Annotated in this window: 51 protein-coding genes and 2 pseudogenes; 37 read left to right on the top strand and 16 right to left on the bottom strand. The window is 31.0% G+C overall.

The annotated features are described in order from the left end of the window. The 23 genes from N5E64_RS08420 to N5E64_RS08530 all read left to right on the top strand — a co-directional run. Positions 1–266 (top strand): 3-oxoacyl-[acyl-carrier-protein] synthase III C-terminal domain-containing protein (locus tag N5E64_RS08420; RefSeq protein WP_280037013.1); only part of this gene is annotated, 266 nt, incomplete at its 5' end. 3 nt (positions 267–269) lie between these two features. Next, positions 270–710 (top strand): hypothetical protein, encoded by a 441-nt coding sequence (locus N5E64_RS08425; RefSeq protein WP_114999650.1) that lies wholly within the window; start codon positions 270–272, stop codon positions 708–710. 4 nt (positions 711–714) lie between these two features. Further along, on the top strand, positions 715–1170 hold the full coding sequence (locus N5E64_RS08430; RefSeq protein ID WP_280037016.1) for a hypothetical protein: 456 nt from the start codon (positions 715–717) through the stop codon (positions 1168–1170). Continuing rightward, positions 1167–1571, top strand: coding sequence for a hypothetical protein (locus N5E64_RS08435; RefSeq protein WP_180904822.1), 405 nt, complete (start codon positions 1167–1169; stop codon positions 1569–1571). Before N5E64_RS08430 ends, N5E64_RS08435 begins: the two co-directional genes overlap by 4 nt. Continuing rightward, the gene (locus tag N5E64_RS08440; RefSeq protein WP_280037021.1) at positions 1555–2556 is read left to right on the top strand and encodes a BtrH N-terminal domain-containing protein; all 1002 of its coding nucleotides are present in this window, start codon (positions 1555–1557) and stop codon (positions 2554–2556) included. The genes N5E64_RS08435 and N5E64_RS08440 overlap by 17 nt, the downstream gene beginning before the upstream one ends. Positions 2557–2562: 6 nt before the next feature. Then, a complete protein-coding gene (locus N5E64_RS08445; protein WP_221854825.1) occupies positions 2563–3288 on the top strand; it encodes an ABC transporter ATP-binding protein in 726 nt (241 codons plus the stop codon). Between the two features lies 1 nt (position 3289). Then, complete coding sequence (locus tag N5E64_RS08450) at positions 3290–4567, top strand: ABC transporter permease (protein WP_280037025.1); 1278 nt, start codon at positions 3290–3292, stop codon at positions 4565–4567. Beyond that, on the top strand, positions 4542–4979 hold the full coding sequence (locus tag N5E64_RS08455) for an acyl-CoA thioesterase (protein ID WP_280037027.1): 438 nt from the start codon (positions 4542–4544) through the stop codon (positions 4977–4979). Before N5E64_RS08450 ends, N5E64_RS08455 begins: the two co-directional genes overlap by 26 nt. Then, the gene (locus N5E64_RS08460; RefSeq protein WP_280037029.1) at positions 4952–6100 is read left to right on the top strand and encodes a beta-ketoacyl synthase; all 1149 of its coding nucleotides are present in this window, start codon (positions 4952–4954) and stop codon (positions 6098–6100) included. Before N5E64_RS08455 ends, N5E64_RS08460 begins: the two co-directional genes overlap by 28 nt. Next, a complete protein-coding gene (locus tag N5E64_RS08465) occupies positions 6093–6632 on the top strand; it encodes a 3-oxoacyl-ACP synthase (protein WP_280037030.1) in 540 nt (179 codons plus the stop codon). The genes N5E64_RS08460 and N5E64_RS08465 overlap by 8 nt, the downstream gene beginning before the upstream one ends. A gap of 30 nt (positions 6633–6662) precedes the next feature. Then, a complete protein-coding gene (locus N5E64_RS08470) occupies positions 6663–6920 on the top strand; it encodes a phosphopantetheine-binding protein (RefSeq protein WP_019975316.1) in 258 nt (85 codons plus the stop codon). Then, the gene (locus N5E64_RS08475) at positions 6920–8116 is read left to right on the top strand and encodes a beta-ketoacyl-[acyl-carrier-protein] synthase family protein (RefSeq protein ID WP_280037033.1); all 1197 of its coding nucleotides are present in this window, start codon (positions 6920–6922) and stop codon (positions 8114–8116) included. The genes N5E64_RS08470 and N5E64_RS08475 overlap by 1 nt, the downstream gene beginning before the upstream one ends. Next, positions 8113–9102 carry a beta-ketoacyl synthase chain length factor gene (locus N5E64_RS08480; protein WP_114999670.1) on the top strand — a complete coding sequence of 330 codons (990 nt, stop codon included), beginning with the start codon at positions 8113–8115 and terminating at the stop codon, positions 9100–9102. The genes N5E64_RS08475 and N5E64_RS08480 overlap by 4 nt, the downstream gene beginning before the upstream one ends. Continuing rightward, positions 9099–9872 carry a polysaccharide deacetylase family protein gene (locus N5E64_RS08485; protein WP_280037035.1) on the top strand — a complete coding sequence of 258 codons (774 nt, stop codon included), beginning with the start codon at positions 9099–9101 and terminating at the stop codon, positions 9870–9872. The genes N5E64_RS08480 and N5E64_RS08485 overlap by 4 nt, the downstream gene beginning before the upstream one ends. Further along, positions 9862–10488, top strand: a complete 627-nt coding sequence (locus N5E64_RS08490; RefSeq protein WP_347881227.1) for an outer membrane lipoprotein carrier protein LolA — start codon at positions 9862–9864, stop codon at positions 10486–10488. The genes N5E64_RS08485 and N5E64_RS08490 overlap by 11 nt, the downstream gene beginning before the upstream one ends. Continuing rightward, entirely contained in the window at positions 10466–11089 is a 624-nt protein-coding gene (locus N5E64_RS08495) for a hypothetical protein (protein ID WP_280037037.1), read from the top strand. Before N5E64_RS08490 ends, N5E64_RS08495 begins: the two co-directional genes overlap by 23 nt. A 56-nt stretch (positions 11090–11145) precedes the next feature. Then, the gene (locus N5E64_RS08500; RefSeq protein WP_125350372.1) at positions 11146–11517 is read left to right on the top strand and encodes a 3-hydroxyacyl-ACP dehydratase; all 372 of its coding nucleotides are present in this window, start codon (positions 11146–11148) and stop codon (positions 11515–11517) included. Further along, positions 11517–11999, top strand: coding sequence for a hypothetical protein (locus N5E64_RS08505; protein ID WP_280037038.1), 483 nt, complete (start codon positions 11517–11519; stop codon positions 11997–11999). The genes N5E64_RS08500 and N5E64_RS08505 overlap by 1 nt, the downstream gene beginning before the upstream one ends. A 3-nt stretch (positions 12000–12002) precedes the next feature. Next, positions 12003–13187 (top strand): DUF2062 domain-containing protein, encoded by a 1185-nt coding sequence (locus N5E64_RS08510; protein WP_280037039.1) that lies wholly within the window; start codon positions 12003–12005, stop codon positions 13185–13187. After that, entirely contained in the window at positions 13180–16839 is a 3660-nt protein-coding gene (locus N5E64_RS08515; RefSeq protein WP_280037042.1) for a 1-acyl-sn-glycerol-3-phosphate acyltransferase, read from the top strand. Before N5E64_RS08510 ends, N5E64_RS08515 begins: the two co-directional genes overlap by 8 nt. Then, positions 16814–18385, top strand: coding sequence for an NAD(P)/FAD-dependent oxidoreductase (locus N5E64_RS08520; RefSeq protein WP_280037044.1), 1572 nt, complete (start codon positions 16814–16816; stop codon positions 18383–18385). The genes N5E64_RS08515 and N5E64_RS08520 overlap by 26 nt, the downstream gene beginning before the upstream one ends. After that, positions 18372–20033 (top strand): C45 family autoproteolytic acyltransferase/hydolase, encoded by a 1662-nt coding sequence (locus N5E64_RS08525; protein ID WP_280037045.1) that lies wholly within the window; start codon positions 18372–18374, stop codon positions 20031–20033. Before N5E64_RS08520 ends, N5E64_RS08525 begins: the two co-directional genes overlap by 14 nt. Beyond that, positions 20012–21319, top strand: a complete 1308-nt coding sequence (locus N5E64_RS08530; RefSeq protein ID WP_280037047.1) for a phenylacetate--CoA ligase family protein — start codon at positions 20012–20014, stop codon at positions 21317–21319. The genes N5E64_RS08525 and N5E64_RS08530 overlap by 22 nt, the downstream gene beginning before the upstream one ends. Positions 21320–21370: 51 nt before the next feature. Here the strand turns inward: N5E64_RS08530 and N5E64_RS08535 are convergent, their stop codons facing one another. From N5E64_RS08535 to N5E64_RS08555, 5 genes are all read right to left on the bottom strand, one after another. Next, positions 21371–22933: a M20/M25/M40 family metallo-hydrolase gene (locus N5E64_RS08535; RefSeq protein ID WP_125350368.1), complete on the bottom strand. Its 1563-nt coding sequence runs from the start codon at positions 22931–22933 to the stop codon at positions 21371–21373. A gap of 128 nt (positions 22934–23061) precedes the next feature. Next, a complete protein-coding gene (locus tag N5E64_RS08540) occupies positions 23062–24093 on the bottom strand; it encodes a hypothetical protein (protein ID WP_114999692.1) in 1032 nt (343 codons plus the stop codon). Between the two features lie 243 nt (positions 24094–24336). Beyond that, positions 24337–24762 carry an Hsp20/alpha crystallin family protein gene (locus N5E64_RS08545; protein ID WP_280037049.1) on the bottom strand — a complete coding sequence of 142 codons (426 nt, stop codon included), beginning with the start codon at positions 24760–24762 and terminating at the stop codon, positions 24337–24339. A gap of 197 nt (positions 24763–24959) precedes the next feature. Continuing rightward, complete coding sequence (locus N5E64_RS08550; protein WP_125350365.1) at positions 24960–25751, bottom strand: S1/P1 nuclease; 792 nt, start codon at positions 25749–25751, stop codon at positions 24960–24962. A 65-nt stretch (positions 25752–25816) separates the two neighbouring features. After that, positions 25817–26473: a hypothetical protein gene (locus tag N5E64_RS08555; protein ID WP_125350364.1), complete on the bottom strand. Its 657-nt coding sequence runs from the start codon at positions 26471–26473 to the stop codon at positions 25817–25819. Positions 26474–26709: 236 nt separating this feature from the next. On the opposite strand from N5E64_RS08555, the gene N5E64_RS08560 reads away from it, so the two are divergent. From N5E64_RS08560 to N5E64_RS08580, 5 genes are all read left to right on the top strand, one after another. After that, positions 26710–27051 (top strand): PadR family transcriptional regulator, encoded by a 342-nt coding sequence (locus N5E64_RS08560; RefSeq protein WP_125350363.1) that lies wholly within the window; start codon positions 26710–26712, stop codon positions 27049–27051. After that, positions 27044–28840: a PspC domain-containing protein gene (locus N5E64_RS08565; RefSeq protein ID WP_125350362.1), complete on the top strand. Its 1797-nt coding sequence runs from the start codon at positions 27044–27046 to the stop codon at positions 28838–28840. Before N5E64_RS08560 ends, N5E64_RS08565 begins: the two co-directional genes overlap by 8 nt. A 147-nt stretch (positions 28841–28987) precedes the next feature. After that, positions 28988–29548: a 1-acyl-sn-glycerol-3-phosphate acyltransferase gene (locus N5E64_RS08570; RefSeq protein WP_280037054.1), complete on the top strand. Its 561-nt coding sequence runs from the start codon at positions 28988–28990 to the stop codon at positions 29546–29548. Between the two features lie 3 nt (positions 29549–29551). After that, the gene (locus tag N5E64_RS08575; protein ID WP_038332238.1) at positions 29552–29974 is read left to right on the top strand and encodes a PaaI family thioesterase; all 423 of its coding nucleotides are present in this window, start codon (positions 29552–29554) and stop codon (positions 29972–29974) included. Further along, positions 29967–30992, top strand: coding sequence for an isochorismate synthase (locus N5E64_RS08580; protein WP_280037058.1), 1026 nt, complete (start codon positions 29967–29969; stop codon positions 30990–30992). The genes N5E64_RS08575 and N5E64_RS08580 overlap by 8 nt, the downstream gene beginning before the upstream one ends. Here the strand turns inward: N5E64_RS08580 and N5E64_RS08585 are convergent. The 4 genes from N5E64_RS08585 to N5E64_RS08600 all read right to left on the bottom strand — a co-directional run bounded on the left by N5E64_RS08585 (position 30989) and on the right by N5E64_RS08600 (position 37896). Beyond that, entirely contained in the window at positions 30989–31336 is a 348-nt protein-coding gene (locus N5E64_RS08585) for an MmcQ/YjbR family DNA-binding protein (RefSeq protein ID WP_280037061.1), read from the bottom strand. The two genes, N5E64_RS08580 and N5E64_RS08585, sit on opposite strands and share 4 nt — an antisense overlap. 83 nt (positions 31337–31419) lie before the next feature. Further along, on the bottom strand, positions 31420–32871 hold the full coding sequence (locus N5E64_RS08590; RefSeq protein ID WP_280037062.1) for a SusD/RagB family nutrient-binding outer membrane lipoprotein: 1452 nt from the start codon (positions 32869–32871) through the stop codon (positions 31420–31422). 23 nt (positions 32872–32894) lie between these two features. Then, entirely contained in the window at positions 32895–36098 is a 3204-nt protein-coding gene (locus tag N5E64_RS08595) for a SusC/RagA family TonB-linked outer membrane protein (RefSeq protein WP_280037065.1), read from the bottom strand. 244 nt (positions 36099–36342) lie between these two features. After that, positions 36343–37896, bottom strand: coding sequence for a calcineurin-like phosphoesterase C-terminal domain-containing protein (locus tag N5E64_RS08600; protein WP_280037067.1), 1554 nt, complete (start codon positions 37894–37896; stop codon positions 36343–36345). A 202-nt stretch (positions 37897–38098) separates the two neighbouring features. Here N5E64_RS08600 and N5E64_RS08605 point away from each other — a divergent pair, with 202 nt between their 5' ends. Continuing rightward, positions 38099–39289, top strand: a complete 1191-nt coding sequence (locus N5E64_RS08605) for an MFS transporter (RefSeq protein ID WP_280037068.1) — start codon at positions 38099–38101, stop codon at positions 39287–39289. Here N5E64_RS08605 and N5E64_RS08610 read toward each other — a convergent pair. Both N5E64_RS08610 and N5E64_RS08615 read right to left on the bottom strand, forming a co-directional pair. After that, positions 39270–39851 (bottom strand): DUF5715 family protein, encoded by a 582-nt coding sequence (locus tag N5E64_RS08610; RefSeq protein WP_180906330.1) that lies wholly within the window; start codon positions 39849–39851, stop codon positions 39270–39272. The two genes, N5E64_RS08605 and N5E64_RS08610, sit on opposite strands and share 20 nt — an antisense overlap. A 43-nt stretch (positions 39852–39894) precedes the next feature. Continuing rightward, positions 39895–40539: a DUF5715 family protein gene (locus N5E64_RS08615; RefSeq protein WP_125350533.1), complete on the bottom strand. Its 645-nt coding sequence runs from the start codon at positions 40537–40539 to the stop codon at positions 39895–39897. Between the two features lie 254 nt (positions 40540–40793). Here N5E64_RS08615 and N5E64_RS08620 point away from each other — a divergent pair. The 3 genes and pseudogenes from N5E64_RS08620 to N5E64_RS08630 form a co-directional block, all read left to right on the top strand. Beyond that, positions 40794–41663 (top strand): annotated as a pseudogene (locus N5E64_RS08620) (carbon-nitrogen hydrolase); the annotation flags it as partial. Between the two features lie 6 nt (positions 41664–41669). Next, on the top strand, positions 41670–42383 hold the full coding sequence (blaEBR, locus tag N5E64_RS08625) for an EBR family subclass B1 metallo-beta-lactamase (RefSeq protein WP_280037084.1): 714 nt from the start codon (positions 41670–41672) through the stop codon (positions 42381–42383). Beyond that, positions 42380–43441 carry an agmatine deiminase family protein gene (locus N5E64_RS08630; RefSeq protein WP_280037070.1) on the top strand — a complete coding sequence of 354 codons (1062 nt, stop codon included), beginning with the start codon at positions 42380–42382 and terminating at the stop codon, positions 43439–43441. The genes blaEBR and N5E64_RS08630 overlap by 4 nt, the downstream gene beginning before the upstream one ends. 365 nt (positions 43442–43806) lie before the next feature. Here the strand turns inward: N5E64_RS08630 and dinB are convergent, their stop codons facing one another. The 5 genes and pseudogenes from dinB to N5E64_RS08655 all read right to left on the bottom strand — a co-directional run bounded on the left by dinB (position 43807) and on the right by N5E64_RS08655 (position 49055). Further along, complete coding sequence (dinB, locus tag N5E64_RS08635) at positions 43807–44886, bottom strand: DNA polymerase IV (RefSeq protein WP_280037072.1); 1080 nt, start codon at positions 44884–44886, stop codon at positions 43807–43809. Between the two features lie 18 nt (positions 44887–44904). Continuing rightward, positions 44905–45549: a TrkA C-terminal domain-containing protein gene (locus N5E64_RS15785; RefSeq protein WP_407933293.1), complete on the bottom strand. Its 645-nt coding sequence runs from the start codon at positions 45547–45549 to the stop codon at positions 44905–44907. Positions 45550–46095: 546 nt separating this feature from the next. Then, positions 46096–47171: pseudogene (locus N5E64_RS08645) on the bottom strand (cation:proton antiporter); the annotation flags it as partial. 162 nt (positions 47172–47333) lie between these two features. Further along, positions 47334–48038 carry a bifunctional 2-polyprenyl-6-hydroxyphenol methylase/3-demethylubiquinol 3-O-methyltransferase UbiG gene (locus N5E64_RS08650; protein ID WP_280037075.1) on the bottom strand — a complete coding sequence of 235 codons (705 nt, stop codon included), beginning with the start codon at positions 48036–48038 and terminating at the stop codon, positions 47334–47336. 39 nt (positions 48039–48077) lie between these two features. Next, positions 48078–49055, bottom strand: a complete 978-nt coding sequence (locus N5E64_RS08655) for a YpdA family putative bacillithiol disulfide reductase (protein WP_280037076.1) — start codon at positions 49053–49055, stop codon at positions 48078–48080. Positions 49056–49198: 143 nt separating this feature from the next. Here N5E64_RS08655 and N5E64_RS08660 point away from each other — a divergent pair, with 143 nt between their 5' ends. The 5 genes from N5E64_RS08660 to N5E64_RS08680 all read left to right on the top strand — a co-directional run bounded on the left by N5E64_RS08660 (position 49199) and on the right by N5E64_RS08680 (position 56357). Beyond that, positions 49199–49789 (top strand): TetR/AcrR family transcriptional regulator, encoded by a 591-nt coding sequence (locus tag N5E64_RS08660; RefSeq protein WP_280037077.1) that lies wholly within the window; start codon positions 49199–49201, stop codon positions 49787–49789. A 7-nt stretch (positions 49790–49796) separates the two neighbouring features. Next, positions 49797–51125 carry a TolC family protein gene (locus N5E64_RS08665; RefSeq protein WP_280037079.1) on the top strand — a complete coding sequence of 443 codons (1329 nt, stop codon included), beginning with the start codon at positions 49797–49799 and terminating at the stop codon, positions 51123–51125. A 12-nt stretch (positions 51126–51137) separates the two neighbouring features. Continuing rightward, positions 51138–52208 (top strand): efflux RND transporter periplasmic adaptor subunit, encoded by a 1071-nt coding sequence (locus N5E64_RS08670; protein WP_280037081.1) that lies wholly within the window; start codon positions 51138–51140, stop codon positions 52206–52208. Between the two features lie 13 nt (positions 52209–52221). Continuing rightward, positions 52222–55398, top strand: coding sequence for an efflux RND transporter permease subunit (locus N5E64_RS08675; RefSeq protein ID WP_125350541.1), 3177 nt, complete (start codon positions 52222–52224; stop codon positions 55396–55398). 137 nt (positions 55399–55535) lie between these two features. Beyond that, on the top strand, positions 55536–56357 hold the full coding sequence (locus N5E64_RS08680) for a hypothetical protein (protein ID WP_125350542.1): 822 nt from the start codon (positions 55536–55538) through the stop codon (positions 56355–56357). Positions 56358–56505 lie beyond the last annotated feature (148 nt).

The raw sequence follows: 56505 nt of genomic DNA on the forward strand, positions 1-56505 counted from the left end.
GAATTGATTATTTATTACCGCATGTCTCGTCAAATTATTTTGTTCAAGGTTTATATGACGAATTTTGTAAGAGAGATATTTATATTCCGTTAGAGAAATGGTTTATGAATTTAAGCAAAGTTGGAAATGTGGGTTCAGCGTCTGTTTTTTTGATGCTTGACGAACTATTTCAAGACGGAAATCTTAAAAAAGGAGATCGTATTATGCTTTGTGTACCAGAAAGTGGGCGTTTTTCGTATTCGTACGCTTATTTAACAGTCGTTTAAAAAATGAATAAAATACAATTACCCAATCATACAATAGGATTTATCAAACAATTGATTCCACAGCGTGAACCAATTATTATGGTAGATGCTATTTTTGAATATGAAGAGGAAAAAGTTGTTGGAGGCTTAACGGTCAAAAACGATTCGATTTTTGTCGAAAATAATCAATTGAAAGAATCTGGAATATTAGAACACATGGCACAAACAGTTGCTTTGTATACAGGTTATCAATTTTACATTCGAGATGAATCGGTTCCAACAGGATATATTGGCTCGATGAAATCAATAGAGATTAATCGTTTGCCAAAAGTGAATGAGAATTTAACAACAACAGCAACTATTTTGCACGAAGTAATGGGAGTGACTTTGGTTTCGATTGAAACAAAGATAGAAGGAGAAGTAATTGCAAAAGGAGAGATGAAAACAGTGATTGCAGAAACATAATTTTATGAAAGTAAATCAGGAAATTGATATTCAACAATTTCTTCCACATCGTGAACCAATGCTTTTTGTAGACAAGATTTCTTGGATTGAGAAAACCTATGTTGAAGCTTTATTTACGATAAAATCGAATCAATTATTTATTCAGAACGAATATTTTACTGAAGTCGGTTTATTGGAAAATATGGCGCAAGTTTGTTCGACAATTATTGGACAAAACTATTTTATCAATTTTTCTGATGTACACAAAGGTGATGTAATCGGCTTTATTAGCACGATCAAACAAGCCGAAATTATGCAATTACCTAAAGTTAATCAAACCATTACAACAAAAGCAACGTTGTTAGAAGTTTTTGATTACGATGAATTTACAATTAGTTTGATGAAAGCAAAAGTTGTCTTGAATGACGAAATAATTGCGACAGCTACAATGAATTTGATGCTTCAAAACCATAAAAAATGAAACAATCAGAAGTACCACAAGACAAAGGACATCTCAAGGATTTCAACGAAGTTTATTACGCAATTGATGAACAGGGAGAGTTTTCTCAAACACTGAGTGCGGGTTGGGAAGCGAAAAATATTGTTCAGTCCGAAACTTTAAAAATTTTGGATGAACGCACAGAGGAAGCAAGACAAAAAGTAATGGATGGAAAAGCAAGTCCAATTTTATATTTCATGGAATTGAAACGTATGGATTGGGAAATTTTGTCTAATTATGTCGGAATTTGGAAGATTTTTGTCAAAAGACATGCAAAACCAACTGTTTTCTCAAAATTAAAAGAATCAACACTAAAAAAATATGCCGAAGCTTTTGAAATTTCGGTTGATGAATTAAAAAACTTTGATGGAAACCATAACTGATTTTAAACATTTTCAATCAGCACATTGCGAAAATGGAGTTGCCTCCAACTTATTAAAAAATAAAGGAATTGATATTTCAGAACCTATGATTTTTGGGATTGGTTCTGGTCTTTTTTTTGTATTTCTACCTTTCTTAAAAATTAATCATGCACCAGCAATTAGTTATCGTCCAATGCCAGGAATGATTTTTAATCGTGCAGCGAAGAATCTTGGTATAAAGGTTAAACGTCATAAATTTCGCTCTACAAAATCTGCCCAAACATTCTTAGACGAACAGCTTTTGGCCAATCGACCTTGCGGCTTACAGGTTGGTGTGTATAATTTAACTTATTTTCCAGAAGAATATAAATTTCATTTTAACGGACATAATTTAGTTGTTTTCGGTAAGCAAAATCAAACGTATTTAATCAGTGATCCTGTGATGCAAGAAACGACAAAGTTGACTGAAAATGAGTTAGAAAAAGTTCGTTTTTCGAAAGGTGTTTTAGCTCCAAAAGGACATTTATATTATCCTGAATTTATTCCAGAAAATATAAATTTTGAGAAAGCAATCAAAAAAGGAATTAAGAAAACGTGTCGTGAAATGTTAGCACCAGTTCCGATTGTTGGTGTTCGTGGAATTAGAATGGTTGCGAAACGAATTAAAAAAATGCCAAAGAAAATTGGGAATGCAAAAACGAATTATTTTTTGGCACAAATGATTCGAATGCAAGAAGAGATTGGGACAGGAGGTGGAGGTTTTCGTTATATTTATGCTGCTTTTTTACAAGAAGCTTCACAAAAATTGAATCAACCAAATCTGAATGATTTTGCCTTAGAAATTTCTGCAATTGGGGATAAATGGCGAGATTTTGCTCTAAATGCATCAAGAGTTTATAAAAAACGAAACAATGCACAAGATATTTACGATGTGATTTCGGATCAATTATTGGAATTAGCAGATTTGGAAGAATCGTTTTTTAAACGTTTAAGAAAAGCAATTTAGTCACAGATGATTGAAATTGAAAAATTATATAAAAAATATAAAAATTCTGATGTTTTTGCGCTAGAAGATTTTTCTTTGACGATAAAACAGAACGAAATTCACGGTTTACTTGGTCCAAATGGAGCAGGGAAAACAACCTTGATGTCGATACTTTCTGGATTGATTAAACCAACTTCTGGTAATGTTGTGATTCAAAATTTAAATCAAAAAACAGATTTAAAAAAGATTCAAAAAATCATTGGAATTGTTCCGCAAGAATATGCGTTGTATCCAACGTTGACAGCGAGAGAAAATTTAGAATTTTTTGGAAAAATTTATAAAGTTCCTTCAAAAGAATTACACGAAAAGATTCAGCTTTTGACTGAAAAAGTAGGAATGAGTAAGTTTTTAGATAAAAAAATTGATTCTTTTTCGGGAGGAATGAAACGTCGCATTAATTTATTGGCAGGAATTCTTCATCAGCCAGAAATTCTTTTTTTAGATGAGCCAACTGTTGGCGTTGATATACAATCAAAAATTGCATTATTAGACTATTTACAAGAGCTTCATCAACAAGGAATGTCGATTGTTTATACATCTCATCATATGGCAGAAGCCGAAGATTTTTGTACGCAAGTCACGATTATGAATCAAGGAAAATCAATTGTTACAGCTGAACCGAAAGAATTAATCAAGCAAGTGAATGTATATAATTTGGAGGAAGCTTTTGTTAATTTAACTAAATTATCGTGATATGTTGAGCCAACTTTTAGCATGTATAAAGAAAGAAATTTTATTACTTATTCGTGATATTGGCGGATTGGTGATTCTTTTTATTATGCCTTTGATTTTGGTTATTACGGTGACTAAAATTCAGAAAAGTACCTATGATTCTTTTGCTGAAGCAAGTATTCCTGTTCTATTTATTGATCATGATCAAGGTAGTATTTCTGCGATTGTAAAAAAACATATTTCACATTCAGGAAATTTAAAAATTGTAACTGAATTAAATGGGAAAAAATTAACGGAAGATGAACTGAAAACTGAAGTTTTTAAAGGAAAATACCAAGTTGGAATTGTAATTCCAGCGAAATTATCAAAGGATTTGAATTATAAAATCAATCAAAATGTTGAGAAAATTCTGAACGAATTTGCTTTTGATAGCACGCAAGTGAAATATAATCAACAAGTCAATCCAAAAACGATTAAATTATACTTTGATCCCGCTACTTCGCTGGCTTTCAAAGAAAATGTATCGAATGTTTTGGATAAATTAATTACAGATACTGAGAATAAAAGTATTTATAAAGCATTTCAACAAGAAATGGGATCAAATGATTTAGGATTTCAAAATGAGAAGTTTATTCATTTTCAAGAGATTGTTCCTGAAGACTCTAAATCAGTTTTGAAACCAAATGTTACACAACATAATGTGCCTGCATGGACATTATTTGCGATATTTTTTATTGTTGTTCCGTTATCAATCAACATTGTAAAAGAAAAAAGTTTAGGCACACATATTCGATTATTAACAAGTCCAATGCCTTATTCTGTTCAAATTATTGGAAAAACCATCACGTATTTAATCATAAGTTTATTGCAATTTACAATGATTTTATGTGTCGCTAAATTAGTCTTTCCATTGATTGATTTACCAGGTTTCAAAACGGATGGCATATTATTTTCTATTTACGGATTAACTGTATTTGCTTCTTTGGCAGCAATTGGATTAGGACTTTTAATAGGTACAATTGCGAAAACCCAAGAACAATCTGCACCTTTTGGAGCGACTTTAGTCGTTATTTTAGCTGCAATTGGCGGTGTTTGGATTCCAGTTTTTGCGATGTCAGATTTTATGCAACATTTCGCGAAAATATCACCAATGAATTGGGCACTCGATGGCTATTATAGTTTAATTCTGCGAAATCAATCTTTTCTTCAGATTGTTCCGAATATTATTTTGTTAACTTTGTTCTATATTATTACCTTGTTTGCCGCTATATATTATGATAAGTTCAGAAGAGAAGATTAAAACATTAGTACATAATTCCAATTTCGCAGTACGATTCAATGAAACCGATCCGTTGGGAATCGTGTGGCATGGGAATTATATTACGTATTTTGAAGATGGAAGGGAAGCTTTTGGACGTCATTTTGGGATTAGTTATTTGGATATTCAAAAAAGCGGATTTGTAACACCAATTATTAAGTCGGTTTGTGAACATAAATTTCCATTGAAATATGGCGATAAATGTAGAATAGAAACAACTTTTGAAGATACTTTGGCTGCTAAAATGATATACAAATTCAAGATTTTCAATCAAGATGAAAAATTGGTTTGTATTGGAGAAACGACTCAAGTTTTTTTAGACAACGAAGGAGATTTAATGTTAACATTGCCACCATTTTTTGAAGAATGGAAGAAAAAAGTAGGATTGTTGTAATGGAAAAAGTTTACATTAATCGTGCAAATATTTTAACACCTTTCGGAAATTCTATTCAAACCAATTGGAATGAATTGTTGAAAGGAAATTCGGCTGTTTCTAAAATTGATTCATTTGGTCATTTAAAGAATTTTTATGCTGGGAAAATTGAGAATGAAATTTTCTTAAATTTAAAAAATGAACTAAAAGATAATCAACATTATACGCGATTAGAAATAATTTGTATTTCAGCTCTTCAATCTATTATTGAAAAATCAAAAATTTCACAACGAACTGCTTTTGTACTTTCAGCTACAAAAGGAAATATTGATCAACTTTCTGATTCTTTAGAAAAAGCTTCAATTCCAAATTTTGCAAAGAAAATTGCAGATTATTTTGGATTTAAAACTGAACCAATTATCATTTCAAATGCTTGTGTTTCTGGAGTTTTAGCAGTTAATGTTGCAAAACGTTTCATTGAAATTGATGAGTTTGATGATGCATATGTTTTGGCTTTGGATGAGTTGACAGATTTTGTTTTGACAGGTTTCAATTCTTTTCAAGCAATGGATTTTGAATTATGTAAACCATTTGACAAAGATAGAAAAGGTGTTAATTTAGGCGAAGCTGCGGCTTGTGTTTATCTTTCAAAAAGTCAAGAAGAAAATAGTTTTCAGATTTTGGGTGAATCTTCAATTAACGATGCAAATCATATTTCTGGACCATCTCGAACGGGTGAAGGTTTGGTCTTGAGTATAGAAGTCGCGATGAAAGAAGCCAATATTTCATCAAATGAAATTGATTATATTTCGGCACATGGAACGGCGACATTGTATAACGATGAAATGGAAGCAATTGCTTTTAATCGTTTACAAATGGATAAAACTCCGACAAATAGTTTAAAAGCTTTTTATGGACATACATTGGGCGCTTCTGGATTGTTGGAATTAATTATTGCGATGAAGCAAGCTGAAGAAAATTTAGTTTTGAAAAGTCATAATTTTAGTGAAATAGGAACTTCAGTTCCATTAAATATTTTGAATGAAAATCTTCAAAAAGAAGTCAATATTATCTTGAAAACTTCATCTGGTTTTGGAGGAAGTAATGCTGTAATTATTCTAAAAAAAGTTCAGAATGACTAAAGTTGAGATTAAAAACGAACAAGTTTGGTTGAATGATGAACTTCATTTTGAAGATTCTTCAGGAGATTTTGGTATATTTTCGAAAAATTTCTTCAAATCTTTCGAAATTGATTATCCAAAATTTTATAAAATGGATTATCAAAGTAAATTAGCTTTTTTAGCTGCCGAAATTTTGTTGAAAGATGAGAATACTTTAAATGAAAATCAAGATATTGCATTGGTTTTTGCAAATCGAAATTCGAGTTTAGAATCAGATTTGAAACATCAACAAAGTATTCAATCTACTGATGAAATTTTTCCAAGTCCTGCTGTTTTTGTTTATACATTAGCAAATATTTGTTTAGGTGAAGTAAGTATTCGTCATGGATTGAAGACAGAAAATGCTTTTTTTATTTCGAAAAATTTTAATGAAGAACAATTAAAAAAGTATGCGAATTATTTAATTCTAAAAAACAAAGCAAAGAAAGTTGTTTTGGCTTGGGTAGATTATTTACAAGGTGATTACGAAGCGAAAATGTACTTAATAGATTAAAAACAATATTAGTTTACAATAAAAAATACTATGGAAAATTTAATTAACGACTTAAAAGTAAAAATTATCGAAATTTTAAACCTTGAAGATGTATCAGTAGAGGATATCAAAAATGATGATCCTTTATTTGGTGACGGTTTGGGATTAGATTCAATCGATGCTTTGGAGTTGATTGTTTTATTGGATAAAGAATATGGAATCAAAATTACCGATCCAAAAGAAGGAAAAACGATCTTTCAATCGGTAGAAGTAATGGCAGACTATATTGAAAAAAATAGAACAAAATAATGCTTAAAAAAGTTGCAATAACAGGAATGGGAATTATTTCGGCAATTGGTAAAAATGTCGAAGAGAATTTCGATTCATTAATTCATCAAAAGCATGGTTTATCACGCCTTGAAAATTTTGATTCTATTCATAAAAATGAAATTTTTGTAGGTGAAATCAAATTATCGAATGATGAATTAGCAACTTTTTTAAACTTATCTTCAGAGAATAATTTCTCTCGAACAGCGATGTTAGGACTAATAGCTGTGAAAGAAGCTCTGAAAAATGCAGGAATCGAAAATGTAAATGAAGTCAGAACAGGACTGATTTCTTCAACAAGTGTAGGAGGAATGGATAGGACAGAAAATTACTTTTTGGATTATGAAAATCTGCCTGAAAAACAAAAGTATATTTCGAGTCATGATGCTGGTGCTTCTTCTAATCAAATTGCAAATGAAATTGGTTTGAAAGGCTTTGTATCGACTATTAGTACGGCTTGTTCTTCGGCTGCAAATGCGATTATGTATGGCGCGCGCTTGATTAATTCAGGAAAATTGGATCGAGTGATTGTTGGCGGAACGGATGCTTTGTCAAAATTTACCATTAATGGATTCAAAAGTTTGATGATTTTGAGTGATGAATTTAATCAACCATTTGATAAAAATCGAAAAGGTTTGAATCTTGGAGAAGCAGCTGCTTATTTGGTTTTAGAGTCGGAAGAATCTGTTCAAAAATCAAACAAAAAAGTCCATGGTTATTTGATTGGTGTAGGAAATTCGAACGATGCATTTCATCAAACAGCTTCTTCTGAAAATGGAGAAGGAGCGTATTTGGCGATGAGAAAAGCATTTGAAACAGCAGCTATTCAACCAACCGAAATTGATTATATCAATGTTCATGGAACTGCTACGAACAATAATGATTTAACAGAAGGTCGATCTTTGAAGAGGATTTACGGAGAAAATGTTCCTAATTTCAGTTCTACGAAACCATTTACTGGTCATACGTTGGCTGCTGCTGCGAGTGTAGAAGCGGTTTTTAGCTTGTTGAGTCTTCAACATAATCTTGTATATCCAAATCTTAATTTTCAATCTCCGATTGAAGAGTTGAATATCTTTCCGACTACTAAATTGGAAAAGAAAAATATTGAATATGTGTTATCAAATTCGTTTGGTTTTGGAGGAAATTGTTCAACTTTAATTTTTTCTAAATCATGAAAGAAGTATTTGTAAACGGATTAGGTTTTGTAAATGCGCAATTTATAGATGAAATTACAAATGATTTTCTTCCTTTAGAAACTTCAATAACAAAGGCAAAATCTCCTTCTCTTAAAGATATGATTTCGGCAGCGATGAGTCGTAGAATGGCTTCGGGAGTTAAAATGGGAATTTATTCTTCTCTAAAAGCTTTAAATGATGCAGGAATTAAACAATTAGAGGCAATAATTACAGGAACGGCTTTAGGTTGTTTGGTAGATTCTGAAAAGTTTTTGACGAATATTATTCAAAATAAAGAAGAGTTTTTAACACCAACAGCTTTTATTCAATCTACACATAATACGGTTGGCTCTCAAATAGCTTTGCATCTTGGTTGTAATGCATACAATTTTACGTATACAAATGGTTTTAATTCCTTTGAAAATGCGCTTTTAGATGGGTTTTTACAAGTAGAAAATCAAGAAGTAAACAACGTTTTGGTTGGTGGAATTGATGAAATTGGAGAAAGAACATATCAGTTGTTACAATTAATTGGTGAGATTGAATCAAAAGATAATCAAGGAATTAAATATAGTGAAGGCGCACATTTTTGTGTTTTATCGAATGAGAGAAAAGAAAACTCTTACGCGAAAGTTTTAGATGTTTTTATTTTAAATTACTATGAAGATTTATATTCCGAAATTCTAAAATTTATTCAATTGAATCATATAAATTTAACCGATATTGATGCAATTATTTCTGGTGAAAATTCATTGAATATTAATAACTTAAATGAAATTGAGTTATTTGAATACAAAGATTTTATTGGAGAATTTGGAACTTATTCTGCTTTCGGATTTGTGTTAGGATGTGAATTGCTGAAAAATCAAACTTTACCAAATCAATTCAAAATGAATGATGTAAAAGCTGAAAGTTATAAAAATGTACTTTTGGTGAATGAGCATAAAGGCAAGGATTTAAGTTTAGTATTGCTTCAATCGATATGAAATTCAGAGTTGCTACAATCCTTTTTGTAATTATACTAATCTGCTTATCAATTGGTTGTTTTACAAAAGGTTTGTCTTTTTTTTATTTATTGATACCTTTTTTTGTGTGGTTAACATTGACAATTTTTGGTGCTTTTGAAATTCGATTTAACTATTTTTTGAAAGCTTATCATCGAGGAAATAATCATACAGAGAAAATAATTTCTCTAACTTTTGATGATGGACCAACAGAATTTACGCCAAGAATTTTATCTATATTAGAAAAAAATAATGCAAAAGCAACTTTTTTTTGCATTGGAAAACAAATCGAAAAGTATCCTGAAATTCTTCAAAAAACTCATCAGTCAGGGCATTTGATAGGGAATCATACTTTTCATCATTCTTCTAAAAATGGTTTTTATTCTGCTGAAAAAATTGTTGAAGAAATCGTTTCTATCAATCAACTTATTAAAGAAAAAATAAACGTTACAACTAAAATTTTTAGACCACCTTTTGGTGTGACGAATCCACATATAGCAAAGGCTTTAAATAAAACACAACATTATGTAATTGGTTGGAGTATTCGTTCTTTGGATACAGTTATCAATGATGAAAAAAAATTATTGAATCGAATTACTGGCCAAATAAAGCCTGGTTCGATTATTTTGATGCATGATACTTCGGACAAAACGGCGAATGTTTTAGAGCAATTATTCGTATTTTTACAAAAGGAAAATTATAAAGTAGTTCCGTTAAATGAACTCTTGAAAATTGATGTATATGAAAACTAAAATCTTCATTTTATTTACTTTTTTTCACTTGACAATATTTGCGCAAGAAAGTAAAATGAGTAATGTTGAAATTGAGAATTTCAAAAAAGATATTATAGCTGATTCTAAGAAAATACAAACGTTGACGGCTGATTTTACACAATATAAAGTGATGAGTTTCTTGAATAAACCAATTGTTTCGAAAGGAAAATTGTACTTGCAAAATCCGAAAGCGATGCGTTGGAATTATACACTACCAATTGATTATAATGTGATTTTTAACAATGGAAAAATTTACATTAATGATGAAGGGAAAAAATCGAGTGTAGATTTACAAGGAAATAAAAAATTTGAAAAATTAAATCAATTAATTGTCGGAAGTGTAAGTGGAAATTTGTTTGATACAAACGATTTTATCATAACTTTTGCGAAAACTGATAAATCTCGAATTGCAAAATTACAACCAAAAATAAAGGATGTAAAAAAGTACATCAAAGAAATTCAGTTGACGTTTTATTCAGGTCAATCAACGGTTACAGAAGTCAAATTAATTGAACCTTCGGATGATTACACGAAAATTTTATTTACCAACAAATCTTTAAATAAAATAATCAATGCGTCTGTTTTTAATCCTTAGTTTTTTCATTTTAACCTCTTGTGGAACGACTTACAAAATTGCTGATATACAAGAACAACAAAAGGATGAAAGGAAGTTTTTGAACCCATATTTTAGTTCAATTGATAAAGAATATAGTTATCGTTTCAAGATTACGTTCATGAAAAATGAAATGAAAGGTAATTTTGTTGTGAAAAAATTGGGTTACAACTCGCATCGTGTGGTAATGACGTCTGATTTTGGGAATACGTTATTCGATTTGTCAGTTACAGACCACGATTATACATTGAATTATGCGATGCCAGATTTGAATAAAAAAGTGGTTGTAAAAACTCTTGCAGAAGATTTACAAGCTATTTTTAAGAATGATTTTCAAGTTGATGAGCATATAAAAACGACAGATCAAACGATTTTAAAATCAAAAGAAGTGAGTTTAATTTTTGCTAAGAATGAATCAAATTATTTTAAAGAATTGGTTCATTTAAAGAAGAATAAAATAAAAACGATTAATCAATTTTCTGGAGATCAAACAGATTTTCCTGATCAGATTTTAATCAAACATAATCACTTCAATTTAAGTATCACACTTACAAAAGTAAATATACAATTAGAGGAAGAGTAAACTAACGTACAAATCATCTTTTTTTAGATTATATTTGTAACTCAAAACTATTACAAATGCTTATTCCTAATCTATATATCATTAAAAATACTGAGAAAATTGATGAAAATAATTTTAAAGTTCAAATTGAATTAAATCCAAATCATCAAGTTTTCGAAGGTCATTTTCCAAATAACCCAATTACACCTGGTGTTTGCATGATGCAGATAATAAAGGAGATAACAGAAGGTTTTGTTTCGAAAGATTTGTTTTTGTCTAAAGTTTCGAATGTGAAATTTATGGCGACAATAAATCCGTTTATTAATCCTATTTTGGATTTGAGTTTGAATGTTGTTTGTGAAAATAATGAAGTGAAAGTGAAAAATTCTTCATTTTTTGAAACGACAAATGCGTTAAAATTTAGTGCAATTTATAAAGTTTTAGATTAATGAAAACTCTATTATCTATTTTTTTATCGGTTTCATTTTTCTTTGGATTAACCTTATCCGAATTGAGAACAGATTTTGAAAACGCTTCAAAATCATCGAATAATGTATCTATTTTGTATAATAAATTAGATAATTATTCAGGTGATAATCAAACAATTATTGCATATAAAGGTGCGTCTAAAATTCTGAAAGCAAGGTATATAAAAGATAAGGAAACGAAGAAACAATATTTTACAGATGGAGCAACTTTGATCAATAATTCGATAAAAAAGGACTCGAAAGATGTTGAAAATCGTTTAATTCGATTGATTATTCAAGAGAATATTCCAAAGTTTATCAAATACAATCAAAATATACAAGAAGATAAAACATTTATTGTCGAAAATTATAGTTCTGCACCAAAAGAAGTTAAAACTTTGGTGAAATCGCACGCCAAAAAATACAATACTTTTACAGCGCAACAGCTGAAAAAACTAAATTAATCAATGGATTTTTCGATTATTCGACATAAAATAGACGAACAAAAAGTTTGTGTACTTATTCCGACTTACAACAATCATAAAACATTGAAGCGTGTGATTGACGGAGTTTTAGATTACACGAATCAAATTATAGTTATAAATGATGGATCGACGGATTCTACTTCTGAAATTTTAAAAGATTATCAGAATCAGTTTATTGTTGTTGAACTTTCAGAGAACAAAGGAAAAGGAAATGCACTACGTATTGGTTTTAAAACTGCGCGAGAAAAAGGCTACCAATATGCATTGACAATCGATTCGGATGGTCAACATTTTCCACATGATATTCCAAATTTTATTACAGAATTAGATCAAAAAAATAAACCTGTTTTAATTATTGGAAGTCGTCAAATGGAACAAGATGGAATTCCGAAGAAAAGTAGTTTTGGAAATAAGTTTTCTAACTTTTGGTTTTGGTTCGAGACTGGAATTAAGCTGAATGATACACAATCTGGTTATCGTTTGTATCCGTTGAAATTTATTCCGAAAAAGTTTTGGACAAATAAATTCGAATTCGAAATTGAGATTATTGTACGAACAGCTTGGAAAGGAATTGAGGTGACCAATATTCCGATTGATATTTTGTACGATCCAAACGAACGCGTTTCACATTTTCGTCCATTTCAAGATTTTACGAGAATTAGTATTTTGAATACTTTTCTGGTTTTTTTGACGATTTTTTACATCAAACCACGAAATTTTTTCTTCAGTTTCAAAAAAAAAAATATACGAACATTCATTAAAGAAGATATTCTAGGGAGTAATGATAGCAATAAAGTAAAAGCGCTTTCAATTGCTTTGGGAATTTTTCTTGGAATTGCACCATTTTGGGGCTTTCAAACTTTTTTATCCATTTTTTTAGCGTCGATGTTTCGTCTTAATAAAGTGATTAGTTTCTTTTGTTCCAACATTAGTATTCCGCCAATGATTCCGATAATTATTTATCTTTCTTTGCTGACAGGTGGATTTATTTTGCAGGACAATTTTCATTTAGATTTGAGTTTGGTTTCTTTCGAAATTATCAAAAAAAATCTGCTTCGTTATATTGTCGGAAGCTTTGTTTTAGCAACTTTTTGTAGTATTGTTAGTGGAATTGTAAGTTATTTTTTATTAACTTATTTCAGTCAAAAGAAGGTTAAGAATGCATAAATTTTTCTATAACATATTTTTACAAATCAAAGCGAATAAATGGTTGAGTGTATTCTTTTTTGTTCTCTTTTTAGTTGGTTGTGCATTTTTTGCAAATCGACTAAAATTTGAAGAAGATATTACGCGAATCATTCCGAAAGATGAGAAAAATGATGCAATGGCAAAGGTTATTGCTCAATTAAAATTTACGGATAAAGTTGCGGTGATTATCGAAAAAGATAAAGTAGGAACGCTTGATGATATGACGGCACAGGCAACTGATTTTTTAGATAGTATCCAACCGTTAAATAACTATTATAATGATATTCAAGGGCAATATGATTTAGATAATTTTGCTTCGACTTTTGATTTTGTTCATCAAAATTTACCGCTTTTTTTAGAGAAAGAAGATTATAAAACGTTAGAGCAAAAATTGTCTAAAGATTCGATAGCTTCTATTGTTGAAAGTAATTACAAAAGCTTAATTACGCCGACTGGAATTGTTTCGAAAGAGTTTATGTTGAAAGATCCGCTTGGGTTGACTTTTGTTGCATTAAATCGTTTAAAAGAAAAGAATTTGACGGATGATTTCGAAGTTTACAATGGATTTATTGTGACGAAAGATCATTCGAAATTATTTCTTTTTATCAATCCTAAATTTTCAGGAAGTGAAACAGAACATAATACTGAATTTGTTAATCGTTTAGAAGAAATTCAACAGCATTTAAATCCAGAATATAGCGGAAAATCAACATTGAGTTATTTCGGTTCAAGCTTTATTGCAGTTGCGAATGCAAAACAAATTAAACAAGATATTATAACAACCGTTTTGATTTCGATGATTACATTAATGATCATTTTAATTGTATTCTATCGAAAAATTTACATTCCGATAATTATTTTTATTCCTTCCGTTTTTGGTTTTTTCTTTGCTTTGGCACTTTTGTATTTTATTCAAGGTACAATTTCTGCAATTTCTTTGAGTATTGGAGCAGTTTTATTAGGAATAACGATTGATTATTCGTTGCATATCATGACGCATTATAAGCACAATAGCGATTCTAAAACATTGTTTAGAGAGATTACGAAACCGCTTATCATGAGCTGTACAACTACAGCGATTGCATTTTTGTGTTTACTTTTTGTGAAATCGGATGTGTTGAAAGATTTAGGAATTTTTGCTGGAATAACAGTTATTGTTTCTGGTGTTTTTTCTTTATTGATTATTCCACATTTGTATCATCCGAAAGAAGATGCTGTTGAAAATAATTCTTCAATAATAGAGAAGTTAGCGTTCTTTTCATTTCATAATAACAAGATATTGATTGGTGCTTGTGTTCTTTTGATTATAGTGAGTTGTTTTACGTTTAATAATGTCAATTTTGACAAAGATTTATCTAAATTAAATTACGTTCCAACCGATCAAAAAATAGCGGAACAAAAGTTAGAGACTTCGTCTAATTCTATCTCAAAATCGTTGTATGTAGTTAATTATGGAAATAATGTAGAAGATGTTTTAAATCAAAATATTGCGTTAACAAATAAGCTTGAGCAAGCAGAAAATAAGGATGAGATTTTAAGTTATAATTCGATTCAATCATTGGTTTTACCAACTTCTGTTCAACAAGAAAAAATAAAAGATTGGGAAAATTTCTGGAATTTAGAAAAAGTGAATTTTGTAAAGAATGAATTTATCAAGGATGGAAAAAAATATGGTTTCAAAGAAGAAATTTATAATCAATTTTTCTCAATTTTTGATAAAGCATATCAACCTTTAAAATTAGAAGATTATCGCGCGTTTAATCCATCGCTTTTTGAAGAATTTGTTTCGCAAAAAAATGGTTTTTATACGATTTCTACTTTAGTCAAATTAAAGGAAGAAAGCCGAGAAAATTTCATCAAACAATATCATAATAAAGAAACAATTGTAATTGATCGCAAACAGTTAAACGAAAACTTTTTAGGAAATTTAGTTACTGATTTTAATAACCTTGTCAATTATTCGTTTATTGCTGTTTTATTAATATTGTGGTATTTCTTTCGACGTATAGAATTGGTTATTATTAGCGCGATTCCTATCGCATTATCAGGTTTGGTTACAGCTGGATTGATGGGACTTTTTGATATCAAATTCAATATTTTCAGTAGTATTGTTTGTACGTTGGTTTTTGGTCATGGTGTCGATTTTAGTATTTTTATGACGAGTGCTTTACAAAAAGAATATACGACTGGAAAAGATGAAATGCCTACTTATCGAACTTCGATTTTATTAGCAGTTATCACGACAATTTTAGCAATTGGAGCGTTAATTTTTGCCAAACATCCAGCGTTAAAATCAATTGCATCAGTTTCGTTAGTTGGAGTTGTGGCAGCGCTAGTGATTACATTTATTTTCTACCCAATTTTATTTCGATTTTTCATCTCAAATCGTCCTAAAAAAGGTAAAAGTCCAATGACGTTGTGGTTAGCAATTCAAAGTGGAATTTTCTTCATTTATTTTGGATTATTTGGTACGGTAACTTCATTAATTCTTCGATTTTTGATGCTTATTTTACCAATTTCGAAAGAAAGAAAATATGCACTTTTTGGATGGGGAATGTCAACTTTTATGAAATCTGTGTTGATGTTAAAGCCAACTGTTGTCAAGAAAATTATTAATCCAAATCAAGAAGACTTCAAGAAACAGTCAATCATAATTGCGAATCACACTTCGTTCTTGGATACGTTGGCGATTGGAATGTGTACGCCTAAAATTGTGTTCTTAGTGAACGATTGGGTTTACAAATCGCCAATTTTTGGTCGTGCCGTGAAAATGGCTGGTTTTTATCCTGTTTCAAATGGTGTTGAAAATAATATTGAAGAGATTAAAACTCGAATTGGGAATGAGTTTTCGTTAATGATTTTCCCTGAAGGAACGCGTTCTCGAACGAATAATATAAATCGTTTTCACAAAGGTGCATTTTATTTGGCGGAGAAATTACAACTTGATATTTTACCAATTTATATTCATGGGAATTCTGAAATTATTCCAAAAGGAGAATTTTTAATTTTTGATGGACATATTTATTCAATAATAGGTAAAAGAATTGCTTGGAATGATGAAAACTATGGTTTGAATTATTCAGAACGAACTAAAAGAATCAGTAAGGAATTTAAAAATAATTTTCAAGAAATTCGAGATAAATATGAAGATAAAAACTATTGGAAACAGAAATTATTTTTAAGTTTTTTGTACAAAGAATCTGAAATTATTCAAGTTGTAAAAAAGGATTTTAGTTTGAATAAATCTGTTTATCATCAATTAAATAATGCATTTACAAAAGATGAAAAAATAGTTCATTTTTCGAATGATTTTGGACAAATTGATTTTTTATTATTGATGCAACAATTCAACCGAAAAATAATAACGTTTGTAAAAGAGGAAGAAAAGCGAGAGATTGCAGCAACAAATTACATTACAAAAATTCGTTCGTTAGAATATCGTTCTGATCTTGATGTTATAGATGATTATAAGACGCTTTTAATTTCTACTGATATTGAAAATATTTATCAAGAAACAATAAATCAATTTGAGAAAATTGTTGTTTTAAAGAATAGAAATATTGACGAATCACTTTTTACAAGTTTTGCCCAACAAACCGAAACAAATGAATACACAATTTACACAAAATAATTCTGAATCTCATTACGATGTAGTCGTTATTGGTAGTGGTTTGGGAGGACTTGTTTCTGCGCTTATTTTGGCAAAAGAAGGAAAGAAAGTTGTTGTATTAGAAAAGAACAATCAGTTTGGAGGGAATTTGCAAACTTTTGTTCGAAATAAAACAATTTTTGATACTGGTGTTCACTATGTTGGAGGTTTGGATAAAGGAGAAAATTTGTATAACTATTTCAGTTATTTGAATATATCCGACAAATTGAAATTGCGCCAGTTGAATAAAAATGGTTTTGATATGATTTCGTTTGATGATGATTCTCAGGAATATCCAATTGCGCAAACGTATCAGAATTTTGTTGATCAATTAGCTGTTTTTTTTCCTGAAGAGAGAGAAAATTTAATCAAATACAGCAAAAAATTAGAGGAAATTTGTTCTGCTTTTCCTATGTATAATTTGAATATCGGAACTTTTGCTGATGAAGAAGATTTTTTGTCGCTTAATGCGAAAGAATACATCGATTCGGTTTTCACAAATAAGCGTTTGAAAGCGGTTTTAGTAGGAAATAATTTTCTTTATGTAGGACAAGCAGAGAAAACGCCTTTGTACATACACGCGCTTTCAGTTAACTCTTATATACATTCGGCTTGGAGATGTGTAAATGGAGGAAGTCAAATCGCAAAACTTTTGATCAAAGAACTGAAGAAATATGGTGGTGAAATTTATAAATACCAAGAAATAAAATCATTTGTACAAAACGAGAATGAAGAAGTAATTGGTTGTAAAACAACAAAAGGAAAACGTTTCTTTGGTAATTTATTCATTTCGAATATTGACATTAAAAAAACAATAGATATGTTAGGCGAGCGTAAGTTTGGTAAACCATTTTCTCGACGCGTCAAAAGCTTGGAAGTAACGCCTTCTGCATTTACTATTTATATTGTTTTTAAGCCAAAAAGTTTTTCCTATATTAATCATAATATTTATCATTTTAACTCAATAAATGATGTGTGGGACAGCTACGAAAAAACTACAAATGATTGGCCAAATACATACATTGCAACATTTAGTATGGATCAAAAAGATGAAGAATATTCAGAAAGTATGACGGTTATGACGTATATGACGTTTGATGAAGTACAAAAATGGGAAGAATCGTATAATGTTGAGACTAACGATAATTATGGGAAAAGAGGAGAGGAATATGAGGAATTTAAACGTCAGAAAACGGAATTAATCATTCGTAAATTAGAGAAAAAATTTCCTGATATTAGAGAAAAAATTTCTTCAATTCATACTTCTACGCCTTTATCTTATCGCGATTTTATTGGTTCTGAAAAAGGAAATATGTATGGGTATTTGAAAGATAGTAATCATCCGATGAAAACATTTATCTCGCCAAGATCTAAAGTGAAAAATGTGTTTTTTACTGGTCAAAATGTCCGTGTTCATGGAGTTTTGGGTGTGACGGTTGGTGCATTTGTAACGTGTTGCGAAATCCTTGGCGCTGACTATTTAATGAACAAAGTTCATCGTGAAATAAAACTAAATGCGAATGAATAAAACCATTTACTTTTTTACGTTTATTTTTTTTACGCTTATATCTTGTGGTGTTCGAAAAAGTTTAGAAAATCGTCCTGATTTGTCTACTTTTCAATCAAAACAATACAGTAGAAATGAAATCAATGATTCACTTTTTTACATTGATAATAATTTTTTAAAGAAAAATAAAACCCAGAATTGGGAACTTTTTGTTTCCGGAGATCCGTTAGAAATTGGTCAAAAAACAGGTGTTTTAACGAAAGAATTATATGCTTTTCAAGAGCAATCTTTTATGAATTTGATAACTGATTTTATTCCTTCTGAAAAGCGTAGAAAATTTCTTTTCAAAGTACTCAAATATTATAATCGAGATTTACATAAATATGTCAATAATGAATATAAAGCACAAATTTATGGACTTTCTGAGTCTGCAAATAGCCGCTACGATTCGTTAATAGACAAATATAACCGCAATCTTTTTTTGCATGGAGCGCACGATATAGGACATGCTATGCATGATTTGATGTTGGTTGGTTGTTCATCTTTGGCTGTTTGGGATAATAAATCTGAAGACGGAGGTTTATTGATTGGTCGGAATTTTGATTTTTATGCAAATGATGATTTTGCCAAGAATAAAATAATTTCGTTTGTCAAGCCAAATTCTGGTTATCCCTATATGTCGGTGACTTGGGGCGGAATGATTGGTGTTTCGTCTGGAATGAATTTGGAAGGGCTTACAGTAACGATAAATGCGGGAAAATCTTCTATCCCACTTAAAGCAAAAACGCCCATTTCTCTCGTTGCTTTAGAAGTTTTACAATATGCCTCAACGATTGATGAAGCGGTTGAAATAGCAAAAACTAAAAAGGTTTTCGTCTCTGAGAGTATGATGATTGGTAGTGCAAAAGATCATCGTGTGGTGTTGATAGAAATTTCTCCTAAAAAGTTTGGTGTTTATGAAGTTCAAAATCAACCTTATTTAGCTTGTACGAACCATTTTCAGAGTGATGTTTATTCGGATGATAAGCGAAATAATACGCAGAAAGAGGAAAGTCATTCGGTTTATCGTTTCGAAAAAATTGAAGAGCATCTTTCGAATGAAAATAAACTGAATCCAACTAAAATGATTGAATTGTTACGAGATACAAATGGTTTGAAAAATACCAAATTAGGTTACGGAAATGAAAAGGCTTTGAATCAACTATTGGCGCATCACGCAGTTGTTTTTCAACCAGATAAACGATTGGTTTGGGTTTCGTCAAATCCATATCAATTAGGTGAGTTTACAGCTTATGATTTGAATAAAATTTTTAATGATTCTATTTCAAATTATATGTTAAATGTAGATAGTTTGAGAATAGAAAAAGACAAGTTTGTCTTATCTGCTGATTATTCTAATTATGAAAAATATCGTGAACAAACACACCAAATAAGTAAGTTGATAAAAGAAAATAAGAAAATTGATGAAACTTTTTTAACAAGTTATATTCAGAATAATCCTGATTTTTGGTTGGTTTATGACAAAGTTGGTGATTATTATTTTCAGCAGAAAGATTATCAACAAGCGAGTTTTTATTATAAATTAGCATTGACAAAGGAGGTGACTACAGTTCCTGACCGAAATAAAATTCAGAAAAAATTATCCAAATGTTCTCGAAAAACGCGTTAACATCCTTAGAACTTCAATCTTTAGAAGAGATTAAAGAATTTCAAAATCAGAAACTTCAAGAACAGATAAAGTATCTTGCGACGCATTCCAAATTTTATCAAGATTTATTCAAAAAATATCAAATTGATTGGAAATCTATTCAAACAACGGAAGATTTAAAATTAATTCCTGTTACAACGAAGAATGATTTGCAACAATATAATTTTGATTTTTTATGTGTTCCATTAACTGAAATTATTGATTACTCAACAACTTCTGGAACTTTAGGTGATCCTGTAACATTTGGTTTGACGGATAAAGATTTAGATCGTCTGGCAGCAAATGAAATGAATTCTTTTCAACGAATTGGGGTTCAAAAAGGTGATGTTGTACAATTGATGACAACGATTGATCGTCGTTTTATGGCTGGTTTGGCGTATTTTCTTGGTTTGAGAAAAATAGGCGCGGGCGTTATTCGTGTTGGTGCTGGAGTTCCGCAATTGCAATGGGATTCTATTTTAAAATATCAACCCAAATTTTTGGTTGCTGTTCCATCTTTTTTATTGAAAATGTTAGATTATGCAGAGAAAAATAACATCGATTATCAAAATTCATCCGTAAAATCGGTTTTGTGTATTGGAGAGTCGTTGCGTGATAAAGATTTGAATTCGTCTTTGTTGGCGCAAAAAATAAATTCGAAATGGGATATTCAACTTTTTTCGACTTATGCTTCAACCGAGATGGGAACAGCGTTTACAGAATGTAATGAATCGGTTGGAGGACATCATCAGCCAGATTTGATTATCACAGAAATTTTAGACGAGAATAATGAAGTTGTACAAGATGGTGAATTAGGTGAATTGACAATTACAACATTAGGAATAGAAGGAATGCCTTTATTGCGTTTTAAAACAGGTGATTTAGTACGCAAACATTCCGATAAATGTAAATGCGGGAGTAATTCGTATCGATTAGGACCAGTTGAAGGTAGAAAGCAACATATGATAAAGTACAAAGGAACAACCTTGTATCCGCCAGCTTTACATGATATTTTGAATCATTTTGATGAAATCAAATTACATTTAATCGAAATTTATTCGAACGAATTTGGAACAGATGAAATTTTAATTCGATTAGTTTCAACAGACGAAACCGATGATTTTTTAGCAAAAATAAAAGATTATTTCAGAGCAAAATTACGCGTAACGCCTTCTATAAAATTTGAAACTTTTGAAGAATTACAATCAATTGTTTTCAAGCCAGAAAGTAGAAAACCAATTACGTTTGTTGATTATAGAGAAAGTTAAATATATGAAATAAAAAGTCCACTGAAAGTGGACTTTTTATTTGAAAATATCTTATTTTAAATAAGTATCAGAATTTCTTGCCGGGCTTTTAACCTCTGGCCATTCTTGCTGTTTTCCGTCTCTACCATTAGGTAAAATACGACGCTCACGACTTACTAAATCTTTTTCTTGATCTGCCATCATCGTTAAAGTAGCACTCAAAATTGCATTCGTTTGTACTTCTTCAAAAACGATTTTATCATACGTATCTTTGTTTGTGTGCCAAGTATACGTACCGTAACCCCAATTTAATGAACTAAGTCCGAAAGCTGGCGCTCCTGCAGCGATAAAAGATGCATGATCCGATCCTCCACCACTTGGCATTCCAGGGAAATCTGTCTTGATTTCTTTCGTAATAAAATTAGGAACAGCTTGTAACCAGCGCGTCATGTATTCATATGATTTTTCAAAACCAGATCCATTGATGTTTACTACACGTCCTGTTCCATTATCTTGGTTAAATACAGCTTGAGTGTTTTTAATAATTTCTGGATGATCTTCTACAAAAGCACGAGAACCATTCAATCCTTGTTCTTCACTTCCCCATAAACAAATCAAAATTGTACGTTTGTTATTTGGGTATAATTTTTTGATTGTACGAATTGTTTCCATCATTGTGATAGTTCCAGTTCCGTTATCTGTTGCTCCTTGCGCTCCATCCCAAGAATCGAAGTGAGCAGAAAGAATAATGTACTCGTTTGGTTTTTCTTTTCCTTTAATTTCTCCAATAATATTGAATGTTTTCGCAACTCCATTGTGTTTAGATTGTGCATTAACAGTCAATTTTGGAGCAGTTCCATTTTCAGCTAAACGATATAACATTCCGTAATCTTCATTCGAAATATCTAACATTGGGATAGTTTTCGTTTTTGCACCAAAAATTCTATTTGCTCCCATAATTCCTGTCCAATAAGAAATTGCAACCGCTGCAGCTCCATTTTTCTCAAAAACTTCTGGAAGTGTATTGTTGTTGTAACCTGTCACTTTTATAGAATTTGCCCAAGCTTCGGCTTCAGCTTTTCTTGTTTCAGTAACTTTTTTATACAAATCCTCTAAACCAAAATCTTTGTATTGATAATCAGAACGTCCATATGATTGGTTTTGTGACATCAAAACAACTTTTCCTTTTACAGAAGGTAACCATGCGTCAAATTCAGCTTTTGTTTTGAAAACAGGCATTGCGATAGCATCTGCATTCACAGCTTTTTTAGTTGCTGGTGACCATGCTAATTGAGTAGCTTCGATAGATTTTGCTCTTGGATACGTCATATCAACATGCGTTATTCCGCGCTCCCATGCTTTCCATGTTCCATAATCTTCACGGCGGGCATCAATTCCCCAAGATTTCAACGTTTTAATTGCCCATTCTCCTGCTTGATCCATTTGTGGAGTTCCTACTAAACGAGGTCCGATTCCGTCTAATAATTCGTGCGAAATTTTCTTCAACTGCGAATTATTTTGAATTTCGGTTACAAAACTTTGTACAGTTGGGTCTAATTTTTCTTGTGCTTGCGCATGTACCGCAATAGACGATAATACAATTGTAGAGTAGGTTAATGTGTTAATCAATTTCATAATTAAAGTAATTTCGTGTGATAAATTTTACAAATTAGGTCTAAAATAGAATATTTTGTGAAATAAAAAAAGACATCTACGGATGTCTTTCATGTATTTGTGTTTTTTTGAAAATATAATATTGTTTTTTAATTATCTTTCATCTTAATGAATCGATTATTTTGCAGTACAAATATTTTATCAGGGTTATACGCATGACTCTTTTTTGATTCTTCATTTAATGGAAAAACCGTAATTGCTAAAACAGGAAAATCATTGAAACTAAATATTTGTAAATTAATATTTTTATACAAATATTCGTCCTGAGAAAAATTTGCATCAAGTAAATTGTAATAATTAATTAATTCGATATCGCTCATAATACTTTCGGTTAAATTTTCTGGATGATAACCAACAAATAATAAACCTCCCTGACCATGCAGCATTGCATAAATATTTTTTTCAATTTCTTTCGGACAATTCTTTTCTAAAAACTGAACATAATCAAAATCTTGATAATGAAAAAGATGATCGTAAAGACAATCTAGAATAAATTCGCGGTTCGAAATATTATTTATAAAAAATTGTCTTGTTGAGTTATTCCACAAAAAAGGTGTGTCTAAAATTTCAAAATGATTATCTTCAATATCAAAATTTGAGAATAGATATTTATTTAATTTTATTGCATCTATTTGTTCTTCAAAACCTAAGTTTTTCAGTAATTTATATTCGATTATTAAATGATTAAGTTGTTCAGAATAATTAATTTGTTCAAAATTTTTTAAAGAATAAATTTCATATTCGTTGTCTTTTTTTAAAGTATCGAAATCTTCATTTAAAACAAAAGACAAACTAATTCCGTAAGGAAAAATAGTTTCATTTGGAGTGATAAAAATAGCTTCTTGATTAACTAGTTTTAAACGTTTGTAATTATTTCCGTTAGGATAATTGATTTCAGTATTTATTCGATCAATTGCTTTTGGTTGAATAAAATTACTTTCAATTTGTAGCAAACCTTCATTTGAAATAATTTCGATGTAATTTTCAAGAAAACTAAAAGCATCCAACCTGTTTTTTAATCCATTATCCGAATTAAATTCAGTTATTTGAAATTCTTTTGAGCTTGTGCAAAAACGTGTTTTTACAACATAAGTTATTGTAGATAAAATGTTTTTGTGCATAGTTGAATTTTAATCTTTTGTAAATGTAAAAGATTAGTTTTTAATAATTTTTACTAAAAAACACTTTTTTATAAAAATTATTAAGTGTTTTTGTTAAGAACTTTTTGATTCCGTTTTCGATAAAATAGTCACTTTTTTTAACATTGTTTTTGAGGAAATGATAAAATTATAAATTTGATTTAAACAAAAAATCCTCAACTCCGAAGAATTGAGGATTTACTAACCAACTAAAATTAACTATATCTATGAAATTTGTATGCTACGTTTTTCTTTTGGTAAAGCTTCTTCTTTCTTAGGTAGAACTAATTGCAAAATTCCGTTTACATAAGAAGCTTCTATTTTATCTTCGTTTATGGTTTCTGGCAATGTAAATGCTCTTTTGAAACTTGAAAAATTAAATTCTCTTCTCGAAAATTTTTCATCTTTTACTTCTTCATTTTGTTTAAATTCTGATGAAATTTTCAAAATATTTTCATCAATTTCAATTGAAAAGTCTTCTTTGTTTAAACCTGGTGCAGCTAATAAAATCTCGAAACTATCTTCATTTTCTTTGATATTTACTGCAGGAAATTGATTTTGAGAATTTACAAAAGTTTCAAACTTTGGACGCATTGCATTTTCAAATCCAAATGGGAAATAATTTGCTCTATTTTTTCTTGCTGTGTTCATGTCTTGTATGTTTAAATTTTTGATTTCATTGTTCATGTTTTCACTTTATTCAAATTATGTGCAAATCGATATTTTAAGACAAAATGACTTGTTTTTACTGTTTTTAAATGTCAAAATGACTGAAAATTTAAATTTTGAACATAAAAAAATCCTGAAAAGTCATTTTCAGGATTTGTACATCTTGGTTAAGATTCTATTTATTTATAAATTTCGTCTAAAACTTTTGCTAAACGTAGACCGCCTTTTAGCATTTGATCTTCGATCGTTTTTTTGTTGTCAAAATGGTAACGGTAACCTAATTTATCGTCCATTTTAACACCTGCGTAAATTCTGTTTGCAATAATATAAGAGCCGTAAATCCAATCAGCAAAAGTTCCTTCTTGCATTGTTTTTTGTTGTTCTTTCGTTGCAATATCCAGTAAATTAGAATATTCTGTGTAAGAATAGTTTTCGTAATCTACCAATTTAGAATCCCAAACTGTGTGGATATTTACTTTATCACGGAACCATTCAACTTTGATACGATTTCCTCCCAAATCATCTGGACGACCAACGTGAAGTGGTTGATGTGCATCACCAAGAATGTGAATCAAGAAATATAAATCGTGTTGTTTTTGCTCGATTGTAAGGTTTTTATTGTTTTTTAATTCATTCATTAAAAACAAACCTTTTTTGTACATGTTTTCATCTGAAGTTTGCTCTAAAGCAGCATCAAATTGTTGACGATTTAAATCTCCAGGTATGTTAACATAGTGATAAGAATCTGCATGTTTCCAAGAATCATCAGACTTGATAAAATCTGGCCAGTTTGCCCAATAAGCTAACTTTTGAGGACCAATAATTTTTGTAATTTCTTTACGAGTTTTCTTGCTAATGTGTTGTTCTGCAATCTGAGAAACCACTCGGTGACCTGTTAATCCCCAAGCTAAAGCACTTTCTGAAGCTAAAAATGCACCTAAAAGCATTGCACTTCCTATAATTTTTTTCATTGTGTGAGCTCGATTTTTGACAAAGGTAAGGAAAGTTAATTATTGATGAATTATGATTAATGCTATTAAAAAAAAGTTTGATTATATATTAAAGGAAATAATTCTAAATCAAAAGGATTAATAGTATTTGTACAAAAAGTAAGTGGTAAATCTTCGTAAGTAATCAAGCACCAACTTAAATCATCGGGAAAAAGAAAGGAATTAGAATCGAAATCTGAGTTTTTCTGAAAATCAAGATATTCTGAAATTAAAACATTACTATTCCTTTGCTTATAATTTTCTTCCCAATAAAATTCCTCGATATTGCTGATATATAAATGTAAGGTTTGAGAATTTATAATTTTATTTAATCCTTTATCTATACAATCAATTGTTTGATTATCTAGAAATTCAATTGCTGGATTATCTTTAAAATTGTCTAGAATATTTATATTTTTTTCAAGTTTAAATTTTTGAGAAAGTTCATCAAGATTTATTTCTCTGTAAAGATTACTTTTTTGAGGATTAAGAAATAATCCAAATTCTCTTTCAATCTTTATTCTTTGGTTGATTTCTTCTATGGTTAAGTTATTTGATGGATATTTTTCGAAAGGAAAATCATCTATAATTCCAATTTTCCAATGAATCATATAATATTGTTTAAATAAATCTGGAATAATATCAGTTAACGTTTCTATATTTTCGTTGTTTTTATAATCTTTTATCCAAGAGAATTGATCCATAATTAGCTTTAATTATTCTCTAAATTTAATAAAAATCATCTTTAAAAGTTCTTTTTTTGGAGATTTAGAAATTTTCTAAAAAAAACTTTAAAAAAATATTAATTCAGCAAACCTCGATAAACAGACAGATTGGTATGTTTTTTATTTATAATACTAAAAATAATTCAGTACTTTGTTTTGCATAATACTAAAACTTTTATATATATTTGTATAACAAAATAAAACAAGCCGTTCTTATGAATATAGAGAAAACAAAAGTTCAGATGCGAAAAGGTGTACTGGAATATTGTATTCTCAGCATTATCAAAAAAGGAGATGCGTATGCATCTGATATCATAGACGAATTGAAAAAAGCAGAGATGATTGTTGTTGAAGGAACATTATATCCGCTTTTGACAAGACTTAAAAATGATGACCTTTTACAGTATCGCTGGGAAGAATCAACGTCAGGACCACCTCGCAAATATTATGCACTTACAGAGTTAGGTGAAAATTTTTTAAAAGAATTAGCTGAAACTTGGGAACAGTTAATTGAAGCCGTGAATAAAGTAACCACAGAAACGCAGAAAAATGGATAAAACAGTATCAATAAGTATAGGAGGATTTTCTTTCGTGTTAGACGAAATTGCCTATAATAAATTAAAGACCTATTTACAAGATGTAAAAACTTCTTTGAGAGGTACGGAAGGTGTAGAAGATATTATTGAAGATGTAGAAATCCGTATTTCTGAATTATTTCGTGAACGATTAAAATTTAGAGAAGTTGTAAATGAAGATGATATCAATTTTGTAATTGCTACGATGGGACATCCAGATCAATACAAAGTTGAAGAAGATGAAGAGAACGAAAAAACGTCTACAAATTCATCATACAATTATTCGACAAATAATCAATCGTATGGAGGACAACAAACTGGTGCGAAACGTTTGTACCGCGATCCAGATGATACAATTGTAACAGGATTATCTGCTGGTTTGGCGCATTATATGGGCGTTGATCCTTGGTTTGTACGTTCTATTTGGTTAGTTCTTGGAATTTTAGGAATTTTCACAGCAGGTGTATCATTTTTCTTAGTGGTGTTCTGTTATTTTATCTTGTTAATTTTTGTTCCGAAAGCAAAAACAACATCAGAAAAGTTGCAGATGTACGGGCAACCAGCGAATATTGATACGTTAAAAAAAAACGTAGAACAAGCTAGTGAAGCTGTTGTAAGTGGGAGCAAAGAATTAAGTAATAAACTAGGTGGAGCCTTTGGCGTTTTTGGTCGAATTCTACTTTGGTTCATCGGATTTATCATTCTAAGTACAGGTATTGGATTAATCATTGGAGGATTCTTTTTCTTCTTTACAACTTGGACAGAAATGCCTACTGAATTATTCGGTTATCTTGTAGAAGAAGAATGGATGAGTATGGCAGCCAAAATATTTGGAGGAGTACTAATGGTAATTCCAGGTGTTTTGTTGACAATTTTAGGTGTAAAATGTTTCTGGAATAGAGTAAAAGTTAGTAAAGCTGTAATATTTGGAGCAATTGCTCTTTGGTTTGTTGCTTTATTTGCAATCATTGGAATTTCTGTAAGTACAGCAAGTAAATTTAGAAACTCAGTTGAAATGACACAAGAAAAAAGTTATGTTATTCCTTCTGATACGCTACAAGTCTATTTTAGAGAAAATAATGAAGGAAACTTAAAGTTTAAAACTTTTAACGATTTAGATCAATTAATTGATGCTGATGGAAACTTAATTATTCCAATTGATGATATTTTTGAGATTGAAGAAAGTACAGACGATAAACTTCATATTCAAGTAACTTATTCTTCTAAAGGAGGAAGCAAAGAAGAAGCAAAACGCAATTTAGAAGCAATTAGATATAATTACGAATTAAATGGAAATAAACTTTATTTAGATGAGTTCATTAAAATTCCTAAAGATGGTAAATTTAGAAATCAAACGGTTGATATCAAATTGTATATTCCTAAGAACAAATTAATTCATACGAATAACACTGATCGAATGACAATTATTAATAATGATAATGATCGTGATTATTTATATGATTTGAAGAATAAATTTATTGGGTATAATGGAAAAAAATTCGTATGTTTGAATTGTCAAAAAGATTCAGATTCTGAGGACGATATTAATCTTGATTCAGAGGATGTAAACATAAATTTGAATGACGGAAACGATTCGGCGAGAGTTAGAATTGATAAAAATGGTATTCGTGTCGAAAGTAAAGACGGTTCAGTAGGACTAAATTTACCAAGAACTGAAAACAAAAAAGAAAAATCAAACCAAGAAATACACTATAAAGATGATACAGATTCTATTAACATTAACTACAGAAATCATTCAAATAATCGTTGATTTCTTTGCGTAGACTTAAGAAGTATTTTAATTAATAATATTCAAAAAGAGACATTTCATTTCGGAATGTCTCTTTTTATTTTTGGTTACATTGACTAATATCCGTTTCGAGTTTTGTATGTTTGCAAATGCATAAAGCATCATTTTATGAAAAATTTTTTAGGTAAACTTTTGTACTCATTAGGAGGTTGGAAATTAGATAATCATCTCGATTTATCAAAAGTAGATAAATGCGTTTTGGTTTGCGCTCCGCACACTTCCAATTGGGATTTTTACTACACTATTTTGGCTTTTTGGCAAATGGGAATTCCAATGAAAATGTTTATCAAAGATGCTTGGACAAAGCCTTGGTATGGATATTTTATCAAGAAAATGGGCGGAATCGGAATTGATCGTTCTCAACGACATAATATGGTTGATTTTGCTTCAGATATTTTAAAAAAATCAGATAAATTATATTTAATCAATACACCAGAAGGAACACGTTCTCGTGCAGAAAAATGGAAAAATGGATTTTTCTATATCGCTCAAAAAGCAGATGTTCCGATTGTTTTGGCTTATTGTGATTTCAAGAAAAAACGAGCTGGAATTTCAAAAATTGTGGATACAGAAAACAGAACTTTAGAAGATGTGATGGATGAAATTCAAGATTTTTACAAAGATGTTACGGCGAAACATCCAGCACTTTATAACCCAAAAATACATTAAATCATGAACGAACAAGATATTTTACAGAAATTCAACGAAATGTCGAAAAATACATTACTTGAAACTTTAGATATAGAATTTACGGCAGTTGGAGAAGATTTTTTATCAGGAAAAATGCCTGTAACGCCTAAAGTTCATCAGCCTTTTGGTTTGTTGCACGGCGGCGCTTCTATTGTTTTGGCGGAAACGTTGGGAAGCACTTTGTCTAATATTATTTTGCATTCGGATGATTTTGTGGCGGTTGGTCAACATGTTGACGCAAATCATCTTCGTCCAAAGAAGGAAGGAACAATTTTTGGGCATGCAACAGTCGTAAAACAAGGTCGCACTTCGCATTTGATTAAGATTGAAATCAAAGATGAAAACGATAAATTAATCTGTTATACACATTTAACAAACGCCATTATTTCTAAAAAACATGTTTAAAAAATTTCAAGATAAACTTGAAAGATTAATTCAAAATCAAAAACCGTTTCTTCTTTTTAGAAAACCAAATTCTATACAAGTGGAGTTATGGGAAAATAAAGAGATAAAATCGGATAACAAGTTTATTTGTAATAGTTTCGATAATACAAAATTGATTGAATTTAATGATGATGAGGTTATAGATATTGGAATAAATGAATTACCAAATTTTGAACTTTCTTTACCAGAATCAGATCAAAATGAAGCAATTTCGTATGAAAATTATATTGATTTAATTCAAAAAACAGTTGAAGAATTACAAAGTGATTCACCAACTAAAAAAATTGTAATTAGTCGAATCAATTCACTTCCAGAAACGAATATTAATTTAGTTGAAACTTTCAAAAATTTACATCAACATTATCCAAATGCCTATGTGTATTTGCGATTTGATACAGAAGAAGGTTGTTGGATTGGAGCTTCGCCAGAGCTTTTATTAAAAGAAAATAATCAATTTATACAAACTGTTTCTTTGGCTGGAACAAAAGCAAAAGAAGATGAATGGACGGAGAAAGAATATCATGAACAACAAGTGGTAACCGATTACATTTCGTCAACTTTAGAACCTTATACTTCTTACATCGATGTTGATGGTCCATTTTCTGTAAATGCAGGCTTTTTTGAACATTTGAAATCATTTATTTCAGCTCAATTAAAAGACAAATCTCAGCTGTATGACTTGTTGAAAGCTTTGCATCCAACGCCTGCTGTAGGAGGAATGCCAAAGGATCTGTCAAAAGATTTTATTCTCGAAAACGAAGGCTATAATCGTACTTTTTATGCAGGTTTTATGGGCTTTCAAAATAAAACAGAATCGGAGTATTTTGTTAATCTTAGATGTGCAAAAATCTATTCTAATAAAGTCAATTTGTATGTAGGAGGAGGTATTATGCCCGATTCTATTCCTGAAAATGAATGGCGAGAAACAGAACTGAAATCAAAAACAATAGGTGAGTTGTTGGTGAAAACAGAGAATTAAATCAACTCAGGACGTTTAGATTTTGGTAAAGTTAAGATGACTAAATTATAAGAATCTTTTATCCATTCTTTGATTTGAATGTCTTTCACGTCTTGATGAATTTTAACGGTATTCCAATGCTTTTTGTTCATGTGATAACCAGGAATTACAGCTTCGAAAGTTGCGCGTAATTCGATTGCGTTATCTGGATCACATTTGATATTTACAGAATCAAAATCGTCAATATCGCAAAGGCAAAACATTTTTCCAGTGATATAAAAAACCAAAGTAGTTTGATCAAAAGGAAATTTTTCTTCGACTAATGGAAGTCCTAAACAAAACTCTCTTAACTCTTCGATATGCATAAATATTTTTAGTGAAGATACAAATAAAACGAAAACGACCTTAATTACAAGGTCGTTTTCTATTAAATGTGGAATGTATGCAATTAATTTACATCCCACCAAACACGCGTGTTGATGTTATCTGGTCCCATTTGTTGAAGTGCATTTTGATAGCCTTCTGGATTATAATTTCTAACACTTGTTGGATAAAGCATACGACGAGGCATTTTTTTATCATTCAACATGGTAGAAGTTGTCGGTAATTTTGGAAAACCAGTTCTTTTATATTCAAACCATTGTTGGTAATCTGTAAAGAATAAAGCAAAATATTTTTGATCGATGATACGTTCTAACGTATTGTTGTATTTAATTTTTTCTTGCTCCATAAATTCAGCAGTTGGCTCGATATTCGTCCATAATTGTATTGCGGCTTTTACAGCTTTATCATAATGAGTTTTTGCATCACCAACTAAACCTTTTTGAGCCATTTCAGCTTTTATAAACTCAACTTCTGCATAAGTCATTAATGGAATTTTCATTGGAGCGACAACAATTGCATTGTTAGGAGATGACGGATTGAATTTGTAATCAGAACTATTTCCTTCGTAAGCTGCAGGAACTCCTTTGTAACCTAATGAAGAACCATCCAAATTAGAAGCTTTATTGACTAAAATTGGTAAACGAGGATCATTCGTTTCATTCATTTTATCTATAAAAAATGTTGTGAATGTTCTGCTATCTCTATAATCTTGTGCTCTTGGCCAAGGAGATAAACTTGGTGCTAAACCAGAAATTTGTAAAATAGCAGATTCTGATTCACTTTCGAAAATAGGATAAGTTGTCGGATTATCAATTATTTTTTTAAGTTCTGTTAAGGCAGATGCATCACGATTCGAAATTCTTAATAATAATCTCATTTTAAGAGAATTTGTGAATTTTTTCCAACGTGTTATATTGATGTTTTTTTCACTACTTGGGAATAAAATATCTGTACCATATTTTAGACCTAAATTAGTTACATATAATTGATTTGCTTTTTCTAAATCATTTAATAATTGCTTATAAATATCTTGTTGCGTATCAAATTTTGGTTTTGTAATTCCTTCTTCTGCTTTGGCTGCTTGAGAAAAAGGAACATCGCCAAACATATCAGTCAAATTTGAAATAACTAAAGAACGAAGCGTTAATGCAATTGCTTGATAATTGACATCTCCAGCTTTTTGCGAAACTTTTAGCATTTCCTCCAAATTAACAAGATTTGTGTAGGCATTATTCCAAGTAGAATTTCCCGTTCCTGTTGTTACATCATAACGATGAAGTCCCATAGCATTACTTGGATAAGGAATATGAACTTGCATCAATTGAGCGGTAATATCGTAGTTTTTTAAAACATTATTTTCAGCCAAATCATAAAGAACAGGGTTTAAAACTGAACCAGAATTAATTTCTGTGATTAAGTTTGGATCTTCATTCGCTTTCTCAAAATCGTTTGTACAAGAGAAAACAGTTGAAATTATAGTGAAGGCAAAAAATAGTTGAATTGAAATCTTTTTCATTTTAATAAATTGAATGTTGTAAATTATAATGAAGCTTTTAAGGTTACTCCATACGTTGCTGTTGATGGCATTTGTCCCATTTCAACTCCAGGTACATAAGTGTTTCCATTTAATGATGCTGTTTCTGGATCGTATAAAGGAAAATCACTAATCGTGAATAAATCGCGTCCGTAAACTGTTAATGACAACGCTTGTAAACCTGTCTTTGATAATAATCTTTTAGGAAAATCAAATGTTAAACTCACATCTCTTAATTTTAAATATGAAGCTTCGAATGAATTAGATTCTACATTAGCACGACGATTATATTCAGCATAATAAGTTGCCACATCAGCTTTTGTTGTATTTGGAGAATAAGTTCCGTCAGCATTCAATACAACACCATTTCCAATGATGTAACCATCTTCTCGACCAGGTAAAGAATCTGCCAATTTTCCTTGCTCCATCATTTTGTGATAAGTTTGTGAATAGACAATTCCACCATATTGTCCGTCTAATGTAAAACTGAAACGCAATGTTTTGAATTTGATTTCATTTGTGAAACCTGCTCTCCATTTAGGTGTTGCATCGCCAACGTATTCTAACGATCCATTTTTAAGTGGAACACCTGTTTTTGCATCATAAATGATTTGTCCCGCATCGTTTCTTACAAATTTTTCACCATATAGAGCTGTAGAAGAACCGCCAACTTTAGCAATTTGATAAACTGTTCCAGATTGACCAAGAATCATTTGATCACCTTCTATTCCTTCTACTAAAGATTTAACTTGGTTTTCATTTTTAGACCAAGTTCCAATCATTTTCCATTCAAAATCTTTACTTTTAATTGGAGAATACGTAGCTGCTATTTCAATTCCTCGGTTTTCAATTTCTCCTCCATTTACCACTCTTCTTGAATAGCCAGTTGTGATATCATTTGGTAATTCGAAGATTTGATTTTTTGTACTTTGTTGATAAACTGTAAAATCTAAGCTTAATCTTTTCTTGAATAATAAAGCCTCGAAACCAGTTTCCCATGATGTTGTAGATTCAGGTTTAATATCAGGATTAAATAATCTTCCAGGTACTACTGCAGATGCTGTAAAATCGCTTTGATCGTAATATCTATTTGTCCAACCTGTTGTACCTCCGTTACCAACTTTTGCAAATGATAAACGGTATTTTAAGTAATTAATTGGTCCTTTTATTTTGAATAAATCTGACAGAATAAAACTTGAAGAAACTGAAGGATAAAAGAATGAACTATATTTTACTGCAACAGAAGAATTCCAGTCGTTACGACCTGTAAAATCAACGAAAATCATATCTTTCCAACCAAATGAAGCCATTCCATATAATGAATTTTCTTTTAAATTAGAATCATACGTTCTTGCAAAAGGAGAAGTTAATCCATTCGAAAGTTTATAAACTCCAGGCGAAGCTAAACCATTTACCCAAGCCGTTAAATTTCTGTATTCATAATTTTTTCTATTACCTCCAACATTTGCATTGAAACCAAAATCTCCCCATTTATCAGTATAAGTTAATAAGAAATCGATATTTGTTTCAGTTTTAGATATGTCTTGTCTTTTGTAATATCCATTCGGCGTACGATTCATATCAAATGGACGTTTTTGTTCGCGCAATTGAGTATAGGTATTAATTGCAGGACGTAACATTAAGCTTAATTTATTGCTTAATTTAAAATCTGCTCTAATATTTCCAACAATTTGATTACTACTCATTGGATTAACAGCTTCGTAAGCAATAGCATAAGGATTGTCCATGTATGAACTAAATGGGCGAATCATTTTTACTCCATTGAAATCCTTTTTCCAAATTGGTTTGTACCAATTTAAATCTACGTTTGGATTTTGGAAGATCATAAAATAAGCAATAGATCCATTATTGTAACCAGTTCCTGGTAAATTATCACTTGTTTTTCGAGTATAGTTTAAAGCTGTCGAAACTTTGATACGATCGCTTACTTGATAGTTTCCATTAATCGCTGCAGTATAATTTTCGTAGCCAGTATTTGGCATAATCCAGCTATTTTTCTGATGTCCAATAGAAGCTCTCATACTTCCTTTGTCATTTCCACCAGAAAGTGTAACTGCATTACTGAAAGTGAAACCAGTTTGCCAAAATCCTTTTCTATTATCTTTATACGCACGCCATAAAGTCCTTTCAGCCCCTTGTTTTTCTAAATTAGGGTCATATTGAAAAAATGATTGTCCGTCAAATTTTGGCCCAAATGCAGAAGAAGTACTTCCTGTATTTGGTCCATCTGCTGAGGTTTGATAGGAGTAATAAGGATTGCCATTTTTATCGAAACTTTTTCCAGTTCCTTGACCATATTCATATTGAAAATCTGGCCAATTGTTAATAACATCAATAGCTACAGTTGATTTATATTCTAAACCTAATTGTTTACCTTTTTTACCTGATTTTGTTGTTATAATTAAAGCTCCATTTGCAGCTTTATTTCCATAAAGTGCCGCTGCCGAAGGACCTTTTAAAACGGTTACACTTTCGATGTCAGCTTGATTGATGTCAGAAATACCATTACCAAAATCGATAGGTGAATCATCGCCCATGTAAGCAGTATTATTTCCAGAAGAAGTCATTTCTGTGCTCATTGGAACACCATCGATGACAATTAAAGCATAATTTTTTGATTGGTCGATTGAATTTGCTCCACGCAAAATAATTTGCTGAGAATTGATTGGTCCATTTCCTCCAGAAATAATATTAAGACCAGCTACTTTTCCTTTCAATCCCGAAGACCAGTTATTCGCTTCTGCTGTTGCAAGTTCTTCCGAACCTATATTTTGTTGAGCAAATCCTAATTTTTTCTGCTCTCGCTTTATCCCCAAAGCAGTTACAATTACCTCATTCAGTTGGTTAGATTCTTCTTGTAAAGTAATTTTTACTTGAGAAATATCTTTCGGTGTGTATTCAATAAATTTGTGTTGAGATGAATTTACCAATAATGTAGGATGAGCAACATTTACTGAAACAAATTCGAAAAAACCATCTCCGTCTGTAAATGTTTTAAAAGATGTTCCCTTGATGATGATTTCTACATCTGCAACTCCTAATCCGTTTTGATCAACGATTTGACCTTTGATTGGGTTTTGATCTTGAGAAATCGATTGATGATAATCTGTTTCGGTATAAGTTTTAGCATTGGCGTGTAAACTTAAAAATCCACTTAGTAGAAGTAGTGGTAATTTTAATTGCTTCATGACTGTAAAAATGAAATGTTTATGTGTTAAAAATTTTAACAAAACTAGAACTTCTGTTTATGAAGTTGTTTAATTCAGGATTAAGAGATTTTTAAGTAAACATTACTAAAATAGAGGTCTTGATGTTGTTTTTACATCTGATTAACGGTTTATTGATTTTTATTTAACATGAATAAATTGTAAAATATTTTATTTAAAAAAGCCACTTCAAAAGAAGTGGCTTATCAAGATGTGTATAAAACGGTTATTTAATAACTTCGAAAGAAGATTTTTCTGTAAAAGTGTTTCCGTACAAATCGGTTGCTCGAACTTCAATTGGATAAGTTCCAACTTTTAGTTTATTCGGTAAACGAACTGACCAAATATGTTTCGAAATTTCTGGAGCAGAAGGTCTGTTACCAATATTTGTAATTTCTGCATTATCAATTTTCATGATGGTTTCCATATAATTGTAATCAACTGTTGGATCCCAATTCATCTCTTTCCATTCACCATTATTTACGCGATATTCAACTTTATTTGATTCATGTCCCATAAAGAAATTAGCATATAAAAAAGCACGATTGCGTTTACCTTCTTTTACTTTTTTTGTGTGGTACAAGTCGATTTGTTTTTCTTTTGGTGAATTTGCAACTTTATAATCAAATTTATATTGATTACCATCTACATGCAAAAAGGCATAACCTTTTGGTGTACCATCGCGCATCGTAGAAGCCGGAACTCCTTTTGCATCTTTCGGTCCCGAATACCAATCACCAGAAGTTGTTCCAACATTGTACTCGTGATGAGGTTTTTGTTGTTGCCAACCATCTTGATTTGCATAAAAAATCTGTTCTTGGAAATGTGTATGAGCAGACATTGAAATTGTATTTGGGTAATCTTTTAATAATTCGAATAATTGATTTCTATCTTCTGGACGTGTGTCACGCAACGGAATATGAAATGCTAAAACGATTAAATGATTCTTTGGAACAAATTTTAAATCATTTTTAATGAATTCTAATTGATCAGGACGGAAACCTCCCCAATATCCTTTTCCATCGCGAGGATCAGGATATAAAATATCATCTAAAACAATAAAATGTGCTTTACCAATATTATATGAATAATTATTTGGACCGAAATTTTTCTCGAACGTTTCATCCGAATATTGATCTTCTTTTGCATCATAATTCATATCATGATTTCCCATTACATTGTACCAAGGCAAACCAACTTTCGAAACAGCTTTTATATAAGATGGATGCAAATTCAAATCATCACCAACCAAATCTCCTAAAGAAAGTCCGAATTCCATTCCTTTAATTCCTTTAACATCATCAATTACACCTTTAGAGAAATACTCGATTTCTTCTTCTGTATAAGCTTGAGGATCACCAAAAATTAAAGCCGAAAATTTTTCGTTTTCTTTTGTAGAAATTAAAGCAAAATCAATACTCTTTGGAGTATTTCCAGTAGGAGCAGAACCTGCATATTCTAATTTTGGAGAGCCATTAGGTTTGTTGATGTAGTAGAATTGTGGCTGATTGAATTCGTTTGTAGGAACTTTGTAATTTGTTGGTTTAATGACAAACAAAATAGTTTCGTTATCAATCTCGATTTGATATTCTCCTTTATCATTTGTCGAAACAACTTGTTTTCCGTTACTAATTTGCACGTTTGCCAAACGTTTTTCTGATTTATCGAATTTATTGTTTTGATTTTTATCTTCAAAAACAATTCCTTTAGCAAGTTGTTGAGCGTTGACAGAAGTATAAAAACTTCCAAATAATACCAGCGATAATACGATTTTTTTCATTGTGTGAATCTCTTGTTTTGTAGATGTTAAAATTCTATATTTTATGCGGTACTCGGATTAACACAACAATAAGTAAAGATTAAATTTAAGTAAATAAGAATAACATATTTTCAAATTTAATAATGGATGAATAATTGTCTTTCATTATTAAATAGTCTAAATTTGTAACCGATTGCATTATGTTATGGAAGAGAAATTAAGCATGAGTTCACGACAAATTTTCATGCAAATTATAGGTTATGTAAGTTTTTCATTTATAGGTTATTTACTGATAGGTTTACCTTTGGCTATTCTACCTATTTTTATTACAAAAACATTAGGTTTTACTGAGCTTGTAGCGGGTATTGTAATTAGTTTGCAATATGTGACAACTTTTATATTGAGAGGTTATGCCGGAAAAATTGTAGATACAAAAGGTCCTAAACCAGCCGTTTTATTGAGTATGAGTTTGTTTATTTTAGCTGGAGTTTTATTATACTTTTGTTACTTTACAAGAAACAATCATTTTCTGTCATTAGCTATTCTTGTACTTGCGAGATTGGTTACTGGAGCATCAGAAGGAATGGTAGGTGGAAGTCCGATAAACTGGGCAATTTTAAAAATTGGACAACAACATACAGCGAAAGCGATTTCTTATAATGGTGTTGCAAGTTACGGTGCATTGGCAATTGGAGCACCATTGGGTGTAATTTTAAATCAATATTTTGGACTTGGTTTTATTGGTTTGTTTAGTATTGTTTGTGCTATTATCGGCTATTTTTTAGCTAGAAATAAAGAGAATATATTAACTGCAGTTTCAAAAGTTCCGCAACCATTTATAAGTGTATTAAAAACGGTTGCTCCTTTTGGAATTTGTTTAGCACTTGCAGGTCTTGGATTTGGAGGGATTTCCAATTTTATAACACTTTACTACGATTTTTATAGTTGGTCGAATGCAGCTTTATGTTTAAGTGTTTTCAGCTTATTATTTATCGTAGGACGATTATTTTTTAATAGTTCAATTAATACATTAGGAGGATTAAAAGTTGGAATTATTTGCATGATAGTCGAAACGATAGGTTTGTTAATCCTTTTTAGTGCGCCAAATTCTTTTATCGCTCTTATTGGTGCAGGCATTACAGGAATTGGTTTTTCGTTGGTTTTTCCTGCGATGGGAGTAGAGGCAGTTGCTTTGGTTTCGGATAATAGTAAAGGAGCTGCTTTAGCTGCGTACGGCTTGTTTATTGATATCTCATTGGGAATTACAGGTCCTCTAATTGGTGGTGTTATCAGTTTGTTTGGAATGTCAAACTTATTTGGTTTTTGTAGTTTGTTTGTGTTTATAGGATTATTGTATAGTTATTATTTACAAACAAAAAAAAATCGTTCAGAATTTAATAATTCCGAACGATAATATGAAAACATCTAATTTTAGATTCTTTTACGTAGTAAATTTTGCCTGTTCTGACATAATTTTTTAACACTTGTTCTAATTCTTTTTCTAGTTTAGAATCAGGTCTAATTTTATGATTAAATCTAACATAAGAAATATCAAAAGCAGCACCAAAATTATGCGAACTGTCGTTAGAAGAAGCATTTTTATTAATTCCTCTCAAACGATTTTGATCATGTAGCGTTCGTGTCATTGATGTAACAACGAAAAAATTTTGACCTGTTGCTTTTACAAAATCACTTGCAATACTTGTCAAAATATCTCGACCTTTTGGAATAAGATATGAATGACTATGCGTTAAATCTCCAACTCGCCAACCATAACCACGCTGTTTTATTTTAACCAATTTACCTTGATTAATGTACTTGTTCAACTTTTTATCACCATCAATTAGCTCAAGTTTATGAGATTTTGCGGCATTCAAATGCTGAACATATTCTTTAGAAGGTTCTATAACAACTCGTGATTGAGCGTAACCGAATAAAGAAGAGCAAATAAAAAACGTTGTTAAAAATTGTTTCATGATTCAATTCTCTTCTGCAAAAATAGAAAAGAACTTTTATATATTACATTGTTGTTGATTTAAATTGATCAGGATTACGAACCGTTACATGAAAACAGTGTTGTCTATATTCTTTGATATAGTAAATTTTGCCGTCATCTTGTAATTGTTTTAAAATCGCTTCTAAATTATCACGATGAGTTTTGCTATACGAATATTTATTATTGAATTTTGTATAAGACAAATCAAAAGAAGCTCCATAGTTGTGAGAACTTTCACCTTTTGCAGCATTGCTATTTACTCGTCTCAAACTTGCTTGACTTTCCTCTGAACGAGTAAGTGAAGTTACAGTAATTGTAGCATTATTTTCGTCCAAAAATTTTGAAGCAATTCGTTCTAAAACAGTTTTAGCTCTGTTGTTTAAGAAAGCTTTACTATGTGTTAATTTCTCAATTGTGTACCCATTTCCTTCCTCAGGAATAGCAACTAATTTTTTTGTAGCAACTAAACCTTCAATATCATCAAAACTCTTCACGATTGGGACGTTGAATGATTCTGCTGCCATTAAATGATCGTCATAAGTTACTTTTTTTGTAGAGATAGAAGTGGATGAAGAGGCAGAATTTTCTGCTAAAATGTAACTTTCTTGACTTTGAGCTGAAATAAATATTCCGCTAAAAAGACAAGAAAGGGCAATTAATTTTTTCATTTTTTAAATTATTACGCGACAAAATTAGAAGTTACAATTTAATAAAGACTTGTTAAAAATTATAATATTTAGGTAAACTTTTTTTAAAATTTTCTTAAATCTGTTCTCAAAATAGCATTGTTAGATAGATTGATAGAAATTTAAATTTCATCTCATTTGAACATAAAATATTCTTAAATATAAATTCTAATAGATTAAATCCTACTAAATTCGCTATATTTGTACTTATTATTCATTTTTAGACTATTTATAGAATGGCAAAAGTTAAAGTTGGAATGGTACAAATGACTTGTACTAATAACAAACAAGAAAATTTAAACAAAGCAATCGAACAAGTAAAAGTAGCAGCTGCAAAAGGCGCTCAAATTGTGTGTTTGCAAGAATTGTTTACCTCATTATATTTCTGTGATGTAGAAGATTACGACAATTTCGATTTAGCAGAATCTATTCCTGGACCATCAACAGATGCGTTATCAGTTGTAGCAAAAGAATTAGGAGTTGTAATTATTGCTTCTTTATTCGAGAAACGTGCGCAAGGTTTATACCACAATACAACAGCTATTTTAGATGCTGATGGACAATATTTAGGGAAATATCGTAAAATGCATATCCCAGATGATCCTGCGTTTTATGAAAAATTCTATTTTACACCAGGGGATTTAGGTTACAAAGTTTTTGATACTAAATTTGGAAAAATTGGTGTGTTAATTTGTTGGGATCAGTGGTATCCAGAAGCTTCTCGTATTACAGCATTGATGGGTGCGGAAATTTTATTTTACCCTACTGCGATTGGCTGGGATACGACGCAAGACGAAGAAACAAATCAAGATCAATATAATGCTTGGCAAACAATTCAGCGTTCACATGCAGTTGCGAATGGAGTTCCAGTTATTTCTGTGAATCGTGTTGGTTTTGAGCAAGATGGAGCGATGAAATTTTGGGGAGGTTCTTTTGCGACAAATGCGCAAGGAAAATTGTTGTATTTGGCAACGCATGATAAAGAGGAAACAGAAGTGGTTGAATTGGATTTGAACGAATCTGATTTCTTCCGTAAACACTGGCCTTTCTTAAGAGATCGCCGCATCGATTCTTATCAACCAATTACAAAACGTTTTATAGACGAAAGATTAATGAAAAAAATATTTTCACTTATTGCATTGATAGGAAGTTTTGCATTTGGTCAAATCAAGCCGATACAAATAGACTCTATTCGTAATAATCTTTTTGTTTATCAAACGTTCAATACATTTCAAGGGGTTGAGTACAATGTAAATGCAATGTATTTGGTAACGAAAAAAGGCATTGTTTTGTTTGATGTACCTTGGCAAAAATCACAGTACCAAACGCTGAATGATCTTTTAGTAAAAAAATATAATTTACCAGTTATTGCAGTTTTTGTGACACATTCTCACGAAGATAGAGCTGGTGATCTGAGTTTTTATAATGATTTGAATATCCCGACTTATGCTTCTGCTTTAACGAATACTATATTGAGAAAAGAAGGAAAAGCGACTTCAAAATTCGAAATTGAACTAGGAAAAACGTACAAATTCGGAAAAGAAAAATTTGTGGTCGAATATTTTGGTCAAGGGCATACAGAAGATAATGTTGTAGTTTGGTTTCCAAAGTATAAAGTTTTGAATGGAGGTTGTTTAATCAAAGGTGCTGATGCCATAAATTTAGGATATACCGGAGAAGCAAATATAGCTGAATGGCCAGAAACCATGAAGAAGCTGGTTTCAAAACATCCTACTATAAAACAAGTTATTCCGGGACATGATAACTGGAAAGCGTCCGGGCATATTGAAAATACGTTTAAACTTTTAGAAAATAATAAGAATTGAACACGATAGATACATCCAAATTTCCGAAAGAGTTGGGATATAGATTTCCGGCAGAATGGGAAGAGCATGAAGCAACATGGTTGTCTTGGCCGCATAAAGAAGAATCTTGGCCAGATCGTATTCAGTTGATCTATCCGGCTTATGCCGAATTTATTGCTGAATTAACGAAAGGCGAAAAAGTTCGTATTAATGTAAAAGATGAAGACATGAAAGCTTTAGCTTTATCTTTTATTGAAAAAACGACTGCAGATTTGCCAAAGGTTGAATTTTATTTTCATGAAACAAACGATGCGTGGTGCCGCGACCATGGTCCTGCATTTTTATTGAATAAAAACAATCCTGATAACCCAAAAGTTATTGTTGATTGGGGATTCAATGCGTGGGGAGGAAAATATCCACCTTTTGAAAATGACGATGTTGTGCCAACAAGAATTGGTGCAGAATTTAATCTTCCTGTTTTTCATCCTGGAATTATTATGGAAGGAGGTTCGGTCGAATTTAATGGAAAAGATACGTTGATGACATCAAAATCTTGTTTACTGAATGAAAATCGTAATCCAGATTATTCACAAGAACAAATAGAAGAATTTTTAAGAAATTATTACGGCGTTTCGCAAATTCTTTGGGTAGAAGACGGAATTGTTGGTGATGATACGGATGGACACATTGATGATACAATTCGTTTTGTAAATGAAGATACAGTTTTGACAGTTGTTGAAACAGATGAATCGGATGATAATTACGAATTGTTACAAGTGAATCTTCGACAATTACAAGAAATGAAATTGGAAGATGAACGTCCATTAAACATTATCGAATTGCCAATGCCGGATGCAGTTTATTGCGAAGGTGAGCGTTTACCTGCTTCTTATGCAAATTTTTATATTGCGAATAAATCTGTCATTGTACCAACTTATCGTTGTGCAAAAGATGCGATTGCTTTGGATATTATTCAGAAATGTTTCCCCGATCGTAAAGTTGTAGGAATTGATTCTACAGATATTATTTGGGGACTAGGATCTTTCCATTGTTTGAGTCAACAAGAACCTAAGATTTAGTTTTTTTTAATATAAAACAACAAAAAAGCTGAGCAACCTGCTCAGCTTTTTTAATTTGGTTTAGATAAGTAATATCGGTTTAGGTTGTTTTGATAAACTGGTTAGATTATCAAAATAGCTTTTTAGTTTGGTTGTTGGTTAGTAATCTTAAAAGTGTTACAAACGATGTTGTTTGTTGGTACAAACGTCATAAATATAGAATGAAAAACATTTATGTATCTTCAAAATGTCTATAACTAAGAAAAAAAACAATTTAATATATCTAATAAGAAAATAAAATGTATAGATTTAAAATATTGTTAAAAATATGTAAATCAATATTTTGTATTTTGTTGTTTCGGAATTTTTAAATTGTATTGAAGAATTTATATAGTTTCTCTAAATGGAATTTCTAGTTGAGTTCCGAATTTTTTTTGATTATTGGATAAATTAGAAATTGAGACACCTAATAGTCGAATTGGTTTTTCTAAGGAGTAACCTTCACTTAATAAATCATAACAAATAAGATCAAAAAGGTCTCTATTTTTAATTGGAAATGAAGCTGATTTACTTTTTGTAGTAACCGAAAAATCATTGTGTTTTATTTTTACAGTTATTGTTCTTCCATAAATTGATGTTTTCAAGGAAAAGTTCCAAACATCTTCCATTAGTGGAAATAAAGCGATTTGCATTTCTTCTAATGTTTCTAAATCTTTGCTAAAAGTTGTTTCTGAACCAGATGATTTTCGCAATCGAGTAGGATTGACCTCTCTAAAATCTAATCCTCTAACAATATTGTAATAGTATTTACCAGATTTTCCGAATTCGCGTAAGAGTTTTTCTAATTCTAGATTCTTCAAGTCCAAACCTGTATGAATACCCATCATTTGCATACGTTCGGCAGTTACTTTTCCAATTCCATGAAATTTTTTGATTGGTAATTGATCAATAAAATTTTCAGACATTTTAGGTGTTATCACATAAAGTCCATCAGGTTTGTTATAATCCGAAGCAATTTTAGCTAAAAATTTATTGAAAGAAACACCTGCAGAAGCAGTCAAATCTGTTCGTTCTTTTATTTTTTGTTTGATTTCGTTTGCAATATCTGTGGCGATTTCGATGTTTTTATGGTTAATTGTTACATCCAAAAAAGCTTCATCCAAAGATAAAGGTTCAACCAAATCAGTATATTCAAGAAATATTTCACGAATTTGATTCGAAACTTCTTTATAAACTTGAAATCGAGGTTTTACAAATATCAAATGTGGACATTTACGTTTTGCAACAACAGAAGACATTGCAGATCCGACGCCATATTTTCTAGCTTCGTAACTAGCGGTAGCAATCACACCACGTTCTTCATTTCCGCCAACAGCAATACATTTCCCTCTTAATTCGGGGAAATCTCGTTGTTCAACAGAAGCATAAAAAGCGTCCATATCGATGTGAATAATCTTACGCTGCATCTTGCAAAATTACTCGCTTTATTTTAAATGATACTCCTGAATAAAGTTTTTTAAGTTTTTCTTATCGGCAACAATTGTCAAATAATCGCCCAATTCAATGGGTACATTTCGATCAGGATTGTGAATCATTTTTCCATTGCGCTCTATCGAAACCACAATTCCTTTTGCCGTATCTTTTACCCAACCAATTGATTTATGTTCCAAAACACAAAAATCATTCGGAATAACTACTTTATCTAACGTAAAATTATCTGTATTTTTAAGATCTGTATTTTCTGGAGGAGTTTCGCCAATAATTTGCAAATATTTCTCAAATCGTTGAATATGTTCATCCGTTCCAATGATTCCAATTTTATCGAAAGGATATAAAACAGATTCAGAATTTGGAGTCTGAATAATTCGATCGCCACGTTTGATATACGCAATATTTATCTGAAATTTTGTTCGCCAATCCAATTCACCCAAAGGAACACCAATAAAATTGGCATTTTGAGGAACAATCATATCCGAAATATGCGTGTTATCCCAAGTATATTGAAATTTATCTTGTTTCTTTTTCTCTTCAATTTTTTTAGTTAGAATTTCACGTTCATTTAAGTTATAAATAAATTTTGTTTGAATATAATTGTAAAACTGATTGAAATATTTTGAAAGAAAATACATTGTAATCAATAATCCAATAACTAAAACAATTGAGGCAATTGTGCTTGAAAAAAATTGATTATAAATAAAAATTACAGTAAATACAACTATAGTTAAACGTATGGAGATAATTGCAATAATTGGTGCGCGATTGTAATTAGACTCATCCCAAAATTCTCTGATAATTTCTCTTTTTGGTCGATTTCCAATAATTGCCCAAATAAATGGAATACACAATATAAACGTCAATATAATGCTGACCAAACTTGCGCCAAAATAGGTAAACCAATCGGTTAATAAGAATAAAACGTAGCTTCTGATAATCAATGTGATTGCGATAATGATTATTCCATTGATAAAAATTGTCGAAACGGTTTGTTTGATGATTTTATTCCATTTATTTTCATTTTGAATATGTTGAGTATCAGATGAATAATTTTCAACACCTTGAATGAATTTTTGCGGAAGAATTTTTTCCAATAAAGTATAAACTTTGTCCGATGATTTAATTAAATAAGGTGTTGTAAATGTTGTAATTGCTGAAACACCGACTGCAACAGGAAACAAGAAGTCGCTTGTTACACCAAGAGAAAGTCCTAAACCAGCAACGATGAAAGCAAATTCACCAATTTGTGCCATACTCATTCCTACTTGTACGGATTGTTTTAGCGGTTGTCCTGAAATTATAGCACCTAAAGTGGTAAAAATTAACTTTCCGAAAATCGTCAACAAGGTCACAATCAAAATTGCCCATTTGTGTTCATACATCGAAACGGGATCGATCATCATTCCAATAGAAATAAAGAAAATTGTTGCGAACAGATTTTTTACAGATTGAAAATTATGTTCAATTTTTCGGCATAAACAGTTTCAGCTAAAATAGAACCCATTACAAAAGCACCTAATTCTATCGAAAAACCTGCGCTATCAGCAATGTAAACCATTCCAAGACATAATCCAATTGAGATAATTAATAAGGTTTCATCATCTAAATAATTTTTGATAGAACGTAAAAAAGTTGGAATAATAAAAATTCCTCCAATAAACCAAACCGCTAAAAAGAAACCTAATTTAACGAAAGAATTAATCATTTCTGCTCCGTTAAAATGCTGGCTAACCGCCATAGTAGAAAGCATAACCATTAATAAAATGACCACAATATCTTCTACAATTAAAATTCCGAAAACGACATTCGCGAATTTCTTTCGTTTCAATCCTAATTCATCAAATGCTCTAATAATAATGGTTGTAGAGGAACTTGCTAATAAACCGCCGAGGAAAATACTATCCATTGTCGACCAATTCATAAATCGACCAACAAAATAACCAACGGTTACAATACAAATGATTTCGACAATCGCAGTGATGGAGGCAGAACCACCAACATTGAGTAATTTTTTGAAACTAAATTCGAGACCAAGACTAAAAAGCAAAAATATAACACCAATCTTCGCCCAAATCTCCACATTATGTTCTTCTGCAACTGTGGGAATATATTCGAAATGCGGTCCAACTAAAAAACCAGCAATAATATAACCTAAAACAAGAGGTTGGTTGATACGTTTGAAAATAAGCGTCGTCACAGCGCCTACACATAGAATTAATCCAAGATCGGTAATGAGTTTTGGCAGGTGTTCTTCCATAAATTGCGTTTAATCTGTACTAATTTATGAATTTTTTAAAAGATAATTAATTGTTCAACTATTGATTAACTTTATATCATTATCAATTTTGTTTGAGAATAAAAAAAAACTCACTAATTCTAATGAACTAATGAGTTTGTATTTTATTATCGAAACGATATTTTACAAAGTAATTTTTGCTAAATAAGAATCTCCTTCGGTTTTTATTTTTGTACATTTTAGTTGATGATATTCGCACGCATTTTTTAGTGTATCAAAATCCAAATACAACCATTGAATAGGTTCTTCTTGCTCGCCTTTATAATGAACCGTAAAATCTAATTCACCATAGTAATTTCCATTACTCGGAATCCATTTTCCACCATCTTCGTCTTCATCAAACATATAAATAATGTCGGTTCCATCAATCAAAACTTGACCATTCTCGGTTAATAAATTTTTGATTTTATCCAAGAAAACATTAATTAAAACTAAATTCTGAAAAATTCCAGTTCCGTTCATCAAAAATAGAATCGTATCAAATTTCTCAGCTTCATTGATTTCAAGGAAATTCTGAACTTTTGCATTGTTGATTCCTCTCAACAAACAAGCTTCAATCGCTTTTGGAGAAATATCAATCGCTAAAACATCTGAACTTTTTTCTTGCAAATAAAGTGAATGAGAACCTGCTCCACAACCAACATCCAATATTTTTCCTTTTGACAAATCAAGTGCTTTTTGCTCTAGAGGAGGCATGTCATCATACTCTCGAAAAAGATAATCAATTGGCATCACATCTAACTCTGAAATTGATGTTTCGGTATAGAGATCTTCGGGCGAATGATTGGTTTGATAATCTAAAATTGCCTGTCCGAAAAGGTCTTTCATGTTATTTTTATTTTTATTTTCTGATTAATACAGAAACTTTTATTTATTATTTTTTGCTAAAATTGCCTCAACAATTTGCTGTGCATGTACGCGCGAATTTTCAATAAACCAAATATTTGTCAACATACCACCACAAACAACGCCTGCCAAATATAAACCATCCACATTTGTTTCCATTGTTTCGGGATTATAAGTTGGCGTTTTCAATTCATCATCACTGAAAGTTATTCCACAGTTCTCCAAAAAATTGAAATTTGGATGATAACCAGTTAAAGCTAAAACGGTATCATTTTCAATTGAAATATCACCTTCTGGTGTTTTGATATGAACTTGATTTTCGTCAATAGAAGTAATATTCGAGTTGAAATAAGCTTTGATACTTCCTTCTGCAATTCGATTTTCGATATCAGGACGAACCCAATATTTTAGTCGATGCGTAAAACCTTCGCCACGAATCACCATTGTTACATTGGCACCTTTTCGATAACATTCTAAAGCTGCATCAACAGAAGAATTATTCGCTCCAACAACCACTACGTTCTGAAAAGAATAAGGGTGAGCTTCCTTGTAATAATGATGAACTTTTGGCAAATTTTCACCTTCAATATTCATTAAGTTTGGAATGTCATAAAAACCAGTTGCAAGGACTATATTGTTAGTTGAATAGTTATTTTTTGATGTTTTAACTTCGAAATGATTTGTTTCAACTTTATTAATCGTTTCAACTTCTTCGTATAGATTTAGATTGAATTTGAAATATTTATGAATGTTTCGATAATATTCTAACGCCTCTTGTCGACCAGGTTTTGGCGCAATACAATTGAACGGAATTTCTCCAATTTCTAATCGTTCGGCAGTCGAAAAAAATGTCATATACAAAGGATAGTTGTACAAACTATTTGTTAAAGCACCTTTTTCAATAATTAAATAAGAAAGATTGTTTCTTTTCGCTTCTATTGCACAAGCCAAACCAATTGGCCCAGCACCTACAATTATCAAATCATATTGTTCTTTCATCAAGCAAATTTACGGATAATCAGTTCGGTAATCTTTATGATTTTCTTCAATTTTTTTAAAAATAATGTTTAACTATTTGGATTAACGAAATATATTAATAATTTTGTTTGACAATTTTGTCAAAATAAAAAAGCCGCACAGATATGAAAGACGATACAGAAGAATTGATCAAAGAAACAGCGAAAAGAATGTTTTTTGGTGAAGGTAGATTTCATGCAACAACGCAAGAAATAGCTGATGAAGCGAAAGTGAATAGAACGATGATTAATTATTATTTCAGATCGCGAAACAATTTAATTAGTATTATTTACGAAGAAGCTACGCGTGTAAGTAATGAAAAATCGCGCGCTATTTTTGATAGAAATCGTGATATCAAAGAAATGATTGGCGAATTTATAGAGGATTCTATTGCAACATCAATCAAGTATCCATATTTGGAAACTTACATCGTTACCGAAATGAATAAAAATAATACAATGTGTTCTAAGTTAATGAAAGATGATTTAGATGTAGTTGTAAATGTTTTTTACGAAAGATTAGAGGAAGAAATGGAAAAAGGAACGATTAAAAAGATGGAGCCACTTCAGTTTTTGTTAAACATGATTTCATTGGTTAATTATCCATTTACAATTCGTCCGCTACTTCAATTGGATTTGAAATTGAGCGACGAAGATTTCAAACGTATTCTTTCTGATCGAAAAGAAATTATTCTCAATACACTTTTTAATAATTAATATATCAATGAAAAGGTTAAAACAATTACTTTCTATAGCGATTGTAGCGTTGATGAGTTCTGCTAATGCCCAAGAAATTATTGCACTTAAAGATGCAGTAAATTTTGCATTAGAAAACAAAGCAGATGCAAAACGTGCAGATTTGGCAATCAAAAAAGCCGAATATAAAATTAATGAAGCTAGAGCAGGAGCCTTACCTCAGGTTAGTGGAAGCGCTGGTTTGACTTATAATGCAATTGTTCAAGAAATGGCTTTGCCTGGTGAATTAGTTCAAAAACCAGGAGAAATGGTATATGTGCCTTTTGGAACAAAATGGAATTCAAATTTGGGAGTTAACGTTTATCAAAATATTTTTGATCAACGAGTTTTTACAGGTTTGAAAGCGGCGAAAACAACACGCGAATTTTATCAGGTAAATGCAGATTTAACAGATGAACAAATCATAGAGCGTGTAGCGAATGCGTATTACCAAGTTTTTATTCAAGAAGAAAAATTAAAAACGATTGAAAAAAGTTACGAAAACACAAATAAAGTTCGAAATGTAATCAAAAGTTTAGTAGATAATGGTTTGGCGAAACCAATTGATTTGGACCGAATTATTGTGCAATTAAATAATATTTCTTCTTCTCGTCAACAGTTGGTAAATGCAGTTGAAATCAACAAAAATGCGTTGAAATTTTATATGGGTTATCCAATTGAGCAACCAATTAGTCTAACAGAAGAAACAATTACACCAAATTTAGTTTTGTTGGAAGATCAAATCGATGTTGAAAATAGAACCGAATTTAAAGTTTTATCCAAACAAAAAGAATTGTTAGGTTTTGCAAAAGAAGCAGAACGAGCAAATCTTTATCCGACAGTTGGTTTATCTGCAAATTATGGTTTTCAAGGATTTGGACAGAAGTTTTTAACTTCTCAAGATTATTATTGGTCAGATTTAGCTTCGATTGGTTTGAGTGTTAAAGTTCCGATTTTTTCTGGTGGAGCTACAAAAGCAAAAATTAATCAAGCAGAAATTGATTTGTTGGATATCGAAGAACAAATGAATGACACAAAACTTGGTTTGAGTTTGGAATATCAAAATGCAAAAGCGCAAATAGAAAATGCGTTAAAAAGTGTCGATATTCAAGAAGAAAATGTATCGTTGGCAGAAAAAGTACTTGCAAATACACAAAATAATTACCAACAAGGTTTAGCTAATTTGACAGAAATTTTAGACGCTGAAAATGCGTTGACAGATGCTCGAAATAATTACTCAAATGCTTTGTTAGAATATAAAATTGCCGAAATCGCATTAATCAAAGCAAAAGGAGATTTAAAAATATTAATTCAATAATAGAACCGATTTATGAAATCAGTAAAAACTTTACTTTATATATTAATTGCAGCCGGTTTGATTGGTGGTGCAATTTACATTATCAAAAATAATAAAGCCAAACAAGAAGAAGAGGTAGCAATCGTAAATGCGGCTAACGATGAGGTTGTGGTAAAAACAATTAAAGCTAATTTTCAAAGTTTAAATACAGATTATACGTCAAATGGAACATTTGCGCCATTTCAGGAAATGAGTTTTCCTTCAGAAATTTCTGGTCGAATTGTTCGTGTATTGGTAGATGAAGGTAGTTATGTTTCTGTTGGACAAACATTGGCGACGATTAAAAAAGATGCAATTGAGGTTGATGTAACTCAAGCACAAAATAATCTTCAAAATGCGATTATAGATAATCAACGTTACGAAAATGCGTACAAAACTGGAGGAGTAACAAAGCAACAATTAGATAATTCGCGTTTGCAATTAAAAAATGCAAGAGCAGCGGTTTCTGCACAAAATTTACGTGTTCGTGATACCAATGTAAAAGCAACTATTTCTGGTGTGATTAACAAGCGTTACATAGAGCCAGGATCTGTAGTAGCGCCAGGTTCTCAAATGTTTGATATTGTAAATGTATCAAAACTAAAATTACAAGTTACAGTAACAGAAGCTGAAGTTGTGAATTTGAAAGTAGGACAAACAATCAAAGTATTGGCTAGTGTTTTTCCAGATCAAGAATTTGCAGGGAGAATTTCTTTTATTGCGCCTAAAGCAGATGCTTCATTAAACTTTCCAGTAGAAATTCAAGTTTCGAATAATTCTGGTTTAAAAGCTGGTATGTACGGAACGGCAGTATTCTCGACAAAAGATGATGTAAATGCAGGTAAAAATGTATTGGTTGTTCCAGCAAATGCTTTCGTAAATGGAATTAGTTCTGGACAAGTTTTCGTGGTTGAAAATAATACAGCAAAATTAACGAAAGTTGTGATTGGAAAAACAGTTGGAACTGAAGTTGAAATTATCAGCGGATTAAAAGATGGAGCTGAAATCGTAACAAGTGGTCAGATTAATCTGAAAGATGGAACGAAAGTGAAAGTTGTAAAATAAGAGTAGTTTTTCCATGAAAATAGCAGAAATATCAATTAAACGTCCATCGATGATTATCGTGTTATTCACGATATTGATTTTAGGAGGATTGTTTAGTTATACGCAAATGGGATATGAATTAATCCCAAAATTCGAAACAAATGTTGTAACAATTTCAACAGTATATCCTGGAGCTTCTCCAAACGAAGTTGAAAATTCTGTTACCAAAAAGATTGAAGATGCTGTTGCAGCATTGGAAAATGTAAAAAAAGTTGAATCAAAATCATATGAAAGTTTATCTGTTGTATCTGTTACTTTAAATGCCGGAGCAGATGCAGATTTAGCTTTAAATGATGCTCAACGTAAAATAAATGCAATCGAGAAAGATTTACCAGATGATGTAGATCCTCCTTCTTTAACAAAGTTTTCTTTAAGTGATTTACCTATTATTACAGCTGGTGTTACTTCTGATAAATTAACAGATAAGGCATTGTATGATTTATTAGATAAAAAAATAGAACCCGTTTTATCTCGTGTAAATGGTGTAGCACAAGTAAATTTGATTGGTGGGCAAGAAAGAGAAATTCAAGTAAGTTTAGATCCTGTGAAATTGAAAGGTTATGGATTATCTGTGCCTCAAGTTCAGCAAGCAATCTTAACTTCGAATTTAGATTTCCCAACAGGAAGTGTAAAAACACGTGAAAACTCTACAATTATTCGTCTTTCTGGAAAATATAAATCAGTTGATGAATTAAATAATTTGGTAATTTCTTCGAATAATGGAATTCAAGTTCGTTTATCGGAAGTTGCTTTTGTGCAAGATTCTCAGAAAGAAGTAGAAAAAATTGCACGTGTTAATCAGAGTTCTGCGATTATTGTTCAGGTTGTAAAACAGTCTGATGCAAATGCAGTGGCAGTTTCTGAATTAATGCGAACAACAATAAAAAAAGTAGAAGAAGATTACAAAACAGAGGGATTAAAAATTCAAATAGTTAATGATACTTCAGATTTTACATTAGCTGCTGCTGATCACGTAATTTTTGATTTGGTTCTAGCTGTTGTTTTAGTTGCTGTAGTAATGTTATTGTTTTTGCACAGTATTCGTAATGCGTTTATTGTAATGGTATCTATTCCAGCATCATTAATAGCTACATTTATTGGGATGTACTTAATGGGGTATACCTTAAACTTGATGTCGTTACTTGGTTTATCACTTGTAGTGGGAATTTTGGTGGATGATGCCATCGTTGTTTTAGAGAATATTTACCGTCACATGGAAATGGGAAAATCGAAAATTAGAGCTTCATACGATGGGGCAAAAGAAATTGGATTTACCGTAACTGCTATTACATTGGTAATTGTCGTGGTATTCTTACCAATTGCAATGAGTACAGGTTTGGTGGCGAATATTATTGGACAGTTTTGTGTGACAGTCGTTATCGCAACCTTACTATCCTTATTGTCGTCATTTACAATTGTTCCTTGGTTGTCTTCTCGTTTCGGGAAATTAGAACATATCACAGGGAAAAATATTTTTGAGAAATTTATTCTTTGGTTCGAAAAACAATTAATGAAATTTACCCACTTCATTTCTGATATGTTAGAATGGTGTTTAAAATCTACCGTTCGTAGAATTGGAGTTTTTATTGGAGTTTTCATTCTTTTATTCGGAACAATTGCTATCTTAATGGGAGGAAAATATATCGGTGGTGAATTCCTCCCTAAAACAGATAAAGGTGAATTCCTAGTTCAAATAGAGTTACCAAAAGATGCAACAATAGAGGAATCAAATTTTATGACGCAAAAAGCAGAAAAGTTTTTACGTGATAAAAAAGAAGTTGTTGATATGATTACAACTGTTGGTCAAAGTTCCGAAGGATTTGGAGCAGCACAAGCAACAGCTTATAAAGCAGAAATAGACGTTATTTTAAATGATAAATCAGAGCGTGAAGACAATTCATATATTTATGCGGCAAAAGTAAAACGCGAATTAGAAAAAGAATTAGTTGGTGCTAAGGTTAAAACTGTTCCAGTTGGTTTGATTGGAGCGGAACAAGCGCCAATAGCGTTGGTTGTGACAGGTCCAAATTTAGAAAGCGCCATGAAATTTGCTGAATTAGCAAAACACGAATTAGAACAAATTAAGGGTTCTTCGGAAGTGAAATTAACGACAGAAGCCGGAAATCCTGAAATTAATGTGCAAGTTGACCGTGATAAAATGTCTGCTTTAGGATTGAATTTACAAACAGTTGGTTTAACCATGCAAACTGCTTTCTCTGGAAATACAGATGGTAAATTTAGAGCGGGTGAATACGAATATGATATTAATATTCAGTACAATGATTTTAATCGTTCGAATATCGATGACGTTCGTAGTTTGATATTTGTGAATGATAAAGGACAACAAATTCGTTTGGATCAATTTGCAACGGTTACACAAAGTTCTGGACCAAGTTTCTTAGAGCGTCGTGATAAAACGCCTTCTGTAACGGTTCAAGCACAATCGGTTGGTCGTACAACAGGTGATATTGTAACTGACTTCAAGGAAAGTTTGAAGAAAATTGACAATAAGAAACCAACTGGTGTTTCTTATGTTTGGGGTGGAGATGAAGAAAATCAATCCGAAGGTTTTGGTACATTAGGTTATGCATTATTAGCTGCTATTATCTTGGTTTATTTGGTAATGGTTGCTTTGTACGACTCGTTTATTTATCCTTTCGTGGTTTTGTTTTCTATTCCATTATCATTAATTGGAGTCTTTGTGGTTTTAGCTTTAACTAATAATTCGTTGAATATCTTCACGATTCTCGGAATGATTATGTTAATTGGTTTGGTGTGTAAAAATGCGATTTTATTGGTCGACTTTACCAATCACCGAAAAGAAGCTGGTGAAACGACACACAATGCTTTGGTACAAGCCAATCATGCGCGTCTTCGTCCAATTTTGATGACAACAATTGCGATGGTTTTCGGGATGATTCCGATTGCCTTAGCAAAAGGAGCAGGAGCGGAGATGAACAATGGTTTAGCATGGGTAATTATTGGTGGTTTAGTGTCATCATTATTCCTAACATTAATTATCGTTCCTGTGGTTTATTCATTATTCGATAGTGCAATTCGTCGTTTCTCAAAAGGAGAAAAAGTAGATTATGAAGCAGAAATGGTTGCAGATTATGAAGCAAGACAAATAAAAGAAGAATGGGAAGAGTAAACTTTCGTTTAGATATTTAATACTTGAAGTCGCTCTATATTTGGAGCGACTTTTTTAATTTTTAACTATAATTAGTGAGTTTTAGACGAATTAAAACGTTTATTTTTGGCGTAATATTAATTGAGACTTTCTAAAAAATGAAAAAACTATTTTTATTGACAACATTCTTTATGGTGTCAGCACTTTTTGCTCAACAAGCGACTAATACGTTAGAAGGCGTTTTTACAACAAAAGCAAAAGATGAATTATATAATCCATTGAAATTTGATGGAAAAGGAAGAGTAACAATCGGTGAATTTGATGAGGTTGGTTACGAATTTACAGAACGCAATGATTCGGTTATAATATTTGTCGAAAAAACGGTTTTTATCTTCAAAAAAGAGAAAAATCAATTAAAAGGAATTTCAGATTGGGTGGATAAAAAAGTGTATAAATCAAATTTGAAATCTTTCGAAAATAAACCTCAATCAGATTCTAAATTAGCACAACGTGCAAATTGGATGGCTCAGAATTATGATATCAATTTTAAAAATAATGCAAGCTATTTATTTGATTTTGATGAAGAAAGTTTAATTAAAAAATTAAAAGAAAATGAAGCTGCAAATGCAAAATTGTGTAAAGAAGGTTTTGATGAAAGTTGTAAAGTAGTTTTTGCCTATAAATTTGCTGAACAATCTGGTGGTGTTTTCGAGACATTAAGTGCAACAGAAGAGTTGAAATTAAAACCTAATAAAGAGTTACAGCAATTGGCCCAACGTGTATTAGATTTAGGAAATCCAGATGGATACGGATTATTTTATACGTATTACTATTTTACAGGAGAAAAGGAAAAAGCGGAAGAGTTTTTACAAAAAGGATTAGATTTAGGATCTAAGTATTGTACAGAGATTTCATTAAATTCAGCTTTAAGTGAATTTGGAGAAGGCTTACAATCGGAAGTAGAAGAATCAGAAGATTAATTCGAACAAATTATCATATAAAATAGAATCCGTCTCACAACTTGAGGCGGATTTTTTTTGGTTATAATTGTTATTTTTTGTATATTTATATCTGATAATCAGATATTTGTCTATGAATTTCAAGTATTACAACCAAAATCAGACGGTC

Origin of the sequence: Empedobacter sp. GD03739, assembly GCF_029843245.1 — a bacterium.
In the GTDB taxonomy this organism is placed as follows: Bacteria; Bacteroidota; Bacteroidia; order Flavobacteriales; family Weeksellaceae; genus Empedobacter; species Empedobacter falsenii_B.

Excerpts from the sequence above, each read along its gene's own strand:
- N5E64_RS08425 (WP_114999650.1), top strand. The coding sequence starts at position 270 with ATGAATAAAATACAATTACCCAATCATACAATAGGATTTATCAAACAA.
- N5E64_RS08430 (WP_280037016.1), top strand. The coding sequence starts at position 715 with ATGAAAGTAAATCAGGAAATTGATATTCAACAATTTCTTCCACATCGT.
- N5E64_RS08435 (WP_180904822.1), top strand. The coding sequence starts at position 1,167 with ATGAAACAATCAGAAGTACCACAAGACAAAGGACATCTCAAGGATTTC.
- N5E64_RS08440 (WP_280037021.1), top strand. The coding sequence starts at position 1,555 with ATGGAAACCATAACTGATTTTAAACATTTTCAATCAGCACATTGCGAA.
- N5E64_RS08445 (WP_221854825.1), top strand. The coding sequence starts at position 2,563 with ATGATTGAAATTGAAAAATTATATAAAAAATATAAAAATTCTGATGTT.
- N5E64_RS08450 (WP_280037025.1), top strand. The coding sequence starts at position 3,290 with ATGTTGAGCCAACTTTTAGCATGTATAAAGAAAGAAATTTTATTACTT.
- N5E64_RS08455 (WP_280037027.1), top strand. The coding sequence starts at position 4,542 with ATGATAAGTTCAGAAGAGAAGATTAAAACATTAGTACATAATTCCAAT.
- N5E64_RS08460 (WP_280037029.1), top strand. The coding sequence starts at position 4,952 with ATGGAAGAAAAAAGTAGGATTGTTGTAATGGAAAAAGTTTACATTAAT.
- N5E64_RS08465 (WP_280037030.1), top strand. The coding sequence starts at position 6,093 with ATGACTAAAGTTGAGATTAAAAACGAACAAGTTTGGTTGAATGATGAA.
- N5E64_RS08470 (WP_019975316.1), top strand. The coding sequence starts at position 6,663 with ATGGAAAATTTAATTAACGACTTAAAAGTAAAAATTATCGAAATTTTA.
- N5E64_RS08475 (WP_280037033.1), top strand. The coding sequence starts at position 6,920 with ATGCTTAAAAAAGTTGCAATAACAGGAATGGGAATTATTTCGGCAATT.
- N5E64_RS08480 (WP_114999670.1), top strand. The coding sequence starts at position 8,113 with ATGAAAGAAGTATTTGTAAACGGATTAGGTTTTGTAAATGCGCAATTT.
- N5E64_RS08485 (WP_280037035.1), top strand. The coding sequence starts at position 9,099 with ATGAAATTCAGAGTTGCTACAATCCTTTTTGTAATTATACTAATCTGC.
- N5E64_RS08490 (WP_347881227.1), top strand. The coding sequence starts at position 9,862 with ATGAAAACTAAAATCTTCATTTTATTTACTTTTTTTCACTTGACAATA.
- N5E64_RS08495 (WP_280037037.1), top strand. The coding sequence starts at position 10,466 with ATGCGTCTGTTTTTAATCCTTAGTTTTTTCATTTTAACCTCTTGTGGA.
- N5E64_RS08500 (WP_125350372.1), top strand. The coding sequence starts at position 11,146 with ATGCTTATTCCTAATCTATATATCATTAAAAATACTGAGAAAATTGAT.
- N5E64_RS08505 (WP_280037038.1), top strand. The coding sequence starts at position 11,517 with ATGAAAACTCTATTATCTATTTTTTTATCGGTTTCATTTTTCTTTGGA.
- N5E64_RS08510 (WP_280037039.1), top strand. The coding sequence starts at position 12,003 with ATGGATTTTTCGATTATTCGACATAAAATAGACGAACAAAAAGTTTGT.
- N5E64_RS08515 (WP_280037042.1), top strand. The coding sequence starts at position 13,180 with ATGCATAAATTTTTCTATAACATATTTTTACAAATCAAAGCGAATAAA.
- N5E64_RS08520 (WP_280037044.1), top strand. The coding sequence starts at position 16,814 with ATGAATACACAATTTACACAAAATAATTCTGAATCTCATTACGATGTA.
- N5E64_RS08525 (WP_280037045.1), top strand. The coding sequence starts at position 18,372 with ATGCGAATGAATAAAACCATTTACTTTTTTACGTTTATTTTTTTTACG.
- N5E64_RS08530 (WP_280037047.1), top strand. The coding sequence starts at position 20,012 with ATGTTCTCGAAAAACGCGTTAACATCCTTAGAACTTCAATCTTTAGAA.
- N5E64_RS08535 (WP_125350368.1), bottom strand. The coding sequence starts at position 22,933 with ATGAAATTGATTAACACATTAACCTACTCTACAATTGTATTATCGTCT.
- N5E64_RS08540 (WP_114999692.1), bottom strand. The coding sequence starts at position 24,093 with ATGCACAAAAACATTTTATCTACAATAACTTATGTTGTAAAAACACGT.
- N5E64_RS08545 (WP_280037049.1), bottom strand. The coding sequence starts at position 24,762 with ATGAACACAGCAAGAAAAAATAGAGCAAATTATTTCCCATTTGGATTT.
- N5E64_RS08550 (WP_125350365.1), bottom strand. The coding sequence starts at position 25,751 with ATGAAAAAAATTATAGGAAGTGCAATGCTTTTAGGTGCATTTTTAGCT.
- N5E64_RS08555 (WP_125350364.1), bottom strand. The coding sequence starts at position 26,473 with ATGGATCAATTCTCTTGGATAAAAGATTATAAAAACAACGAAAATATA.
- N5E64_RS08560 (WP_125350363.1), top strand. The coding sequence starts at position 26,710 with ATGAATATAGAGAAAACAAAAGTTCAGATGCGAAAAGGTGTACTGGAA.
- N5E64_RS08565 (WP_125350362.1), top strand. The coding sequence starts at position 27,044 with ATGGATAAAACAGTATCAATAAGTATAGGAGGATTTTCTTTCGTGTTA.
- N5E64_RS08570 (WP_280037054.1), top strand. The coding sequence starts at position 28,988 with ATGAAAAATTTTTTAGGTAAACTTTTGTACTCATTAGGAGGTTGGAAA.
- N5E64_RS08575 (WP_038332238.1), top strand. The coding sequence starts at position 29,552 with ATGAACGAACAAGATATTTTACAGAAATTCAACGAAATGTCGAAAAAT.
- N5E64_RS08580 (WP_280037058.1), top strand. The coding sequence starts at position 29,967 with ATGTTTAAAAAATTTCAAGATAAACTTGAAAGATTAATTCAAAATCAA.
- N5E64_RS08585 (WP_280037061.1), bottom strand. The coding sequence starts at position 31,336 with ATGCATATCGAAGAGTTAAGAGAGTTTTGTTTAGGACTTCCATTAGTC.
- N5E64_RS08590 (WP_280037062.1), bottom strand. The coding sequence starts at position 32,871 with ATGAAAAAGATTTCAATTCAACTATTTTTTGCCTTCACTATAATTTCA.
- N5E64_RS08595 (WP_280037065.1), bottom strand. The coding sequence starts at position 36,098 with ATGAAGCAATTAAAATTACCACTACTTCTACTAAGTGGATTTTTAAGT.
- N5E64_RS08600 (WP_280037067.1), bottom strand. The coding sequence starts at position 37,896 with ATGAAAAAAATCGTATTATCGCTGGTATTATTTGGAAGTTTTTATACT.
- N5E64_RS08605 (WP_280037068.1), top strand. The coding sequence starts at position 38,099 with ATGAGTTCACGACAAATTTTCATGCAAATTATAGGTTATGTAAGTTTT.
- N5E64_RS08610 (WP_180906330.1), bottom strand. The coding sequence starts at position 39,851 with ATGAAACAATTTTTAACAACGTTTTTTATTTGCTCTTCTTTATTCGGT.
- N5E64_RS08615 (WP_125350533.1), bottom strand. The coding sequence starts at position 40,539 with ATGAAAAAATTAATTGCCCTTTCTTGTCTTTTTAGCGGAATATTTATT.
- blaEBR (WP_280037084.1), top strand. The coding sequence starts at position 41,670 with ATGAAAAAAATATTTTCACTTATTGCATTGATAGGAAGTTTTGCATTT.
- dinB (WP_280037072.1), bottom strand. The coding sequence starts at position 44,886 with ATGCAGCGTAAGATTATTCACATCGATATGGACGCTTTTTATGCTTCT.
- N5E64_RS15785 (WP_407933293.1), bottom strand. The coding sequence starts at position 45,549 with ATGTATTTTCTTTCAAAATATTTCAATCAGTTTTACAATTATATTCAA.
- N5E64_RS08650 (WP_280037075.1), bottom strand. The coding sequence starts at position 48,038 with ATGAAAGACCTTTTCGGACAGGCAATTTTAGATTATCAAACCAATCAT.
- N5E64_RS08655 (WP_280037076.1), bottom strand. The coding sequence starts at position 49,055 with ATGAAAGAACAATATGATTTGATAATTGTAGGTGCTGGGCCAATTGGT.
- N5E64_RS08660 (WP_280037077.1), top strand. The coding sequence starts at position 49,199 with ATGAAAGACGATACAGAAGAATTGATCAAAGAAACAGCGAAAAGAATG.
- N5E64_RS08665 (WP_280037079.1), top strand. The coding sequence starts at position 49,797 with ATGAAAAGGTTAAAACAATTACTTTCTATAGCGATTGTAGCGTTGATG.
- N5E64_RS08670 (WP_280037081.1), top strand. The coding sequence starts at position 51,138 with ATGAAATCAGTAAAAACTTTACTTTATATATTAATTGCAGCCGGTTTG.
- N5E64_RS08675 (WP_125350541.1), top strand. The coding sequence starts at position 52,222 with ATGAAAATAGCAGAAATATCAATTAAACGTCCATCGATGATTATCGTG.
- N5E64_RS08680 (WP_125350542.1), top strand. The coding sequence starts at position 55,536 with ATGAAAAAACTATTTTTATTGACAACATTCTTTATGGTGTCAGCACTT.